Below are 56326 nucleotides of genomic sequence, written 5' to 3' on the forward strand. Positions count from 1 at the left end.
GCCGCCGCCCATCCGAGCCCCAACGCCGGCGTGGTCGAGGCCGCGTTCGCCGGGTCGCTCGGCCTGCGGCTGGGCGGCAGCAACCGGTACGGCGGGCACGTCGAGCACCGGGCGGTCATGGGCGAGGGCCGCGCTCCGACGTACCACGACATCCCGCGCAGCACGCGCCTCGCCGGCCGGGTGGGCGTCGTGAGCCTGCTCGCCGCCGCGGCTACCGCGACGCTCACCGCGACACTTACTGCCCGGCTGGCGGGACGGGCCCGAGCGACGGCCCCGGTGCGCTAGCATCCCGCTAACGGGCACGAGGAAGCCGGTGGGAATCCGGCACAGTCGCGCTACTGTGACACCGCCTCCGGGCGGTGGAGTCAGACCCGAGTGTCCGTCCAACCCCATCGAACAGGGACGCACGTATCCCTGAGGAGGACACATGTCGCACGCTGCTGCGGCGCCGGTCACCGGTGCCCCTTCGGTTCCCACCATCCCGGTCGCGCAGGTCGCCCCCTGGGCGCTCTTCTTCGGCTTGCTCGGCCTGCTGGTGCTCTTCTTCGTGAGCACCGACCAGGGCGCGATCTCGCTGGTGGGGGGCACCGCGATCCACGAGTGGGTCCACGACGGCCGCCACCTCCTCGGCTACCCCTGCCACTGAGCCCACTGGGCCTCGCTGAGCCTCACTCTGGCCCTCGCTGACCCCGGGGTCACCCGCACGCGCCCCCCGCGCGCGTCGGTGACGCCCGGCTGAGTCGCGCCCACCTGCAGCGCCGCGCCTGACGCCCTACGGCGTCAGGCGCCGGCCTGCCTGCTCGAACGGACCCGCATGACCGCACGCTCCCTGCTCGTCCGTGGCCTGGTCGCTGGCCTGGTCGCCGGCGTCGCCACGTTCCTCGTCGCCTACGCCGTGGGCGAGCCCCACGTCGAGGCCGCCATCGCCCTGGAGGGGACAGGCGACGGCGGCACGACGCACGACCACGGCGCCCCCTCCGCCGACAGTCACTTGCACACCCACGATCACGGCGCCGCCGCCGACGGAGGCACCGAGGTCTCCCGGGTCGACCAGCGGACCTGGGGGCTCCTCACCGGCACCCTCGCCGTCGGACTCGCCCTCGGCGGCATCGTGGCGCTCGTCGCCGCCGCGACGCTCGGCCGGATCGGCGAGCTGAGGCCCAGCCAGTCGACAGCGATCGTCGCGCTGATCGGCTTCGTGGCCTACGCGCTGGTGCCGTTCCTGAAGTACCCCGCCGCACCGCCGGCGGTCGGCAGCGGCGACACGATCGGTGACCGCACCGCGCTCTACTTCGGGTTCGTCGTCGTCTCGGTGGCCGCCGCCGCCCTCGCGACGTACGCCGCGCTGCGGCTGCGCCGGAGGATCGGCACCTACGGGTCCGTCGTCGCCGGCAGCGTCGGCTACCTGGCGGTCGTCGTGGTCGCCGGACAGCTCTTCGGCACGGTCAACGAGGTGGGCGACTTCCCGGCGGACACGCTGTGGTTCTTCCGCCGGGCGTCGCTCCTCACGCTCGCGACCATGTGGGCGGTGCTCGGTGTGGTGCTCACCGGACTGGTCGGCCGGCTGCACGCCACCGACCTCGCGCGGACGGAGCGGCGGGCGCTGGCCGCGAGCCTCTGACCCACAGGGGCGGCTGCTCCGTCAGCGCGGGAGCCGGCGGTCCGCCACGGGCCGGTCGGCCACCAGGTGCTCGACCACGATCCGGCGGGCGGTGTCGGGGTCGACGGCGCCGTACCAGACGTCGTCGGGCTGGACGCTCACCACGGGCGCCTGGTTGCACGGGAACTGGCAGCCGGTATGGGTGAGGAGCACGTCGTGGTCGCCCAGGCCGGCCTCCATCAGGCCGAGCACGAGCGCCCGGGCCGTCTCGTCCGAGCCGCGGGCCGTGCACCGCGGACCGCGGCAGAGCAGGACCTGGCGGCGGTGCCCGGTCACGTCCTCCCAGGCCGCCGAGGTGAGCCCCGGCTCGCCGCCGGAGATGGGCCTGCGCTCCTCCAACGCGGCAGCGATCCCGTCCACCGCGGTGACCAGCCGGGTCGCGACCTCGATAACCGGTCGGTCGCCGCTGCGCTCGCGCCACCAGTGCCCGGCGATCCGGCGTAGCCACGAGTGGGCCGGCGCCAGAGCGCCGAGGCTGACGCCGACGAGGGTGACCGTGTGGACGCCGGTGTCGGCGAGCCGGGTCAGCTCGCGGGACAGCGACGGGTCACCCATCTGCAGGAACGCGACCGAGGCATCGAGTCGTCCGGCCGCCGCGAGCAGCTCCTGACGGCGGTCGACGTCGGAGACCGACATGCCGACCAGGACCAGCGTCATGTCCGCTCCCTCACCCACGCGACCGCGTCGTCCACGTCGTGCACGGTCGGCACGCCGGCAGGCCCGGGCGGCCGGCGTACGACGACCACGGGGATGCCCAGCTCGGCGGCGGCGCGCATCTTGGGCCAGGTGTAGGTGCCGCCGGAGTCCTTGGTGACGACGACGTCGCTGCCGTGCCGCCGCATCAGGGTGAGCTCGCCGGCGAGGGTGTAGGGACCGCGGCTGGTGACCAGCTCCCAGCGCTCGGGCAGGCTCAGCTCGGGTGGGTCGACTACCCGGGCGAGTACGCGGTGCTTCCCGAGGGCCGGGACGAAACGGGCCAGCTCCTGGCGGCCCACCGTCAGGAACGGCCGCTCACCCAGCGTGGCGGCGAGCACCGCCGCGTCCTCGTGGGTGTCGACGTAGAGCCAGGCCGGGTCCGGGTCCCAACCGGGGCGCTCGAGGCGCAGCAACGGGACGCTCTCGAGCGGGCACGCCGCGGCCGCGTTGGCGGTCATGCCCAGGGCGAAGGGGTGGGTGGCGTCGACCACGGCGTCGTAGTCGGCCAGGGCGGCCCGCAGCCCCTCGACCCCGCCGAAGCCACCGATGCGCACCGTGCCCACGGGCAGACGCGGGCGGGCGACCCGCCCGGCCAGCGAGGAGGTCACGTCGACGCCGTCGGGCACCAGCCGGGCGGCGAGCTCGCGGGCCTCGCTGGTGCCGCCCAGGAGCAGCAGTCTCATGCGGTACCTCCGGGCGGCAGGACCGGCAGCCCGGCCGGCGCGCCGTCGCGGGCGAGCGCGAGCAGCGCGTCGACGTCGAGGTGCGCCTCGACCAGGTCGCCCAGCCGGTCCAATCGCGCCTCGCGCGCGGCGCCGAAGCGCACCGTCGACGGCCGTCGGCCGAGCAGGTCGGCCAGCAGGGCGCCGCGCAGGGCGTCGCCCTCCAGGCTGCCGTGCCACATGGTGCCCAGGACACTGCCGCTGCGCGCGCCGCCGAGGAACTCCTGGCCACCGCCGCGCGTGATCCGGCCGTGATGGATCTCGTAGCCCGATGCCGGCACCCCGAGTGCAGTGCCGGTGGGCAGGCGCAGCGTCTTCTCGGCCGCGAAGTCGGTGCGGACCTCGAGCAGTCCGAGGCCGTCGATCTCCGCTCCGGCCGGTCCCTCCACGCCGTCGGGATCGGCGATCGTGCGGCCGAGCATCTGGAAGCCGCCGCAGATGCCGAGCACGGGTCGTCCTCGACGCGCGTGGTCGCGGATCGCGACGTCGAGTCCGCGCGAGCGCAGCCAGGCCAGGTCGCTGATCGTCGACCGGGTGCCGGGCACCACCACCAGGTCGGCGCCGGCGAGGTCACGCGGGTCGGAGACGAAGACGACGTCGAGGTCGGGCTCCAGGCCCAGCGCGTCCACGTCGGTGAAGTTGCTGATCCGTGGCAGCCGCACGACCGCCACCCGGTAGAGGGCCTCCGAGCCGGCGCGCCGGCCCTCGAGGTCGAGCGCGTCCTCGGAGTCCAGCCACAGCGTCGGGTCCCACGGCAGCACGCCCAAGACCCGGCGGCCGGTCAGCTGCTCGAGTGACACCAGACCGGGGGAGAGCAGTGCCTGCTCGCCGCGGAACTTGTTGACCACGAAACCCGCCACCAGGGCCTGGTCGGCGGCGTCGAGCAGCGCGACGGTGCCGAACATCGCCGCGAAGACGCCGCCCCGGTCGATGTCGCCCACGACGACCGTCGGCAGCGCGGCGTGACGGGCGAGCCCCATGTTGACGTAGTCGTGGGCCCGCAGGTTGATCTCCGCCGGGCTGCCGGCGCCCTCGGCGACCACCAGCTCGAAGCGTGCCGCCAGGTCGTCGTACGCCGCGTGCGCGGCCTGGGCCAGAGGTCGGCGCCCGGTCTCCCAGTCGGCCGACGACACCTCGCCGGCCGGGTGGCCCATGAGGACGACGTGGCTGCGCCGGTCGCTGCCCGGCTTGAGCAGAACCGGGTTCATCGCCGGCTCGGGGGTCACGCCGGCCGCCAGCGCCTGCACCCACTGCGCGCGGCCGATCTCGGCGGTGGTGCCGTCCGGGGTCGCGCAGACCATGGAGTTGTTCGACATGTTCTGCGCCTTGTACGGCGCCACCCGGACGCCGCGGCGCGCGAAGGCGCGGCACAGGCCGGTCGTCACGATGCTCTTGCCGGCGTCGGAGGTGGTGCCGGCGACCAGCAGGCCGCTCACGCCCGGACTTCCGGCGCCCGCAGCAGGTAGACGTCCATCACCCAGCCGGCCGCCGCCTTCGCGCGATCGCGCGCGGCGTGGATCGGGCCGAGCACGTCGCCGACCCGCCCGGCGACCAGCTCCTCGGAGTCGGTGCCGAGGTTCGCCCCCCACCAGATCGACCAGTCATCGAGGTCGTCGAGGTCCAGGGTGCCGGTGAGCATGACGCACACGTTCGTCTGGCCGGCCGCGAGGTCGTCGCGCAGCCGGCGCGCGGTGGTGACGTGCACCGGGGCGCCGACCGGATGGAGAACGACCCGGTGGCGGGCCGCCAGCAGCTGCGGGGCGCTGATCCCGGGGAGCACGTCGTAGGAGATCCCCCTGCGCTGAGCCAACCGCTCGACGATCCGGATCGTCGAGTCGTAGAGCGACGGGTCGCCCCAGACCAGGAAGGCGGCGGTGCCGCCCCGCTCGCGCAGCACCCGCTCGTAGGCGTTCACGCGCGCCTCGTGCCAGTCGCGCACCGCCCGCTGGTAGCCGGCCTCGGCGCCCGTGGAGTCCGGCGACCGGTCGCGCTCGGCATCGGGCACGGCGACGAGCTCGACGCCGTACGCGTCCGCGATCGCTCGCCGCGCCGCGAGCAGGCCGTCCTCGTCGCGCTTCTCCGCCGCGAGCACGTAGTCGCACCCGCGCAGCGCGTCCGCGACCTCGGGCGTCACGTGCTGCGGCCCCATCCCGATGCCGAGGACCCGCACCTGCGTGGCCGGACTCATCCGCGGTCCTCGAGGTCGCCCTCGACCTCCAGGTAGACCTGCTGCATCGCGCCCAGCGTGGCGGCGTCGGGCTCGGCCCACAGGCCGCGGTCGGCGGCCTCGTGGAGCCGCTCGACGATGCCGCGCAGCGCCCATGGGTTGGAGCGGCGCAGGAACTCCTGGTTGGTCTCGTCCAGAACGTACTCCCGGGCGAGCTTCTCGTACATCCAGTCGTGCACGACCCCGGCGGTGGCGTCGAAGCCGAAGAGGTAGTCCACCGTCGCGGCGAGCTCGAAGGCGCCCTTGTAGCCGTGGCGCTGCATGGCCGCGATCCAGCGCGGGTTCACCACGCGGGCGCGGAAGACCCGGGCGGTCTCCTCGGCCAGCGTCCGGGTGCGTACGGCGTCGGGGCTGGTCGAGTCGCCGACGTACGCCCTCGGTGCCGCGCCGGTCAGCGCGCGCACGGTGGCGACCATGCCGCCGTGGTACTGGAAGTAGTCGTCGGAGTCGGCGATGTCGTGCTCGGCGGAGTCGACGTTCTTGGCGGCCACCTTGATGCGGCGGTAGTTGGCCCGCATGTCGTCCGCGGCCGGCGCCCCGTCCAGGTCGCGGCCGTAGGCGAACCCGCCCCAGGCGGTGTAGACCTCGGCGAGGTCGGCGTCGTCGCGCCAGGTGCCGGACTCGATGAGCTGCAGGATGCCGGCGCCGTAGGACCCCGGCTTGGAGCCGAAGATGCGCATCGTGGCGCGGCGGGCGTCGCCGTGCTCGGCCAGATCGGCCGCGCAGTGGGCGCGCACGTAGTTGAGGTCGGCGGGCTCGTCGAGGTCGGCGACCATGCGCACCGCGTCGTCGAGCATCGCCACCACGTGCGGGAAGGCGTCGCGGAAGAAGCCGGAGATCCGGACGGTGACGTCGATGCGGGGACGGCCGAGCTCCTCGAGCGGCACCACGACCAGCTCGCAGACCCGGCGGGACTCGGCATCCCACTCCGGTCGCACGCCGAGCAGGGCGAGCACCTCGGCGACGTCGTCGCCCGACGTGCGCATCGCGCTGGTGCCCCACACCGACAGGCCGACCGACGTGGGGTAGGCGCCGGTCTCGTCGAGGTAGCGCTGCAGCAGGGAGTCAGCCATCGCCTGGCCGGTCTGCCAGGCCAGCCGCGACGGCACGGCGCGCGGGTCGACGGTGTAGAAGTTGCGACCCGTCGGGAGCACGTTGACCAGGCCGCGCAGCGGAGACCCCGACGGGCCGGGCGGCACGAAGCCGCCCGCCAGGGCGTGGAGCACGGCGTCGAGCTCGTCGGTCGTCCGGCCCAGCCGCGGCACGACCTGCTCCGCGGCGAACGCCAGCACCCGCTGGACCTCCGGGTCGTCGTGGAGCGTGGCCGCGGCCGCGGCGTCCCAGCCGGCCGCCTCCATCGCCTCGACCAGCTCGCGCGCGCGGGTCTCGGCCTCGTCGACGGCGTGACGGTCGGCGCCGTCCTTGAGGCCGAGGGCGGCCCGCAGGCCCGGGAGGGCATGGCCGACGCCGCCCCAGACCTGCGCTGCCCGCAGGATCGACAGCACCAGGTTGACCCGGGCCGCCCCGGTCGGCGCGGCGCCGAGGACGTGGAGCCCGTCGCGGATCTGGGCGTCCTTGATCTCGCACAGCCAGCCGTCGACGTGCAGCAGGAAGTCGTCGAACTCGTCGTCGTCCGGCCGCTCTGAGTCATCAGGGAGCCCCAGGTCGCGATGGAGCTCGGCGGCGTGCATGAGCTGCCAGATCTCGCCGCGGATCGCCGGCAGCTTCGCGGGGTCCATCGTCGAGATCCGGTCGTAGTCCTCGAGCAGCCCCTCCAGCCGCGCGATGTCGCCGTAGGACTCGGCGCGAGCCATCGGCGGCACCAGGTGGTCGACGATCGTGGCGTGGGCGCGGCGCTTGGCCTGCGCACCCTCCCCGGGGTCGTTGACGAGGAACGGGTAGACCAGCGGCAGGTCCGTGATCGCGGCGTCGGGCCCGCAGGCGGGGGAGAGCGCCGCGTTCTTGCCGGGCAGCCACTCCATGGAGCCGTGCTTGCCGAGGTGCACGACGGCGTGCGCACCGAAGCCGCCTGCGTCGACGTCGGCGCGCAGCCATCGGTACGCCGCCAGGTAGTGGTGGCTCGGCGGCAGGTCGGGGTCGTGGTAGATCGCCACGGGGTTCTCGCCGAACCCGCGCGGTGGCTGGATCAGGATCACGACGTTGCCGGCCCGCAGGGTCGCGAGCACGATCTCGCCGGCGTCGTTGACGAACAGCCGCCCGGGCGACTCGCCCCACGCCTCGACCATCGCCTCGCGCAGCGCCGCCGGCAGGTCGGCCGTCCAGGCGTCGTACGCCGCCTTGCCGATGCGCACGTGCGCGTCGGTGAGCTGCGCGCTGGTGAGCCACTCCTCGTCCTGCCCGCCGGCCGCGATCAGAGCGTGGATCAGCGCGTCGCCCGCCTCGGTGTCGTCGGCGAGGTCGAGCAGCGGCAGCACGGGATTGCCGGTGCCGAGGTCGTAGCCCTCCTCGCGCATCCGGCGCAGTAGCCGGATCGCGGAGACCGGCGTGTCGAGACCGACGGCGTTGCCGACGCGAGCGTGCTTGGTGGGGTAGGCGCTGAGCATCAGCGCGACCCGCTTCTCGCTGTTCGGGACCCGGCGCAGCACCGCGTGGTTGACCGCGATGCCGGCGACCCGGGCGCAGCGCTCGGGATCGGCGACGTAGGCCGGAAGGCCCTCGGCGTCGATCTCCTTGAAGGAGAAGGGAGCGGTCGTGATCCGGCCGTCGAACTCCGGGATGGCGATCTGGCTGGCGTAGTCGAGCGGGCTGACGCCGTCGTCGGAGGCATCCCACTCGGCGCGGCTGCTGGTCAGGCACAGGCCCTGCAGCACGGGGATGTCGAGGGCCGCCATCCGCGCCACGTCCCACGCCTCGTCGTCGCCACCCGCGCTGGCGGTCGCCGGCGCGGTCCCACCGGCGGCGAGCACGGTGACCACCAGCGCGTCGAGCGTGCCGAGTGCCTCGTAGAGGGCGTCGGGCGCCGAGCGGAGGGAGCCCGCGAAGATCGGCACCCCCACGGCACGGCCGGTGGCGTCGATCGCGTCGGCGAGCGCGTGGGCGAAGGCGTTGTTGCCGCTCGCCTCGTGGGCCCGGTAGTAGAGCACCCCGACCCGCGGCAGGGCGTCGTCGGGGGCGGCCGGCCGCTCGGCGTACCCCCACGCCGGGATCGCGACCGGTGGCTCGAACCCCTCGCCGGTCAACAGCACCGTGTCGGAGAGGAACGCGTGCAGCTGGGCGAGGTTGGCGGGTCCGCCCTCGGCCAGGTAGCGGTGCGCCTCGGCGGAGACGCCCATCGGCACGGTCGAGAGCTCCATCAGCTCGGCGCTCGGTTGCTGCTCGCCGCCGAGGACGACGAGCGGCGTGCCGGCCTCGCGGACGGCGGTCATACCCGGCCACAGGTCGTGCGGCGACCCCAGCAGCCGGATGACGACGAGGTCGGCGCCGGCCACGGCTGCGGAGAGCTCGGCGTCGCCGGCCCGGCTCGGGTTCGCCCACCGGTACGCCGCGCCGCTGGAGCGGGCCGAGAGCAGATCGGTGTCGGACGTCGACAGCAGGGCGATGCGGGTAGGCGCGGCCATGGCCTGGTTCCTCCTCCGGGGTTCTCGCCCCGTCCATCGGTCGGATCAGCCCGCGGCCAGTGTCTGGCTGCGCCCCGCACGAAGCGGGACGTCACAGTGGCGGAACCGCCCCGGAGTCTCACCGGGTTCCTGCACCACGAGCGACCGGCAGCCTACGGGAGACCCGGACCGGGGGCGCACCGGGTCGGCCGGTCCGACAGCGACGAGGCGCCGCGGCGGGTGGCGCTCAGCCGGACCGAGGTGCCGCGTCGCACCCGCAGCGAGAGCCGCCGGCTGGCGGGGTCGATCCCCGTCGCCGCCGCGAGCGCCACCGCCCGATGGCGCCGCCTAGCGGCGGGCGGCAGCGTCACCCAGACCGTGGCCGGCATTCCCTGCTGTCCGATGTCGGCGCTCGCGGCCACGCCCGAGGTCGACAGCACGTGGGCCAACGCCCAGGCGCCGACCAGCGTGCTCATCCCGACGACCAGCACGTCGGCAGAGGCGTCGGCAGAGACGTCCGGCGGGCCGGTCGGCGCGCTCACCCCTGCGGTAGTCCGGTGCCGTGGCGCTGGAACCGGACCAGGCGCTCGTTCTCGTAGGAGATCCGCTCGTCGGTGCGCTCCAGGTCGCGGAACATGACCTTCAGGGTCCTGAGGCCGTCGGCCGACTGGCGGGCGAGGTCACCGGCGAGCTCGAGCGCGGTCGCCTCCGCCTGGTCGGCGGGGGCGACGCGGTGGACCAGGTCGTAGGACGCCGCTTCGGCGGCGTCGAGCGTCCGGCCGGTGTAGACGAGCTCCTTGGCGCGGGACAGGCCGACCAGCTGGGTGAGCCGCGCCGGCCCGACCGGCACGCCGTGGCGGGCGCCTGCCCACGCCAGCTTGAGGTTGTCGCCGGCTACGCGGAGGTCGCAGCCGGCGACGATCTCGGCACCGGCTCCCACGCAGTTGCCCACGCACACGGCGATCGTCGGCACCGGGATGTGCTCCACACAGCGGTACAGCTGCGCGAAGGCCTCCATCCTGGCCACGCCGGCCTCGGGGTCCAGCGGCTCGGTGACGTCGGCACCCGCGCAGAAGGCGTCGGTCGACGTCGTCGACAGGACCAGCACGCGCAGCTCGGGGTCGGCGGAGAGCTCGGTGAGCGCGGAGACGAGCAGCCGGAGGGTGGCGCTGTCCAGGGCGTTGCGCTTCGTGGGCCGGTCGATCCGCAACAGCTCGACGCCGTGGTCACGCCGCTCGCGCAGCAGGCTCATGCGCCCGCGCCCGTGGTCTCGCCGTCGACAGCGTCGGCCGCGGCGGTCGAGCCGGTCCGTGACAGCTCGCGCTTGAGGATCTTGCCGGTGGCGGTCATGGGCAGCGAGTCCACGATCTCGACGATGCGGGGGTACTTGTAGGCCGCCATGGTCTCCTTGCTCCACTCCACGATCTCGTCGGAGGTGGCCGTGGTGCCGGGCTTGAGGATGACGACGGCCTTGATCTCCTCGCCGTGGCTGTCATGCGGGACGCCGATGACGGCGGCCAGCGAGATCGCCGGGTGGGTGAGCAGCACCTCCTCGATCTCGCGCGGGTAGACGTTGAAGCCGCCGCGGATGATGAGGTCCTTGGACCGGTCGACGATGTAGTAGAAGCCGTCCTCGTCACGGCGCGCGAGGTCGCCCGTGCGGAACCAGCCGTCGGCGTTGATCGCCTCGGCGGTGGCGTCGGGACGCTTGTAGTAGCCCTTCATGACGTTGTGGCCCTTGATCGCGATCTCGCCGATCGCGTCGGGGGTCCACTCGATCGGGTCCCAGCCGGCGGGGTCGATGAGCTCCATCTCCACGCCGGGGATCGGCTTGCCGATCGACCCCGGGCGCGCGGGCTCGCCGTACGGCGCGAACGATGCGACGGGGGACGTCTCGGAGAGGCCGTAGCCCTCGGCGATCGTGACGCCGAGGCGCTTCTCGACCTCGTGGTGTACCTCGACCGGCAGCGCCGAGCCACCGGCGATCGCCATCCGCAGGTTCGTGGCCAGGGTCGCCACGTCGGTGTCCTCCTGGAGTGCTCCGAGCAGACCCCAGTACATCGTCGGCACCCCGGCGAAGACCGACACCGACTCCCTCAACATGGCCTCGATCGCGGCGCCCGGCTCGAAGCGGGGGAGGAGCACCAGCGTGCCACCGAACGCGAAGCCGCCGTTCTGGATGACGGTCTGGCCGAAGGAGTGGAACAGCGGCAGCACGCACAGGTAGGTGTCGGGCCGGCTGGCGTCGCAGCCGAACAGGTCCTTGCTGGCCAGTGCGTTGTCGCGCATGTTGCGGTGCCGCAGCTCGGCGCCCTTGGGCTGGCCGGTGGTGCCGGAGGTGTAGAGGATGACCGCGGTGTCGTCGGGGTCGGTGGCCACCGTCTCGAAGGTCGCGGGCTGGCCGGCCACGGCGCGGCCGAAGGTCTCCACCCCATCGATCGGCGAGGCCGCGGCCGGGTCGGCGGTGATCATGAAGAAGTCCCGGCAGCCCTCGACCTGGCTGAAGCCGTCGTAGGCCTCGGCGCCGATCGCCAGCTCGGGGGTGCCCTGGAAGGCGAAGAGCGCGACCGCTTCGGAGTCGTCGAGGTGGTAGGCCACCTCCCTGCCCTTGAGCAGCACGTTGAGCGGCACGACGACCGCGCCTGCCTTGAGGATCCCGTAGTAGACGATCGAGAAGTACGGCAGGTTCGGGCACATCAGCGCGACCTTGTCGCCGCGCCGGACGCCGCGCTCCGCGAGCAGGTTCGCGACCTGGTTGGCGGCCGCGTCGACCTGCCGGTACGTCAGCCGGGTCGGGCCCAGCACCAGGGCATCGCGGTCGGGATGCTCGCGGGCGGAGTCCTCGAGCAGGTGGGACAGGTTCGACATGGTGACTTCCTCGGAGGCGGCAGGTCGGGTGGCGGGCGGGCGGGGCGTCATCGCGGCGGGTCGACGAAGATGTCGTACTCGAGCTCCCCGGTCCCGCCGTACGGCGCGAGGTCGGTGACCCCCGCGTCGCGGAGGACGTCGACATCCAGGAACGTGTTGCCGGTGCACTCGCCGGCGGGCCGTTCGAGGATCGTGACGGCGGCATCGGCCACGATCTGAGGGCTGCGCGACCTCTCGATCGCGGCGTCGCCGCCCAGGATGTTCTTCACCGCGTCGGTGGCGATGTAGGTCTCGGGCCACAGGCAGTTGGCCGCCACCCCGTGCCCGGCGTACTCCGCCGCCCAGCCGAGGGTCAGCAGCGTCATGCCGTACTTGGCCATCGTGTACGCAGGGTGCGCGCCGAGCCAGGTCGGCGACAGGTTGAGCGGCGGACTGAGGGAGAGGATGTGAGGGTTGGTCCCCTTGCGCAGGTGCGGCAGCGCCTTGCTGCTGAGCAGGTAGGTGCCGCGGAGCTGGATGTCGGTCATCAGGTCGAACCGCTTCATCGGCAGCGTGTCGGTGCCGTCGACGGCCAGCGCGGAGGCGTTGTTGACGACGATGTCGATGCCGCCGAACGTCTCCACGGCCCGTTGGACGGCGCGTTCCACCGACGCCTCGTCGCGGACGTCGCCGACGACGGGCAGCGCCCGTCCCCCCGCAGCCTCGATCTCGGCGGCCGCGGTGTGGATGGTGCCGGAGAGCCGGGGGTCCGGCGTGTCGGTCTTGGCCAGCAGGACCACGTTGGCGCCGCGCCGGGCGGCGGCGATCGCGATGGCGAGGCCGATGCCGCGGCTGCCGCCGGACATCAGCAGGGTGCGTCCATCGAGGCTCATCCGGCGATCTCCTTGCCGAAGATCTGCCGGGCGACGACCCACTTGAGGATCTCGTTGGCCCCCTCGTAGATCTCCCCGATCTTGCTGTCGCGGTAGATCGCCTCAACGGGGCCGGCGGTGCCGTCCGCGCTGAGCTCGCGGGCGAAGCCCAGACCGCCGAAGACCTGGACGGCGTCGCGGGCCATGTCGACCGCCAGCCGGCTGCCGTAGAACTTCGCCATCGAGGCCTCCGGGTCGGGGAAGATCTCGCCGGCGTCGCGACGCAGGGCGGCCTTCAGGTACAGGGTGCGAGCGTTCTCGATCTCGGTCGCCCGCTCGGCCATGAGGAACTGCCAGTGCTGGTTGGCGCCCAGCTTGCGTCCGAACGCCTCGCGCGTCGACAGGTGCGCCACGGCGTGGTCGAACGCGGCCTGGGCCATGCCGACCCCGGCCGCGGCGATGCCGATACGGCCCAGCGTCAGGGTGGCGAGCGCGTGACGGAGCCCCTGTCCGGGCTCGCCGCCGAGCAGCGCGTCGTCCATCAGCTCGACGTCCTCGAACCAGACGTCGGCGGTGAGCTGGCCGCGGTTGCCCATCTTCTGGTCGGGTTCGCCCACGCGTACGCCGGGCAGCGAGGTGTCGACGATGAACATCGACAGCCGGTCCTCGGTGCGGGCGAGGGTGACGATGAAGCCGGCGACCGGCGAGTTGGAGATCCACCGCTTGCGACCGTTGAGGACCCAGGTGTCGCCGTGCCGGACGGCCACGGTCCGCACCGCCTGCGGGCTCAGGTCGGAGGACGCCTCCGGCTCGGTGGTCGCGAAGGCGCCCACCATGGTGCCCTCGGCCACCGGTCGCAGCCAGCGCTGCTGCTGGGCGGCGGTGCCGTGGGCCAGGACGTGGCCGGCGAGGATGCAGTGCACGTCGAAGACGGCCGCGATGCTGCTGGAGTAGTAGGCCAGCTCCTCGATCGCGACCGCGGTGGCGGTGAAGGGGTGCTCGAGCCCCTCGCCGCCCACCTCGGTGCCGAACGGGACTCCGAACAGACCGGCGGAGGCGAGGGCGTCGAACACCTCGCGCGGGAAGCCGTCGACCCGCTCGTCGCCGTTCGCGATCCGACGTGCCGCGGGCGCGACGATCTCGCTGGCGAGCTTCCGCACGCGGTCGCGGACCTCGCGGGTCTCGGCAGGGGAGAGGAGGTCGTGGTACAGGCGGTCAGCCTGACGGATGGGGTGGGGCGTGGTTGGCATGATGCTCTTTCGTCGAGAGGTTCAGCGGACAGGTCGTGGCGCAGACTCGGCCAGGCTCGTGACGACGTGTTCGGCGGCCTGCTGGCCCGAGGCGGCCGCGTCGGCCAGGGACGGCATGTCGAGCTGGTAGTCGCCGGCCAGATGGACCGGGCCGAGGGGCTGGCGCAGGGTCGGCAGCGATGCCCGTCCGCCGGGGGCCCAGAACGGGACCACGCGCGGGTGACGGCGGAGGATCCCTGCGTCGAGCTTCCCCTCCAGCTCGGGATAGACCTTGACGAGGTCCTCGGTGAAGCGGGCGACGATCTCCTCGTCGGTGAGCTCGAACAGCCGGTCCGCCTCGGCGCCGCCGGCGAAGCAGGCCAGCGCGCCTCCGGGCCTGCGGACACCGCCCCGCCGCTGAGCCGCAGCGTGGTTGAACACGGCCTGGAACGCCATCCCCGGTGTCGACACCGCGAGGAAGTCGTCCCATCGCTGGGGGCGGGCATCCTCGTGCGTGAAGAAGCCCACCACCACATAACGGCCGTAGCGGATCGCCTCGAAGGCCGTCCGGTACTCCGGCGGCAGCCCCGGCATGATCGTCACGGCGACATCGGCGGGCACGGCCACGATCGCGCGGCGGGCGCTCAGCCGTGCCGGTCCCTTCGCGTCCTCGTAGTCCACGACGACGCCGTCGGACGTCCACTCCACGCGCTGCACCGGGGAGTTCAGCCGGACGCGGTCGCCGAGGTCGGCGGCCAGGATGTCGGTGAGGGTCTGGTTCCCGCCGTGCGGAAGGGTCAGGTTCGGCACCTTCTCGGGGTCGGTCAGCAAGATGCCCATGGAGAAGACGAACTGCGTCGCGGCCGTCTCCTCCGGCTCGCAGCCCATCCACTGCCCCGACCAGGAGCGGACCATCTCGCGAGCCAGCTCGGAGGAGACGCCACGCAGCACGAAGTCGGCGCGCCGGTCGTCGAGCTTCGCCCGGACCCGCTTGGCCCACCGGTTGTCGGGGTCCATCTCCAGGAACGGCACGTTCGCGAGGATGCGGGTCCCGACCGCTGCCAGGCCGAGCCGGTCGCGCCAGGTCATGCGGGATCGGAGCATCAGGCTGAAGGGGTTGGAGGTGTCGACCTGCTTGCCGCCGAGCGCCAGCGCGACCGACTTGCCCTCCAACGTGCCCATCGGGATCTCATGCCGATGCAGGGCGTCGATGAGTGGGCCGGTGCCCTCGGTGAACTGGGTGCCGACGTTGATCCAGTAGTCGCCCTTGCGGACGGTGTCGACCCGGCCGCCGGCGCGGCCGGCCGCCTCGAGCACGACGACGTCGCGGTCGGCCAGCGTGGTCGCGGCCATCAGGCCCGCGATGCCGGCGCCGATGACGACGACCTCGTGGCTCTCTTCGCGCAGGTTTGGTGCAGTGGACGGTTCAGTGGACGGTTCAGTAGACATGGTGCTCAGCTCGCCTTCGTGGTGGTGGAGCGGTCGGTGCGGTCCAGGGCCGCGGCGACCGAGGCGACGAGCCGCTCGGTCGCCTGCCGGCAGCTCGGACTGACCGCTGTGTAGGACACGTAGCCGTGGACCTGCCCGGCCTCCCGGGTCACCTCGGCCGGAACGCCGGCTTCCAGGAGGGCCGTCGCGTAGGCATGGCCGTCGTCGTGGAGGGGATCGAACCCCGCGAGGTTGACGATCGCCGGCGGGAGTCCGGCCAGGGAGCTCGCGCGGAAGGGAGAGACACGCGGGTCCGCGGGGTCGGTCCCCTCCGGCAGGTAGTTGCCGACGAACCAGGCGATCTGCTTGGCCGACAGCGCGGGCGACCCGGCGAACTCGTCCTGGGATGGCCGGTGCTCGACGAGATCGGTGACGGGCTGGATGAGCACCTGCAGCATCGGCTGGACGGCGTCGCCCCGCACCTGCTGGCACAGGACTGCCGCGATGTTGCCACCCGCGCTCTCTCCGGCGACGACGATCCGACGCGGATCGGCACCCCAGTCGGCCGCGTGCGCGACGACGTACCTCCAGGCCGTGAGGGCATCGTCCTGCGCAGCGGGGAAGGGGTGGTCCGGAGCGAGTCGATAGCCCACCGAGACGACGTCGGCCCCGGTGCCCTGCGCGAGCATCCGTGCCGGTGCGGTGTAGCTGGCGCGGCTGCCGATGACGAACCCGCCGCCGTGGAAGAACAGGATCACCGCTCGGGGCGGCTGACCCGAGCCGTAGCGCGTGACCCACAGCCCGTCCGCGATCTCGACCTCCTCCTCGACCGCACAGGCGGGGACGCGGGCCGCGAAGAGAGCGAGGTCGCGCTCGGTCACCTCCCGTGCCTCCGCGGGCGGCAGGTCGCTGTAGTCGGCTCCGCTCGCGCTCAGCTTCATGAGGAGGGCCAGGTCGGGCGCCATCCGGTCGCCCGCGCTGTTGACCGGGGGCCGCGCCAGCAGCCGCTGGAGTGGTGCCGGCAGGCGGCCGAGACCGACCAGGAGGGCCCGTTGGGCGCGCTGGGCGAAGGTGAAGTCCGGCGCGCTCACGACTCGGCTCCGATGCGTGAGAGCGGAGACCGGGTGGCAGTGCGGGACGAGAAGCGCAGGTCCGGGTGGATCAGCCGTCCCTTGAAGAGGCGGTTGTCCTTGACGAACGTCGTGTGCATCTGCCACGGCAGGCCGGTGCCCTGGCGCGGGAGCTCGTCCTGGGCACGCTGCATGTAGCCGGCCGAGAGGTCGAAGAGGTCCCGCTTGGGCATGCCCTCCGGCGCGACCGGCACGACCATGTCGTAGCCCTTCGCGTCCATCTCGCGGATCACCTCGATGGCGAGGCGGGCGACGTTGCGGATGCGAAGGGTCCAGGTCGCCTTGGTGAAGCCGAGCATCATCGCCCAGTTGGGCACGCCGGAGATCAGCGAGCCGCGGTACAGCACCTGGTCCGCGATGTCGACGGGGACGCCATCCACGGTCGGCCGGATGCCGCCGAGCATCTGCATGACCAGGCCGGTCGCCGTGACGATGAGGTCGGCCTCGAGCTTCTTGCCCGACTTCAGCTGGATGCCCTCGGGGATGAACCGCTCGATCTCGTCGGTCACGATGTCGGCGCTGCCATCGCGGATCGCCTTGAAGAAGTCGCCGTCGGGCGTCGCACAGAGGCGCTGCTCCCAGGGGTTGTACGGCGGCGCGAAGTGGGTGTCGACGTCGAACCCCTTCGGGAGTTCCTTGGCGGTCATGCTGCGCAGGAGCTTGCGCCCGAAGCGGGGGAACTTCACCAGCACGGACACCAGGAAGTGGTCGCGCCAGATGTTCTTGAACCGCGTGAGCCGGTAGCCGAGCTTCTTGCCGAAGACCTTCAGCAGGAACTGGGCGATCGTGTCGACCTGGGGCATCGACGCGACGTAGCTCGGCGTGCGCTGGAGCATGGTGACGTGGGCTGCCGCGCCCTCGCCCGTCAGCATTGCGGGCAGCATCGTCACGGCGGTCGCGCCGCTGCCGATGATGACCACGCGCTTGCCGCCGTAGTCGTAGTCCTCGGGCCAGTGCTGCGGGTGGAGGATGTCGCCCTGGAAGTCCTCACGGCCCTGGAACCGCGGCTCGAAGCCCTTGTCGTAGTCGTAGTAGCCGGTGCCGCTGAAGACGAACCTGGCCCGGACGACCTTCGCGGACTCGTTGCCCGCCTCGTCGGTCACGGTGACGTACAGGGTCCATTCCGCGTCCTCGCTGGACCAGTCGGCCGCGGTGACCTTGTGGCCGAGGCGAAGCCTCTCGGCGAGCCCGAACTCGTTGACGGTGTCCTGGATGTACCCGCGGATCAGGTCGCCGCCGGCGATCGCCTCCTTGTGCAGCCAGGGCTTGAAGTCGTAGCCGTAGGTGTGCACCGAGTCGTCGGAGCGGATGCCCGGATACCGGAACAGGTCCCAGGTTCCGCCGACCGCGGCGCGAGCCTCGAGCAGGAGGAACTCCTTGTCGGGGAACGCATCCGTCAGGTGCTTCGCCACGCCGATGCCGGACAGGCCGGCGCCGATGACGACGATGTCGGCGTACTCCGTCGCGATGGTCTGGTTCATTGCTGCACTTCCTTCTCAGCCGTGTGGGTGAGCCCGGAGGCCCCGTCAGTTCGTGGGGTGGGGGACGACGCCCGTGCCGCGGGCGCGGGTGGCGACGATGGGCTCGGTGAGGACCTCGGCCCGACCGGTGTCGTCGACGGCGCGCGCGATGACGCGCAGCTCGAAGTCGATCGTCCGGCTGCGGTTGCCCTTCGCCGCGAGTCGCGCCTCGACCTCGATGACGTCCCCGCCGCGGACCGGCGCGAGGAACTCCACCGACGAGTAGCCGGCGAAGAGGCTCTCGTGGCCGTCCATGACGATCGCGAGGTGCGTGCCGGCGTCCCCGAACAACCTGAGCCCGAAGGCGCCGTCGACGAGGTTGCCGGCGTAGTGCGCCTCGGAGTGGGCCACGTAGCGCTGGTGGACGACGTTCATGCGATCTCCTCGGCGGTGCGACTCGAGCGGCGGAGCAGGTCGACGGCCACGAAGGCGACGAAGACGACGGCCAGGGCGACGAGGGCGACGTAGGACATCGCGTCCAGCGGTGACGCCGGCGGGTTGATCAGCCCGTTCAGGTACAGCCAGGCCATGGCGGCCGCGCCGGCGACCGTGCCGACGACCGCCAGCGGCCCGAGCCGACCCTCGCGCGCCAGGAGCTTGAGGGCGCCGGCGCAGATCAGCAGGTAGGGGAGGACCCAGAAGTAGACGATGAGCGTCGCCACTGAGTTGTAGACGTTGAGGATGTTGTCGGGGTTGAGGGCGACCATGACGAGGATCGCGCCCAGGCCCAGCACGCAGATGGTGACCACCGCGGCCGCGGGGCTCTGGTGGCGCGGGTGGATCCGGCCGGTGCGCGCGGGCAGCAACCCGTCGGCCGCCAACGTGGCCACGAAGCGTGAGCCGTAGTTGATGAACCCGATCAGCGCGGCGAAGGTGGCGATCGCCAGGACCAGGTCGGTCGCCGTGGCGACGGTGGAGCCCAGGCCGCCCTGGATGGCGAGCGCCGCCGCGGGCGAGGTGCCGGCCGCCAGGGCCTCGCTTGCGGCCACCAGCGCGGGCACCTGGAGGAAGGTGGCCACCACGTAGAGGGCACCGAGACCGGCGGGGACGCACATCACCGCGAGCGGGACCGCGCGCCGGGCGTCGCGCGTCTCCGCGGCGAGCGCCGTGCTGCTCTCGAACCCGACGAGGAACACGGCGCCGGCGGCGACGCCTTGGAAGATGCCGCTCGTGGTCGCCCCTTCGAGGGACAGCTGCGCCCCGAGGTCCAGGCCGGAGCGGACGGCGGCAGCCGCCGTGACCAGCACCATCAGCGGTACCGACACCGCCGCCAGGGTGACCGCCGACCGCACCGACGTGTCGAGGCCGCGGTAGGCGATGGTGCCCGCGACCAGCACGGCGCCGCTGTAGACGAGCATCTGGACGCCCACGTCGAAGCTGGAGTCGACGCCCACCGAGAGCAGGAAGCTCCCCGTGAAGAGCCCGACGAGGAAGGCGATGGCGCCGATCTGGGCGACGTACCCCAGGAACAGCGCGGCGCCCATGAGGATCCGCGCCCACGGGCCGAACACGTGGGAGATGTAGGAGTAGAGCGAGCCCGTGACCACGTAGCGCCGGGCGAAGGCGATGATCGCGAGACCGACCAGGCTCGTCGACACCGCCGCGATGAGTGACCCGAGCCAGGCGCCGTTGCCCGCGGTGGCCAGCACCAGCGCCGGGACCGAGGCCAGCCCGACGGGCGGGATGTACGACGCCAGCGCCAGGCCGACCAGCTGGTTGCGACTGAGGTGTCCCTCGTCGAGGCCGCCGACGGTGCCGAGCTCACCGGGTCGGGGCGTTCCTTCCGCCGCTGTGTTGCTACTCGTCATGGGGACCTCTCTTGCGCGTCGGCTCTTAGTCAGATGATTGGGTCAGGTGACCAAGTGTGTGGGGCGGATCACGCGTCGTCAAGGTCCTGGTCGGGATCGGGCGAATCGGACGCCGGCGCGAACAGCTGGTTGACAAGCCCGTGGCGCAGGTCTCACCATCATGGTCAACCGATCGAGTCAGATGACTAAGATCGATCACCGGTACACGAGGTCGGAGGGACCGAGGAATGGCCGAAACGACGACGATCACCGCGCTGCCGACGCCGCAGCAGGGATCGCACATCCTGATCGAGGACGACGCGAGTCCGCTGGTCCGCCTGATCGGGCGGACCCTGGGTGACTCCGCTCGGAGCGGTCACGCTGCCGACGGCCTGGCCCGGACCGCGGGCGTCGTCGCGGTCCGCTCGCACGACACGCCTCAGGCGGCGACGATCGCCTTCGGCGCCGGCGCCGTCGAGGTGAGCAGCGGGGTCCTGGTCGCACCGGACGCGACGGTCGTGGTCGATCTCCACGCCCGCTTCGCGCCCGTGGGGGAGCCGAGCGGTGACGCGGCGCTCGCCGCCGGCGTTCTGCGCGCCCTGCAGCCCCCGCTGCCGCACTGGCGTGAGGCGGCGGCCCGCTTCTGGCAGCTGACGCGGGGGATCCGGGGCGTTCCCGAGGTCCTCCTCGTCGACACCGAAGGGCCGGACGGGCCCGAGCACGGCCGGTTCGGCGAGGGGGCGACCGAGTACCTGGTCGCCGGGCCCGCCGATCTCCTCGCCGGCGTCTTCAGCGGCGCCGACGACTTCCTCACCGCCCTGGCCTCCGGTCTGCGGGTCCGGGGCACGTTGTCGCAGATGTCGGTCATGACGGCCGCTTCCTGGAAGGTGCGTTTCGATGTCTGACCGCTCTCAGCTCACGGACTCCGCCTCGCCGACCCCCGCGCGGGCGGTCCGGCTCGAGGCCACGAACCACGAGGGAAGCCTCCTCGGGAAGAACGTCTCGCTGGCGAAGTTCGCCGCGGGCAAGGACACCGGCTTCGCCTTCGCGGACATCCTGTTCGCCATCGACCTCAACAACGAGATCGTCCTCGGCGACGCCTTCCCGGAGTGGCGCGGCAACATCTACGACATCCAGATGATCCCGGACATGTCCACCCTGGTGGAGTGGAAGCCCGGCCTGGACTCGGTCATCGGGGACTACTGGCTCAAGGACGGCACACCGGTGCCGATCTGTCCGCGCAACCTCGTCCGCCGACTGGTGGACCGGCTCGCCGCTCTCGGGTACGGCGCCACCGCCGCCGTCGAGATCGAGGCGACGCTGTTCGAGGAGTCCGTCCAGGAGGCCCGCAGGGTCGGCTACCGCGACCTGACGCCGCTGGGTGGCAGCACGGGGGCGACGTACCACCTGGCGCGGTCCAAGGACTGGGTCGACTACATGGAGGCCGTGGTCGACCGGCTCGACCGGGTCGGCATCACGTGGGAGGCATGGACCGACGAGGCGGCCCCCGGGCAGACCGAGCTGAACCTCGCCCCGACGGACCCGGTCGCGCTGTGCGACGGCTGGGCGAGGACCCGCCAGATCATGCGGGAGGTGGCCTTCGAGCGGGGTCACACCGTCTCGTTCATGGCCAAGCCGACCGCGGGCTTCGGCCAAGGTGCCCACATCAACCTCTCCCTCCACAGCGACGGGGTGAATCGCTTCTTCGCCGAGGACGGACCCTCGGAGCTGATGCGCCACGCGGTCGGTGGGCTGCTCGCCACGATGGCGGGCGCGACCTCCGTCGTGATGCCGCAGATCACGTCGTACCGTCGGCTGGTCGACCTGACGGGCCCGCCCACCACGGTGAGCTGGGGCGTCAACAACAAGACGGCCGCGGTGCGCGCGATCACCGGGCACCCGAAGTACTCGCGCCTGGAGTACCGACTGCCGGGCGCCGACGCCAACCCCTACCTCACGCTCGCGGTCGTGCTGGCCGGCGTCCTGGCCGGGATCGAACGGCGCATCGAGCCGCCCGAGCAGGTCACGGACATGGCGTGGTGCCTTCCCGACGACAGCGGCGTGTCGCGGATCCCCGACACGATGTCGAAGGCAGGGGCGGCGCTGGAGGCCGACCCTCTGCTGCGTGAGTACCTCGGCGACGAGTTCGTGGACTTCTGGGTCGCCTCCCGGCGGTGGGAGTGGATGGAGTTCCACACCAAGGGCGGCGATCCGTTCGCCGAGCTCTCCGAGTGGGAGTCGACGCGCTACTTCGAGTTCCCGTGAGCGCGCGTGAGGAGGCCGCGGGAATGCGGCCGTTGATCGGCATCACCGGCCGCCGGTTCCGGCTCTCCCTGCTGCAGCGGGCTGACGAGCGGTACGGCGACCGCTGCATCGACACCTCGATGTCGGACTTCGCGACGCGGATCGCCGAGGCCGGGGGACTCCCGGTGCACCTGTCCTACGACACCGACGTCGCGGCGATCTGCGAGTGGCTCTCCGGCGTCGTGATCACCGGTGGGCAGGATGTCCACCCCGCCTTCTGGGGCGGTGACACCTCGGTGGTCCGGGACATCGACCCACGGACGAACCCGATGGTCCACGACGTCGCGCGCGACGAGTACGAGATCGCGCTGACCCGGGCCGCCGTCGACCGCGGCATCCCGGTGCTCGGCGTCTGCCGCGGCCTGCAGGTGCTCAACGTCGCCCTCGGCGGGACGCTCGTGCCGGACCTGCCACCGGGGTCGGTGACCCACCTGTCGCCCGAGACCGCGCCGACCGACGGCACCGTCGACCACGTTGTCTCCTTCACGCCGGGCTCGGTCGCCGCCGAGCTGTTCGGCGGCGACGCGATCACCAACTCCTGGCACCACCAGGCCGTCGACCGCTGTGGTGTCGGCGTGGTCGTGACCGGCCGGACCGGCGACGGCGTCGTCGAGGCGATCGAGGTGCCGGGACACCCCGTCCTGGGGGTCCAGTGGCACCCCGAGTGGATGAAGAGCACCGACCCGACGCTGACCTGGGTCGTCCGCGAGGCGGCCCGACTGCTCGAGCAGAGGAGCGACCGATGACCACCCACCTCACCGACCAGCCGGTCGTGCCGCCGGAGCAGATGGGCCAGGAGCCCTCGGTCCCGACGCTCACGGCGCTGCTCGCCCGGCGCGCGCAGGACGCCGGCACCCGGGAGTTCCTGCGCTTCGGCGAGTGGTCGTGGAGCTTCGCGGAGATCGACGCCTGGACGTCCCGGCTGGCCCACCGACTCATCGAGGTCGACGGCGTGCAGCCGGGCGACCGGGTCGCGATCATGCTGCCGAACGTCGTGCACTGGCCCGTGGTCTGGCTCGCGACGCTGAAGGCCGGCGCGGTCGCCGTACCGGTCAACTGCGGCTACCAGCGTGCCGACCTGGCGTTCGTGCTGCGGGACTCGGGCGCCCGCGTGGTCTTCACCGACGCGGAGCGCTCCGGCCTGGTCACCGAGGTCGTCCACGACGACGGTGAGCTGACTGGAGTGCGGGTCGTCGATGTCGCCGACGACGGGTCCGAGCCCTTCCCGGACGCGGCGCCGGCCGTGCCGGTCAGCGGCGGGACGCTGGCGAACCTGCAGTACACCTCGGGCACGACCGGCTTCCCGAAGGCCTGCATGCTCACCCACGGGTACTGGGTGCGGCTGGGCTGGATCTGCTCCGCGGTGACCGGCCTGGGACGCGACGACGTGTTGATCACCTCCCAGCCGTACTCCTACATGGACCCGCAGTGGAACACCGCGGTCGCGCTCACCGTGGGCGCGCCGCTGGTCGTGCTGCCCCGGTTCTCGGCCTCGACCTTCATGGCGGACGTACGCCGGCACGGCGCGACGTTCTTCTACGTGCTCGGCTCCATGCCGACGCTGCTCTTCAAGCAGCCGCCCAGCCCCGACGACCGTGAGAACGCGCTCCGCATGGTGCTGTGCTCCGGCATCCCGGTCGCCCTGCACGCTCAGCTCGAGGAGCGCTGGGGCGCTCCGTGGCGCGAGGTCTACGGCATGACGGAGTCCGGGATCGACCTGTTCAGCCCGTTCGACGACACCGCGGCGGTGGCGAGCGGGAGTCTGGGCGGACCCGTGCCGACCAAGCAGGTGCGCGTCGTCGACCCCCACGACCCCGGCGACACCGACGTACCCGACGGGCAGCCGGGCGAGCTGGTCGTCTCCGGGACGCCGATGATGAGTGGCTACTGGAACCGTCCCGATGCCACCGCCGAGGTGTTGCGGGACGGCTGGTTGCACACCGGTGACCTCGTGGTCCGTCGCCCCGACGGCGGCATCCAGCTGGTCGGGCGGATCAAGGACATGGTGCGGCGGGGCGGTGAGAACGTCGCCTGCGTCGAGGTCGAGGCAGCGCTCGAACGCGACGACCGCGTGGTCACGGCCGCCGTCGTCGCCGAACCCGACGACACCCTCGGCGAGGAGGTGAAGGCCTTCGTCCAGCTGGCCGCCGGCGTGCCGGCCGATCGGGCGACCGCCGAGCAGATCGTCGAGCGTGCCGGCCGGCAGCTGGCGCGCTTCAAGGTGCCTCGCTACGTCGAGTTCGTCACCGACTTCCCCCGGACTCCGTCAGAACGGGTCTCCAAGCCGGCCCTGAAGACACGGGCCCAGGAGTCTCCCGGTGTGACCTACGACGTCGCCAAGCCGAGGAGGTAGACATGTCCCATCCCACCGAGGGCTCCGGATCCCTCGACGTCGACATCGTCCGAGGCGTCGCGGTCCTGACGCTGCGGCGTCCCGAGCGGCTCAACGCCCTGGACGTCGCGACCCGCCTGCGGTTGGCGCGGGTGATCCGCGAGCTCGGCACCGGCGAGAGTGTGCGCGGGATCGTGCTCACCGGCGCGGGCCGCGCCTTCTCGGCCGGTGAGGATCTGCGCAGCGCGCCCACGACCGACACGGAGTTCCGTGAGGCGTTCGCGAGCTTCCACGACATCACCCGCGCCATCCTCGCGACCCGGGTCCCGGTGGTGGCGGCCGTCAACGGCATCGCGGTCGGGGGAGCCTCGGAGATCACGCTGTGCTGCGACGCTCGCATCGGGACCCCCGCGACCGAGTACTACCAGCCGGAGAACGGCCGGGGGATCACGATCTCGAACGCCTCCAGCGTGCTGCTCCGGCGCCTCGTCGGCCACCACGCGATGCGCATCGTCCTCGGGTCCCCGCGGGTCGGCGCCGACGAGGCGCTGCGGATCGGACTGCTCGACGAGGTCGTCGAGCCGACGGCGCTGCTCGACCGCGCGATCGAGACCGTCGTCGGGTGGACACCCGAGGGCAACACGACCGCCCTCCATCTCGCGCTGCTGCGCCCGCTCGCCGAGGAGGTCGAGGCCGCCTTCGCCCGCGAGGACGTCGCTGCCCAGGCGTCGTGGGACAGCGGCGTGCTCACGGCAGGCGTCCAGGGCTTCCTGGCCGCCAAGGACCCCCGCTCGTCGTCCCGCTCCTGAGCGGCGCGAGCATCCACAGAGAAGAGAACAGACATGATCGAGACCCAGGCCGCGGTCCTGACCGCCGTCAACGAGCCGCTCCAGCTGACCACGATCCGGGTCGACGACCCGGAGCCGCACGAGGTGCGGATCGCGGTCACCAACGTGGGGCTGTGCCACAGCGACCTGCACTACATGACCGGCACGGTGCCGACCGACCTGCCCGTCGTGGTGGGACACGAGGTGGCCGGTGTGGTGGAGGCGGTCGGCGCCGACGTGGCGTCGCTGCGTCCGGGTGACCGGGTGGTCGGTGCACTCACCCCGTCCTGCGGCCGCTGTGTCAACTGCGAGGCTGGGCACTCGACGCAGTGCCAGCGGCTCGACGAGGTCCGCCGCCGGGCGACCCCGGCGTTCCAGACGGTCGACGGCCAGCCGATCGAGCGGCTCGGCGGCATCGGTGCCTTCTCGCAGCACGTGCTGATGCGTGAGAACGCGCTGGTCAGGCTCCCGGACGACGTACCGCTGCAGGTCGGGTGCCTGCTGGCCTGCTGCATCATCACCGGCGTCGGTGCCGTGTTCCGCGGCGCCCAGGTGCGACCCGGGAGCACGGTCGCCGTGATCGGCTGCGGCGGCGTCGGGTCCGCGATCATCCAGGGCGCGCGGCTCGCCGGCGCCTCGGCGATCGTGGCCATCGACCTCGACGACGATCGGCTGAAGGCCGCCCGCGGGTACGGCGCCACCCACGTCATCAACGGCGGCGACGGTGACACCGTGGCGGAGCTGCGCCGTCAGCTCGGCGACGGCGTGGACTACTCCTTCGAGGCCGTCGGCTCGGCCCGGACCGCCGAGACGGCCCTGGCCCTGTTGCGGCCCACGGGCACCGCGTGCCTGGTCGGCATCGCGCCGGCCGGCACGGAGCTCAGCGTGCCCGCCCTCGACTTCTTCTTCGAGGAGAAGCGCCTCATCGGCTCCTACATGGGCTCGGGCCAGGCGCGCGAGGACATCGCCCAGTTCGCGCGGCTCTACCAGCAGGGCCGCCTGCTGCTCGACGAGATGGTCACGCGCGTCATCCCGTTCGCCGAGATCAACGACGGCTTCGAGCAGATGCTGTCCGGTGACGTCACGCGCATCGTCGTCGACCTCCAGTCCTGACCAACCGCTATTTGCAGAGGTGACCCTGATGCCCGACCCCCAGATCGCCCCCGGGATCGAGATGCCCCAGCCGCTGAACTACATCGCCGACGAGTGGAGCGAATGCGCCACCGTGGATGACGCGTGGAACCTCGACCCCAACACGCGCCAGCGCGTCCACCGCGCCGTCAGCACCACTCCCGACGACCTCGAGCGCGCCCTGCGGCACGCCGAGCTGAGCTACGACGTCGGCCGATGGGACGAGGAGGCCCGGCAGGAGCGGGCCGAGATGCTCGAGCGTGCCGCCGCGATCATCGAACGGCGCACCGACGAGATCGCGCGGACCGACGCCCTCACCAGCGGTACGCCGATCAGCGTGACCCGCAAGGTGGCGGCGTTCCTGCCGTTCCGGATCCGCGCGACGGCGGCCGACCTGGTGAGCATTCCCCGGGTCACCGCCCTGGAGGCCGGGGGTCGCGACGTCCGGCTGTACAAGGTGCCGTGGGGTCCTGCCGCGATCCTGACGCCGTGGAACGGCCCGAGCTTCATTCCGGCGGCGAAGGTCGTCAGCGCGATCGCGGCCGGCTGTCCGGTGATCCTCAAGCCGTCGGAGCACGCGCCCCGTAGCGCACAGCTCGTCGCCGAGTGCTTCATCGAGGCCGGTCTGCCGAGCGGCGCGCTGCAGCTGGTGCACGGCGCGGGCGATGTCGGCGCGCGACTGACCTCCGACCCGCGGGTGAAGATCGTCTCCTTCACCGGCGGACCGGGGGCGGGCCGCGCGATCGCGCGCGCCGCGGCGGAGGACTTCAAGGTCCTGCAACTGGAGCTGGGCGGCAACAACCCGGTGCTCGTGCTCGACGATGCCGACATCGACGTCACCGCGGACGGCATCCTCGAGGGCATGACCAAGCTCAACGGGCAGTGGTGCGAGGGCCCCGGCAAGGTCCTCGCCCCCCGCGGGCTGGTCGCTCCGCTGCTGGAGGCGCTGACCGAGCGGATCGAGAAGCTCGTCATCGGTCACTCCCTCGACGAGGGCAGCGACGTGGGGCCGATCTCCAACGCGCCGCACTACGCGACCCTGCAGCAGCGGATCGAGGGGCTGCGCGAGCTCGGGGCCACGGTCCACCAGCCCGCCCGCCTACCGGAGCTCGACGGCTACTTCCTGTCGCCCACGGTGGCCGTGGGTGCCGACCCCGTCCGGGCGACGGCCGAGCTGTTCGGCCCGCTCGTCTCACTGCACGCGGTGGACAGTGAGGAGGAGGCGCTACGGATCGCCAATGCCCACCCGTCGGGCCTCGACGCCTATGTGTTCGGCAGCGACACCGACCGAGCCATCGAGGTCGGCGCGCGGATCGTGGCCGGCGAGGTGCGGGTCAACGGCGCCAAGGTCGCCGACCTCGGTGATGACTCGGCCCAGAGCTTCTGGGGTCCGGCCGGCATCGGGGGCCATGGGCCGGCCGAGTCGGTTCGGGTCTTCTGCGGCGACCGGGTGGTGGGCGTCGACTCGCCCGACCTGCCGTTGTGACCTACGCGGTTGCGGGCGCGACCCGCGCCGCCAGCCACGAGTCGAGCACCGCGACGACGATGTCCATCTGGGCAGTGGCGGCGGCGCGGTCGCCGTAGGTCAACCAGCTGAGGGCGAACCCGTCGGCCAGGGTGGCGATGACGTAGGCGATCTCGTCGAGGGCCTCCGGGCTGACCGGGTCGTCACCGGCGGCGCCGCGCAGGACCGTGCGCATGGTGTCGAGCGCCTGGTCGTACACGGCGATGCCCCGGTCGCCGTGCTGCCGTCGCGCCCAGCTGATGAGCTCGAGGGTCGCAGCGGTGAAGCTGGCCGACTCCAGGTAGCGCTCCATGACGCCGCGAAGGAGCCGACGAGCCGTGTCGGTGAGGCCGGCGTGCGGTGCGGTGTCCTCCACCACGCCGCGATAGCTGGCAGCGACGAACTCGAACACGTCGGCGAACAGGTCCTCTTTGGAGTCGTAGCAGTAGTGCAGCATCGCGACGTTCGCCTTGGCCTGCTCCGCGATGCGTCGCGTCGTCGCACCGTCGATCCCATGGCTCGCGATCACCTCCACGGCGGCTTCGATGAAGTCGCTGCGTCGCTGGGCGACCGGGATACGCGGCATGGGGGACCTCCGGAGCAGAACACTCGAGCGAGTTAGACGTTTGATTAAGTCACGTCGATTCTAGCAGTGCGTCAGTGACGAGTTGCGGAGGCGGCGCTGCCGGAAAAAGTTGGTCGAACAACTTGGACGGACATCTAGATCAGGTGACCAACTATGGCCTAGCGTATGAGCCGGATCACACCAGCCCGCCCAGCGCTCGACGCAGGAATCGGAGACCTCCATGACCAAGACCCATGCACCAGCCAGCGCCGCCCGCGGCGCCAGGCGCGACCCGGCGACCAGCAAGAGCCTGCTCATCGGCGTCGGCGCCCTCATGGTCGTGCTGACCAACGCCGTCATCTTCATCCTCCCGCCGCTGCTGCCGGTCATCCAGGCGCAGTACGGGCTGGCGACGGTGGCGGAGACGACCTGGCTCTACACCGCACTGACGCTCGGCGGGGGAGCGGGCTTCATCCTGCTGCCGCGGCTGGCCGACGTGTACGGCGACCGGAACACCTCCGCGGCGGCGTCGGCCTTCCTCACCGTCGGCGCACTCGTTCCTGCCATGGGGGACTCCTACGCGACTCTTCTCGCGGGCTGCGTCCTGATGGGGTTCGGCTGCGCGGCGCAGCTGCTGCCGCTCGGCTTCCTTCGCCGCAACCTCGGTGAGAACGGGATCACCGTGGGCGTGGCCGTGCTGGTGATCGCAACCGGCGTCGGCATCGTCGTCGGCATGATCGGGGGCGGCCTCATCGTCCAGGACCTGTCGCTGCGCAGCTTCTTCGTCATCCTCACGGCCGTGAGTGCTGCGACCACGATCGTGCTGTTCGTCGCGATCCCGCACACGCCTCCTGCCGAGCGCTCCGGTCGGGTCGGCGCACTCGGCACGGTGTGGATGATCGCCTGGGTCGCGGCCATCCTGCTGACCCTCACCCAGGGTCTGGTCTGGGGGAACGCTGCCCTCATTCCGCTGGCGCTCGGCGTCGTCGGCGGCATCGCCTGGATCCGCGTGGAGCGCCGGTCGAGCTCGGCGGTCTTCGACGTCGCCATGATGAAGACGCCTCTGGTGACAGCGTCCTGTGTCTGCATCGCGCTGTTCGCGGCCGTGAACTCGGCCTTCCTGCTCCTGCTCAGCACCTACGCGCAGATCATCCCTGAGGCGCTCCGCCCGACCGATGCCTACGGTCTCGGGCTCAGCGCCCTGGAGACCGGCTGGCTGATGGTTCCGTTCGCGGTGACCTTCCTGATCGGCAGCATCCTGGTCGACCGGCCCGTCACCAACGGTCGCGGCGTGCCCGTCTTCGTCGTCGGAGCACTCATCAGCGTCGGTGGCCTCGCCTGGCTGGCGGTGGCCCACAATCAACAGTGGCACTACCTGGTCGGCGCCGCCGTCATGGGCCTGGGATGCAGCATCGGCTATGCCGCCGGCTTCACCATGGTGCAGATGGCCGTCTCGGAGGAGAAGGCCGGAATGGCCGCAGGTGTCGCCGGCACCTTCATGGCGGTGGGCTTCGCCTTCGGAACCGCACTGGTCAGCGCCGATCTCAGCGCGTCCGTGGTCCCGGTGCCCGGAACGACGCTCGAGGTCGCGGCCGAGAGCCTCTACGGCACCGGCTACTGGATCGCGGGCGTACTGGCGCTCCTCGTCGTCGTGACCGTGCTGGTCTCCCGTGCTCGCACGGGTCGGCGCGCCGCAGTCACCGGCTCCTAGCCCCGAGCGTGCCGCCGCGGCTTCATGTCGCGGCGGCACGCCGCTCGACCGGACATCACCGTTCTCCAGCGCCACAGCCGGAGATCCACACCTGAGTTGAAGGAAAGAGACATGAGGGACGACATCTACGCCCTGGCGTTCTTGGTCGGCGACGTGATCATGATCGCCGGCGGCTACTGGGCCGGCTGGAAGTTCATCAAGCAGTACGGCAACTACCTGCTCGGCCTCGAGTGGTTCATCATCGCCACCTCAGGGGTGAACTTCCTGATCTGGGCGCTCCGCTTCCCCGAGGACAAGGCGGCCGGAGAGGCCAGTCCGCAGTACGCGGTCGCGTTCTTCCTCGACGCGTTCTCGCGCTCGGTCGGCATCACCCTGCTGCTCGTCGTCGGGTTCCTGGCGGTGACGCACCGCTACAAGTCGAGCGTCGCGGTGGACGTCGCGATCTTCGCCGTGGGCATCGGCGCCGGCCTCTACCTGGGCCAGTCGAAGTTCCAGGACCACGTCGACGACGCCGGTCACCACATTCTCTACACCGGTCCGGCGACGATCTACCTCGTCGTGAACCTGCTGACGCTGGTCTTCCTGGTCTACCTCACCAAGCGGCTGTGGGACATCGGTGCGACGAAGGTCGCCATCGCCACCCTGCTGGTCAGCCTCGCCGGGACGGGGATCGCGCTGGGCTACGACTTCTTCCCGTTCCCGGCCTCCGTCGATCCGCTCCAGGACCGTGCGCTCTTCTACGCCTTGGCGCTCACGGTGTGGGGCCTGCAGCTGTTCACCTACTTCTTCGCCTACCGCGCACTGCACGACCACAACGTGGCGCCGGGCCGGGCGTCGGAGGCAGTCGCGCCGAAGGATGTGCTCGCATGAGGACCGACCACGTCGAGTACGCCGACTTCACGGGCTGGGTCGACCCGCCCGCGGACGTCCGGCCACCCCTGGTCGGTGACCTGGCCTGCGACGTCGCCGTCGTCGGCGGCGGCATCAACGGCATGTCGACGGCGCTGCGGCTGGCGGAGCGCGGTCAGGACGTCGTGCTGCTGGAGGCGGAGTTCTGCGGACACGGCTCGAGCTCGCGCAACGCCGGGCAGCTCGCCGGGGCCCCGGGCGGTGACCTGCAGCTGCTCAACCTGCTCTCCCGCAAGAGGATGCCGGGCATGATGCGGCTGGCCGAGCGCGCCGCCCACCACGTCGAGGACTTCATCGCCAAGCACGACATCGACTGCGACTACGAGGCGACCGGCAACGCCTTCGCCGCGGTCTCGCGCGGCCAGATGGGCCGGGTGCGACGTGTGGCGAAGATCGTGACCCGGGCTGGTGGGCACGTCCAGGTCGGGACGAGCGAGGAGCTGGGGATCCCACGGGGCTTCGTCGGCGGGATGCGCGAGGTCGTCGGCGGGATGATGAACCCCGGCAAGTTCACCCTCGGCATGCGGCAGGTGCTGCTCGGCACGCCGGCGCGGGTCTTCGAGCGCACCAAGGTCACCGACATCAGGCGCGAGGACGGCGGTGTCGTCCTGACGACTCCTCGAGGCCGGCTGCGCGCGGACCGGGTCGTGCTGGCCACCAACGCCTTCGCCGGCGAGTGGGACATCACGCCGAAGCACCTCTCCGTGCCGATCTACGTCATCGAGGTCGAGACCGAGCCGATCGACCCTCGCCGTCTCGCCGCGCTGGGCTGGACCAGCCGGATGGGACTCGTGACCCAGCACGCCATCATGGAGAACTACCGGCTGACCCCGCGCAACACGATCGTCTTCGGCGTCCGCCGGCTCGAGCGCGGCACGCGCTACCCGCTCCCGCCGCGGACACCGGACCCCGCGCTCGTGCGGGAGCTGGCCGACGCCTTCGCGACCCGGTTCCCCTCTCTGGCCGACGTCGCCGTGGAGCGCGCCTGGGGCGGATGGATCGCGATCACCTCGTCCTGGCTGCCGCTGGCCGGTCAGCTCGACGACCGCATCCACTACTCGATCGCCTGCAACGGCCACGGCCTCGCCCAGGCGCCGTACGTCGGCACGCTCATCGCCGACGCGATCGTCGACGGCGAGCGGCACGAGGACCTGCAGACCCTGTGGCAGGAGAAGCCGAAGTTCCCGCCCCCGATGATGATGGGCCGGCTGGGGCTGCGGATGATCTGGGCCGTTGACCGCTTCAACGACCGGATCAACGGGAGCCGACGCAACGCCCGGCGCGGCGCCGCCTTGGCATCGGAGCCGACGGCGAGCCGATGACGGCCGCGCTCCCGCGCGCCGTCAGCCACCCAGATTGCTGGGCAGATTGCTGGGCAGATGGGTGGCCAGACTGGTGGCCAGATGGGTCGAGGCGTAGCTCTCCTTCACGAACCGAAGGTGGCTCCAGCTCTCCACCCCGTGCACCCCGGGCAGCGAGCGCACCGCCTCCAGTGCCTCGGTGAGCTGGCCGGGGGTGAAGGACCGCAGCGTCGTGAGCAGGTCGAAGCGGCCGAGGGTGCGGGCCAGGAAGCTGACCGCCGGCATGCCGAGCAGTGCCTCGGTGACGTCGCGGTGGTCGCCCGCGAGCCGGATGCCGAGGCCCATGGCGACCTGGTGGTCGCGCCCCGACTGGCGGACGAGAGCGCCGATCCGGATGACCTGTCCTTCGACGAGGCGCACCACGCGGCGTCGCACCCCGGCAGGGGAGAGCGCGACGAGCCCGGCGAGCTCGACGTACGACGCCCTCCCGTTCTCCTGCAGTGCCCGTAGCAGCATGAGATCGGTCGCGTCGACCGTGTGGTGCAGGACCCCGGTCGGACCGACCACGTCCCGGATCACCTCCACGTACGGGACGGTGTCGATCGCGCGGACGCCAGGGATCGCGCGCAGCTCGCCGACGGCAGTGTCGATCGCGAGCGCCGACTCGGCGCGAAGCTCCGTGACCACGTCGTGGTGGCCGGTGGGCAGCGAGACGAACGAGACGTCGTCCCGCTCGGCGATCCTGCTCGCGACCGGGACGGCGCAGCCGTCCACGCTGAGGCCGACGTAGGCCAACGAGCCGCGGCCGCTCACGGCAGGGTGCACCACGCCGCGGATCGCGACCTCGCCTGAGGAGAGCAGGCGGTGCATGCGGGTGGCGACGGCCGAGCGCGGCAGTCCCGAGAGCCGCGCGATCTCGCGGTGAGCGAGCCGTCCGTCGCGCTTGAGCAGTTCGACGATCGCCTCGTCCGCGGTGTCCACCGACACGCCTCCCCAGAAAATTTTCGCACTCAACTTTGGCTGGCCATCCTAGGCCAAAACGTCGCTACGAATGGCCCCATCGGTCATAACGGAAGCGCCTGGGCCGCCGTGTGAGACCGATCGACACTTAGGCCGCCCTGCAGGCGCACGAACGGCTTGCCGTGAGGGGGTCGGGTACCTAGGGTCGGGCACCGCACCTTCGCAACGAGAGCGCCGTCGCATTCCCGGGGTCGCCTGCTGCTCGTCGTGACCGTCGCCGCCGACCAGGTGGACGACCGGTGCCCGCCGGAGTCTCCGGCCCGATCTGACTGAGGAGCCGACGATGTCACAAGCAGCACTGGGGGAGCCCACCACGACCGGGACCGGACTGGCGCGCAACGCGCTGAGCCTGCCGGAGCTCGTGTTCACCGCGATGGCGGCGCTCGCGCCGCTGACGCTGGTCGCGACCGTGATGCCACTCCACTTCTTCGTGGGCGGCTCCGCCGTCCCGGGCGGCTACCTCGTCGCCGCGGTCGTGATGGGGCTGTTCGCCGTCGGACTGACCTCGGTGATGCGCTACATCCGCAACACGGGCGCCTTCTACGCGATCATCGCGCGCGGCCTGGGCAAGGAGGCCGGCTCCGCGTCGGCCCTGCTGGCCGTCGTCGCCTACAACGCGCTGCAGATCTCCACGTACGGCGCGCTCGGGCTCTACGCCCAGGAGTCCGCCGAGCGCCTGCTCGGTGTCGACCTGCCGTGGTGGGTCTGGGCCGGGATCGGCGTCGTGGCGGTCGCCGTCCTCGGCTACCGCGGCATCACCGCGAGTGCGAAGGTCCTGACCGTCGTGCTCACCTTGGAGATGGTCGCCCTGGTGATCCTGGCCGTGTGCGTCTTCGCCGAGGGCGGCGCCTCGGGCTTCTCGGCCGAGTCGTTCTCGCCGTCCGCGGTGCTCGACCCCAGCGCCGGCCCGATGTACGGCCTGATCTTCGGTGCGTTCATGGGCTTCGAGTCCACCGCGATCTACTCCGAGGAGGCCTCCGGTGGCGCTCGCACCGTGCGCCGCGCGACCTACCTCGTCGTCGCCGTCATCGGCGTCTTCTACGCGATCATGGCCTACGCCGTCGTCACCGCCTACGGTGCCGGCAACATCGCGGACGCCGCGAGTGCCGACCCGGCCGGCCTGGTGCTGGCGCTCTTCGACCAGCAGCTGCCGTCGTGGTTCGGTGACGTCGTCTCGCTGCTCATCCTCCTCAGCGCCTTCGCCGCGCTGCTCTCCCTGCACAACGCCAGCAACCGGTACACCTACGCCCTGGGTCGCGAGCGGCTCATCCCGTCCGCATTCGGTCGCACCCACCCGCGCACCAGCTCGCCGTGGGTGGCCGGTGCCGCCCAGACGGTCGCGGCGATCGTGGTCCTGGTGGTCTGCGTCGCCCTCGACGTCGACCCGTACCTCGGCCTGCTGCTGTGGGGCAGCGCGCTCGGCTTCCTCGGCATCATCGCGCTGTGGGCGATGTGCGCGCTCGCGGTGGTCGTCTACATGCGCCGCCACCACCCCGAGGTCGGGCTGTGGCGCACGCTGATCGCCCCGCTGACCGCCTCGATCGCGCTGGCCGTCGTGTTCGCCATGGTCATCCGCCACTTCGACCTGTTCTCCGGCGGGTCGCCGGCGGTCAACACCACGCTGTTCGTGATCGCGGCGCTGGCCGTCGTCGGCGGGCTGGCGCGGGCGCTCTACCTCCGGGCCCGTGCCCGCGACGTGTACGACGGCCTCGGCACGACGAACGTCGCGACCTTGGAGGACCTGGACGACGACCCCCGCTTCGGCGCCGGCCGATAGGTCCGTGAGGCAGAGATGATCCCGAGCTACCCGAGCCCTTCGCGGCAGGAGGATCCGATGGGCTACCAGCCCCTCGACCTGGCCGATGTCGCCAACGCCGGCGTCGACATCTTCGAGGACCCCGACGACGTGCAGCTCGGCGAGCGGCAGCTGCACGGGCTGCCGTTCCGGTTCGGCGACCGGGAGCGCGCGGTGCTCCTGGTCGCGTCGGGCGCGACCGCCGACATCGCCGTCGGCGGCCGGCCCACGTGGCTCGTCTTCGCCCACGCGCTGCTCGAGCCGGACCTCTACGACGGCGGCCGTGTCGGCCAGGAGGTCGGCTCCTACACGCTGCACTACGGCGACGGGTCGCAGCTGACCCAGCCGCTACGGCAGCGCTTCGAGATCGGCCCGACCCCGCGCAGGTGGGACGACCGGCCGCTGCCGCTGGACTGGGGGCAGACGCCACTGCTGGCGCGCAACGACGCCGAGCACGTCCTGATGGACCGGGCCTGCGGGCGGTACGACGAGGCCGGTGCCCGCTTGGTCGGCATCGACGACCCGCAGTCGCGGGTGCCGTACGTGCTGCCGTACCGGTTCTACCTGTGGGGCATGGAGAACCCGCGTCCCGACCTGGAGCTGGTCAAGCTCACCGCGACCGCGCGCGGTGCGTCGCTGATCGTCGGTGCCGTCACCGTGAGCGACCTGGATGAGGAGCCGTTCACCCGGACGGTCGCGCGCGACGTGCTGGTCGAGCTGCGGGGGGCGTCGGTCACGGAGTCGCTGTCGCTCGCCATCGACCGCGGCAGCGCGACCTACGTCTACCGCACTGCTCCGGACGTCGAGGCCGACCCGGAGCTGCCCGGTGGCTGGGGCCGGTCGCGCCCGGAGTCCTGGCCGACCGGCTACGCCAAGGTGTCGGCGTCGCCGTCGGCGACGCTGACCGTCGGGGACGGCGAGACCACCCTCGGACAGCTGCGGTGGGGCGATCTCATCGACAGCGGCCGGGCGGAGTTCGACTGGGGCGTGGTCCGGCTACCGCGCCCGGACCAGAACTGGGTCACGACCACGGTCCGTGACCAGGACGGGCAGCCGGTCCCGTGCCGGATCCGGTTCCAGACGCCGGACGGCATCCCGATCTCGCCGTACGGCCACCACGCGCACATCAACTCCGACGGGGGCACCTGGAACCTCGACATCGGGGGCGACGTGCGACTCGGCAGCTACACGTACGCCTCCATTGACGGCACCTGCGAGGGCTGGCTGCCGGTCGGGCCGGTGCAGGTCGAGGTCGCCCGCGGCTTCGAGTACGAGCCGATCCGCCGTACCGTCGAGATCGCGCCCGAGCAGGACCGGCTGGATCTGGTGCTCTCGCGGCGCTTCGACGCCCGGGCGCGCGGCTACGTCAGCGGCGACACCCACGTGCACTTCATGTCCACCCAGGGCGCCGAGCTCGAGGCCCGCGCCGAGGACCTCCAGGTCGCCAACCTGCTGCTCGCGCAGTGGGGCGAGCACTTCACCAACACCGAGGAGTTCACCGGCCACGCCCACGTCTCCCACGACCACCAGACCGTGGTCTTCGCGGGCCAGGAGAACCGCACCAACATGCTCGGGCACATCAACCTGCTCGGGCTGCGCCGGCCGATCATGCCGTGGTCGACCGGCGGCTCGGAGGAGGCCGAGCTCGGCGGCGGTCTGGCCACGACGCTGTCGCACTGGGCCGACGAGTGCCACGCCCAGGGCGGCACGGTCGTGCTCGCGCACTTCCCCGTGCCGTACGGCGAGACCGCGGCCCTGCTCGCCACCGGGCGGCTGGACGCCGTCGAGACGATCGCCTACGACGACTACAACATCACCGAGTACTACCGCTACCTCAACGCCGGGTTCCGGGTCCCGCTCGTCGGCGGCACCGACAAGATGACCAGCGAGGTCCCGGTCGGGCTCGTCCGCACCTACGCCGCCACCCGTGGCGGCGAGGTCGACTTCGACGGCTGGTGCGCCGGCATCCGGCGCGGCGACACCATGGTCTCCAGCGGCCCGCTGCTGTGGCTGCGGGTCGACGACCAGCCGCCGGGAACGGTGCTGGCCGACCGGTCGAGCGTCCGGGTGGTCGTCGAGCTGGAGACCATCTTCGGCGTCGAGCGCATCGAGCTGGTCCGCAACGGCGAGGTCGTGCACACCGAGGCCGTCGCGCCCGACGCGGCCACGCACCGCCTCGAGGTCGAGCTGCCGGTGGAGGGCTCGGACTGGCTGGTCGCACGGTGCTTCGGCGCCAGCGGCGCGAGTCCGCGTCACACCGACACGTGGGCGCGACCGGTCGTCGCCCACACCTCGCCGGTCTACGTGAGCATCGGCAGCGCCTGGGAGCGTCACGACCCGGAGGTGGCCTCGACCATGCTCGCGATGGTCGAGGCGGCCCGGCGCCACGTCACCGAGGAGGCCCGCACGCAGTGGGCCGGCACGGTGCGGCACCGCCACGGCGAGGCGGACCACCTCGCCTACCTCACCCGTCCCTTCGACGAGGCCCGCGCCGCGCTGCAGGCCCGTATCGAGCAGCACCCACAGCACGAACAGCCCTAGGAAGTCAGCACCATGACCATGAACCCCGACACCCTCGCCGCGCTGACGAACACGGTGGCCCCGCCGTTCGCGTGGTCGCCGAAGGGGTGGCCCTCCGAGCGTCCGTTCACCGACCCGGCGATCCCGGAGACCTGGGCCTACACCGGCCGCTACTCCTACGATCCCGGCGACACCGTCGACCTGCACGTGTCGTCCACGGCGACCGAGTTCGAGCTGGAGATCATCCGCGACGGCGCCGAGCCGGTCACGGTGCACCACGCCATCGGGCTCACCGCCCCGCGGCAGGACGCGTCCGAGGACGCCTACGCCACCGGTTGCGGCTGGGAGACCACGCACACCTGGCAGATCCCCGAGGACCTCGGCTCGGGCTTCTTCCTGGTGATCGTCCGCAACCAGACCCCGCACGGAGTCTGGGAGCGGGAGCACTTCTTCATCGTCCGCGGCACCGCCGAGCGGCGCCGCCCGATCGCGCTCATCCTCACGACCGGGACGCTGAGCGCCTACAACGACTGGGGCGGGGCCAACCACTACCGCGGCATCGGCGACGACCCCCGCAGCGACTCCGGGTCGCCGCTGTCCTCGACCCAGCGCCCGATCGGCCGCGGCATGCTGCGCAAGCCCATCGAGGCGCCCCGCGAGTACCACCCGTACACCCCCGGCATCGGCTGGGTGCCGCGCTACGACTCCTACGAGTGGGCGCGCTACAACGGCTACAGCCGCCACCACGCCGACACCGGGTGGGCGACGTACGAGCGCCACTTCGTCGTGTGGGCCGAGCAGGCCGGCTACCAGCTGGACTACCTGACGCAGATCGACCTGCACGAGGACCCCACGGTCCTCGACGACTACCCGTGCGCCGTCGTCGTCGGCCACGACGAGTACTGGACGTGGCAGATGCGCGACGTCATCGACGCGTTCGTCGAGCGCGGCGGCGGCTTCGCCCGGTTCGCCGGCAACTTCCAGTGGCAGGTCCGGCTGAGCGACGACTCGACCACGCAGTACTGCTACCGACTGCCCTCCCTCGACCCGGCGGCGGCCACCACGCCGCACCTGGTGACCACGAACTGGGAGGCCAAGAGCGTCGGCCGTCCCGGCGCCACCACCATCGGGCTCAACGGTCTCGGCGGCATCTACAACCGCTACGGCGCGGCGGTCCCGCGCTCCTCCGGCGGCTTCACCGTCTACCGGCCCGAGCACTGGGCCTTCGCCGGCACCGACCTCTACTACGGCGACCTGCTCGGCGGTGCGCCGGCCTTCCTGGCCTCCTTCGAGGTCGACTCGGTCGAGTACACCTTCCGCCGCGGCCTGCCCTACCCGACCTTCGAGGACGGTGCGCCCGAGACGCTCGAGATCCTCGCCATGTGCCCCGCGGCCAAGGGGGAGGAGGACCGGTTCGGCGGCCAGTACCCGATCGGCGGCCCCGAGGCGGAGGTCTACGCCTACAACGCCGAGCTCGGCGACGACCTCCCCGACTACGTCCACGAGAACCAGATGCGCGGCGCTGGCATGATCGCCGCCTTCACCCGTGGTGAGGGCGAGGTCTTCAACGGCGGCTCGACCGAGTGGTCGCACGCCCTCCATGTCGGTGACCCGTTCGTCGACCGCATCGTCCGCAACGTCCTCGACCGCTTCACCAGCAAGGAGAACTGATGACCACCCCGATCTCGGGCCCTATCACCGGCCTGATCACGGGCCCGATCACCGGCCCGGCGAGCATCGACGCAGTCCGGACCGTCGACCGGTCCGGCCTGCCGATCGTGCCCGACCCGGCCGACTACGACCAGGTCAGCGAGGGTTGGTCGGAGACGGAGTTCCGCGCCGTCCAGCTGGCCGAGGACTCCCTCGGCGGCCTGTGGGAGGGAACGCCGGGCACGGTGTTCTTCGAGTCGTGGCCCTACACCGAGTTCTGCGTGATGATCAGCGGCCGGGTGGCCGTGGTCGACACCGAGGGCGGACGCCGCGAGTTCGGCGCCGGCCAGGCGTTCGTCGTACCCCGCGGCTTCCGCGGCACGTGGGAGACCATGGAGCCGTCGGTCAAGTACTTCGTGGCGATGCGATGAGCGCCCTGGAGACCCCGCGGGTCGAGGCCCGCGGCAACGTCGGTCCCATCGACAGCTCCCTGGTCCCGCGCTACGCCGGGCCGGCGACGTTCGCGCGGCTCCCGCGGCGCGACGAGGTGCCGAGCGCCGACGTCGTGATCGCCGGCGTGCCGTTCGACACCGGTGTCTCGTTCCGGCCGGGGGCGCGGTTCGCGCCGGCGCACGTGCGGGAGTCCTCGCGGCTGCTGCGGCCCTACCACCCCGCCCTCGACGCCTCGCCGTTCGAGCTGGTCCAGGTCGCCGACGCCGGCGACCTCGCGGTCAACCCGTTCGACATCCCGGCCGCCATCGACGCGATCCAGGCCGGGGCGGCCGAGCTGACCTCCGACGGTGCCCGTCTGCTCACCATCGGTGGCGACCACACCATCGCGCTGCCGCTGCTCCGCAACGTGGCGGCGCAGCACGGCCCGGTGGCGCTGATCCACTTCGACGCCCACCTCGACACCTGGGACACCTACTTCGGCGCCGAGTACACCCACGGCACGCCGTTCCGTCGCGCGGTGGAGGAGGGCATCCTCGACACCGAGGCGCTCAGCCACGTCGGCACCCGGGGTCCGCTCTACGGGAAGAAGGACCTCGAGGACGACCGCCGCTTCGGGTTCGGCATCCTGACCTCTGCGGACGTCTACCACCAGGGCGTGACCGAGGTCGTGCAGCGGCTGCGTGAGCGGGTCGGCGACCGTCCGGTCTACGTCTCGATCGACATCGACGTCCTCGACCCCGCCCACGCCCCCGGCACCGGCACCCCCGAGGCCGGCGGCATGACCAGTCGCGAGCTGCTCGAGATCCTCCGCGGCTTCGCCGGGCTCAACCTGGTCGGCGCCGACGTCGTCGAGGTGGCGCCGGCCTACGACCACGCCGAGATCACCGGCATCTCGGCCTCCCACGTCGCCTACGACCTCGTGACCCTGCTTGCCCTCCAGGCGGGCGGCGCCGACGGGGCGAACCAGAACGGAGCAACGCAGTGACCGCCAGCACCTACGCCGTCACCGACCCCGCCACCGGCGAGGTCGTGCGGGAGTACCCGACCGCCACCGACGCCGAGATCGAGGCGGCGCTGGCCGCCGCCACGGGGGCGAGCCGGGCGTGGGGCCGGCGTACCACGGTCGCGGAGCGCGCCGGCGTCGTACGCCGGGTCGCGCAGCTGCACCGCGAGCGGAAGCAGGAGCTCGCCGCGATCATCGTGCGCGAGATGGGCAAGCCGCTGGACCAGGCGGAGGACGAGGTCGAGTTCAGCGCCGCGATCTACGAGTTCTACGCCGACAACGCCGAGAGCCTGCTCGCCGACGAGCCGATCGAGCTGCTGCAGGGGGAGGGCTCCGCGGTGATCCGGCGGTCGCCGTACGGCGTGCTGCTGGGGATCATGCCGTGGAACTTCCCCTACTACCAGGTGGCGCGGTTCGCCGGCCCGAACGTGTGCGTCGGCAACACCATCGTGCTCAAGCACGCCCCGCAGTGCCCGGAGTCCGCCGCGGCGATCCAGCGGATCTTCGACGACGCCGGTGCGCCGGACGGGACCTACGTCAACGTCTATGCCACCAACGACCAGGTCGCGTCCCTCATCGCCGACCCGCGGGTGGCCGGTGTCTCGCTGACGGGCTCGGAGCGCGCCGGTGCCGCCGTCGCCGAGATCGCCGGACGGCACCTGAAGAAGGTCGTCCTCGAGCTCGGTGGGGCTGACCCGTTCATCCTGCTCTCCACCGACGACCTCGACGCCACCGTCGAGCAGGCGGTCGCGGCGCGCCTGGACAACACCGGCCAGGCGTGCAACGCCGCCAAGCGGTTCATCGTGGCCGAGGATCTCTACGACCCGTTCGTCGAGAGGTTCACCGCCGCGGTGAAGGCCGCCGGGAAGGCGATCTCGCCGCTCTCGTCCGTGGCAGCGGCCGACCGGCTCCAGCAGCAGGTCGACACGGCCGTCGCGCAGGGTGCCCGCCTGGAGTCCGCCGGCGAGCGCGACGGCGCGTTCTTCCCGCCCGGCGTGCTGACCGGGGTCGCCAAGGAGAGCGACACCTACTACGAGGAGCTCTTCGGGCCGGTCGCGATGGTCTTCAAGGTCTCCTCCGAGGAGGAGGCGCTCGAGCTGGCCAACGACACGCCGTTCGGGCTGGGGTCCTACGTGTTCACCACCGACCCCGAGCAGGCCGCCCGGCTGGCCGACGGGATCGAGGCGGGCATGGTCTTCGTCAACGGCGTCCTGGCCGACAGCGCCGAGCTTCCCTTCGGAGGCGTGAAGCGCTCGGGCTTCGGCCGGGAGCTGGGGCGCTACGGCATCGAGGAGTTCGTCAACAAGAAGCTGATCCGCACGATCGCCTGACCACGCCTACGCCGCACGCCCCGGGAGCGACTGCTCCCGGGGCGTGCGGCGTGTTGGCGATCCGTTGGTGGGAGCGGCGGGTCAGCGCACGCCGGCCACGGCGGACACAGCGCGCACCGCCGCCTGCGTGAGCGCGTCGGTCTTCGCGTCCAGCCCGGCGTCGAGGGGCGTGGGCCACGACGACAGCTTGGCCACGACGACCTGCGCGTCGAGGTCGACGTGGACCATCTGGCCGTGGATGCCGAGGCAGAGCAGCACGCGGCGGTCGCCGTACGGCACCCAGAACTGGTTGCGGTACATCCAGCCCGGGTGCACGTCCCCGAGCGGGCCGGACGCGAACGCCTGACGCGAGTCGTGGGCGCCTGCGAGCGCATCGTCGATCCACGACGCGGGGACGACCTGGGCCCGGCCGTCGTGGCCACGACGGCGTACGAGCTCCCCGAACCGGGCGAGGTCCCTCAGCGTCGCCGTCAGCCCGCCGTCGAAGAACACCGTGCGGTCGATGTCCACGCCGGCGTCCATGTCGTGCTCGGCGATGCGGGACCACAGCAGCCGCGAGAGCAGCTCCGGCATCTGGAGGCCCGACGCCGCCTCGCAGACCCAGCCGAGCACGTCGGTCTCGCACGAGCGGTAGTCGAAGTGCCCGCCGTGCGGTCGTTCGGCGACGAGGCGAGGCAGGTAGTCGTACAGGCGCGTCGGCGCGTCGGCATCGTCCCGGGGCAGCCAGCCGACGGCCTGGTCGATGCGGCGCACCTCGGCCGAGAGGTCGTCGTACTCCTCGGAGAACTTGATTCCCGAGCGCATGTCGAGCAGGTGACGCACCGTCGCGCCGCGATAGCCGGACGCCGCGAGCGCCGGCACGTACGTCGTGACGAGCTCGTCGACGTCGAGGACACCCTGCTCGGCGAGGATGGCGCAGACCGTGCCGACCAGCGTCTTGCTCACCGAGAACAACGCGTGGTTGCGCTCGGCGTCCAGGTCGCCGGGGTAGTGCTCGGCGACGATCCGTCCCTCGCGCACCACGATGAAGCCGTCGGTGTAGGTCTCCGAGAGCAGGCTCCCGATGGTCCCGACGGGCGTGCCGCCGAGCTCGACCGGAGTGCCGAGGTCCAACGTGTCGGTGTCGGTGTCGGTGTCGGTCTCGAGCTCCAGCGGTGTCTGGCCGGCCGCGACGCGCGCGGTCGGGACGATCTCGCGGACCCGCCCGAAGGTGTGGCGGTTGTGCGGGCCGAGCTGCCAGTTCGACAGCGACAGCGGCGGCGGGTTGCTCATGCGGGTGCTCCTGAAGGGGTCGAGGTCGGTGCGGCGTCGTCCGGGTCGGCGTCGAGGCTCAGCTCCGGGGTGGGGCGCCGGAAGGCGCGGGTGAGCCAGACCAGGTAGCCGACGCCGAGGCACAGCCATGCGCTGCCGATCAGCAGAGCGGTCGAGTGCAGCTGGCTCAGCAGGTAGAGGGTGATCGCCGCGCCCACGAGGGGGAGCAGCACGAAGATGACGACGTTGAGCTGACGCTCGTGGCGGTGGCGGAGGTAGTAGGCGACGACGCAGAGGTTGACCGCCGTGAAGGCCAGGAAGGCGCCGAAGTTGATGAACCCGGTGGCCGTCTGCAGGGAGAGGCGCATGCCGACGAAGCACATCGCGCCGGTCGCGAGCAGGCTGTAGACCGGCGTACGCGTCCGGTCGTTGAGCCGCCCGAAGAACCGGCGCGGCAGGACACCGTCACGGCCCATCACGTAGAGGAGCCGGCTCGAACTCAGCTGCACGGCCAGGCAGGATCCGGTCCCGGCGATGATGCCGGCGAGATTGGTCCAGTCGGCGAACGTCTGGCCGCCGACCTGGAGGGACATGAAGTAGGAGATCGCCTCGGGTGCCTCGAAGTCGCTGCCGGGGTGCACGAGCGCCATCACGTACGACACGCCGACGAAGATGACGCCGCCGATCGCCACGACGAGGATGACGGCGCGGGGGATGGTGCGGCCCGGGTCGGTGCTCTCGTCGGCAAGGGTGGTGACGGCGTCGTAGCCGAGGAACGAGTAGGCGGCGATCGCCGCTGCCCCGGTCACGGCGGTCAGCGTGGTGGCGGAGTTCCACAGCGGGTCGGTGTACGACGTCGGCTGGTGGTCGACCAGGTAGAAGAGGCAGACGACGACGAAGAGCACGACCAGGCCGATCGAGGAGTAGAGCAGCGCCCGGTTGACCCGGTCGGCGAGCACCACGCCGGCGACGTTGATCGCCGTGGTGACGCCGGCGTTGATCAGCATCCAGGCCCAGATGGGGATCTCGGGGAACTGGGCGTTGAGCAGGATCGACTGCGTCAGCCAGGCGACCATCGGCAAGAAGAGGTAGTCGAGGAGGATGCTCCACCCGACGAGGAAGCCGAGCGGTGCTCCGAGATTGCGGCGAGCGTAGGTGTACGCCGACCCGGAGACCGGGTAGATGGCCGCCATCCGGGCGTAGCTGAACGCGGTGAACAGCAGGGCGCCGGTCGCCAGGGCGAACGTCGTCGGCGCCGCTCCGGCGCTCTCGACGGCGACGATGCCGAACAAGATCATCACGAGACTGGGTGCCATGTAGGCCAGTCCGAACGCCACGACTGAGCCGAGTCCCAGTTGGCGGGGCAAGCGGTCCTGCTTCATGATCGCCTCCTTTGCCGGAACGTTCCGGCGTCGGCCAGAAGGAATGCCGGAACGTTCCGGCGTCCGCGGTAGTCTTCACGCCATGGCGACGAAGGTCAATGGCTCCTCCGGGAAAGATCTCGACGGCGGCGCGGTGACGATCCTCGACCTGGCCCGCGAGCTGCGGCTGTCGAAGACCACGGTGGCCGACGCGCTCGCCGGCTCCGGGCGGGTCTCGACGGAGACGCGCGACCGCGTCCGGGAGCTGGCCGAGAAGTGGGGCTACGTGTCCAACCGGGCCGCGAGGAGCCTGCGTACCCGCTCCACGGGCGCCCTCGGGCTCTACGTGCCGCCCACGGTCCGGACGGCGCCGTTCTACATGGAGTTCGCCCTCGGCGGCGCCGAGCGCGCTGCCAGCGCCGGCTTCGACCTGACGCTCTTCGCCCAGCGACCCGCCCGGCGGCGCGACTTCGGCGTGGACGGCGCCGTCGTGATCGACATGTCGGCCGCCGACGAGCTGCCCCGGCAGCTGGTGGCCGCGGGAGTGCCGGTCGTGGCCGCCGGCCGGATCCTGGGCCACGAGGGTGAGCACGCCGTCATCGAGACCCCCGACCGCGAGATGGCGCACCAGATGTTCGAGCTGATGCGCTCTCGGGGCGCCAGGCGGATCGCCTTCGTGACTCCCTTGCACGACTTCGCCGTCGCGTGGGCCGTGGACGTGTCCGAGGCCTACGTCGCCTGGTGTGGGCAGGCGGACCAGGAGGTGCTGATGCGGTCGATCTCGGTCGCTGCCACCGACACCGAGCTCGCGGCCGCGATCGACGAGGTCGTCCGGATCCCTGGCGTCGACGCCCTCGTCCTCGCCGCGGAAGGGTGGGCCGCCCGGGCCAAGCCGATGCTGACGGCGCACGGCGTCGACGTCGGGGGATCGTTCCAGCTCGGCTCGCTGGCCGGCGACCCGCTGACCGACGGAGCCGACGCCGCGATCTCGCGGGTCGACCTCGGGGCACGCGCCTTCGGCGTCGACGCCTTCGACCTCCTCCTCGACATCCTCAGCGGTGCTGCCGACCGAGCGGCGGTCCGGGTGCATCCGGCACGACTCGTCCCGGCGTCGGTGCACCCCGGCGCGGCGCGCCGCGACGACTGAGGGGACGCCGCACGCGACGGCACGGCGTTCGTCGTCGTTATTGGTCGCGCGAATCGCGAATTATTGGTCTCTTGGCCAACAACTGTTGTCCCGGCGGTTGAGCTCGGTCTAGCGTCACGACGCAGCGAGCGCTCGGAACGCACGACCAGACGGCACGCCAACACCGAAGGGACCACAGCATGACTCGCAATGACGATCAAGGCGACGGCGAGCGCAGCGAGGGCGCCGTCACCACCAGCGTCGGATCCATGGAGATCAGCCGACGCGGCCTCATCCGCCGCGCTGGCCTGCTCGCCGGGGCCGCGACCGTTGCCGGGACCGGCCTGGCCGGGCCGTTCTGGAAGAACTCCGCGGCTGTCGCGGGACACGGCGCGGTCCGCACGCCGGCCGACTTCGAGACCCATGCCCGCATGATCATGGCGTGGCCGTACAAGGAGCAGAACTGGACGGCGAACATCCTGCCCGGTGCCCAGCGCGAGTGGGCCGGCCTGGCCAACAACATCAGCCAGTTCGAGCCGGTCACCGCGATGGTCGCTCCTGGCCAGGAGGCGGCGGCGCGCGCCGCGCTCGGAGCGCGCACGAAGGTCAACCTGGTCACGATGGCCTACGACAACGACTGGACCCGTGACTACGTCGGTCCCAGCGTCTTCATCGGGGGCAAGCAGACGCTGACCGACTGGTACTACAACTGCTACGGCATGAAGTTCGGCTCCTGCGAGGCGCACTCGCAGCTCGACGACGCTGCCAACGCCCCGCTGAGCCAGTATCTCGGCCTGGCGCGCCGCGACCTGAACTACTTCGTGCTCGAGGGCGGCGCCGTCGTCTTCGACGGTCAGGGCACGTGCTTCACGACCGAGTCGGTCATGCTCAACTCCAACCGCAACCCCGGCTACACCAAGCAGCAGACCGAGGACCTCCTCAAGCACGAGTTCGGCTGCTCGAAGGTGATCTGGCTCGTGGGCGACCCCGCCGACGCCATCACCGACGGTCACGTCGACATGATCGCCCAGTTCGTCGGGGCGCCGACCGCCACGCAGGGGGCGAAGGTGCTCCACCTGACCGGCGGCGAGCCGGGCAGCGCGACGTACGCCGCGCTGCAGGAGAATAAGCGGATCCTGCAGACCTCGACCGACGCCAAGGGTCGGCCGTTCCGGCTCTACGAGTTCAACATCCTCCCGCCGACCGCGACGCGCACCGGTCACCACAGCTACGTCAACGTCACCTGCACCAACAACAACGGGATGATGGTGCCGACCCTCGGGGCCGAACCGGACGCCCAGGCACTGGCGCTCTTGCGAAGCCTCTTCCCCGAGAAGAACGTCGTGGGCAACCCGATGCCGAACCACTCCTGGGCGGGCGGCGGCGCCCACTGCATCACCCAGGCGATCTACGCGTAGTAGTTGCTGGCGCAAGCCAGCACGAACGGCCCCGCGGCTGGAAGAGCATCCTGTGAAGGTGCCCAGCGGCGGGGCCGTCGTGGCTCGATGCGCCCTGAGGTGCGGGGCTCAGGAGCCCGTCGGCGGCGGGCAGTAGTGGGTGACGATGTAGTAGCTGATCGCCATCGGCTTCCCGGCCTTGTTCAACAGCGTCGACGTCAGGACGCCGTCCGAGCCGACGGTCACGGTGTCGACCTGGGTGCCGGCCTTGTAGCAGACCGTGCTGCCGGCCGGCAGTTCGACGGTCGTGGTCTCGTAGTCGAGCTCCACCTTGTCGGAGCTGGTGTAGTCCGCGCAGTGGGCGGTCGCGGCCGAGCTGGGGCCCGCGATGCCCACCAGGGCAGCGGCCGTGCCCACGAGTAGGGCGGCTGAGCTGGCAAGACGCCTCATGGCATTCCTCGTTCCTGTGGGTGGCGGTGGCCGGGGGTGGCCACCCTGCCCGAGCCACTGTGCTCAGCCCGGTACGACGGCGTGGAGGTGCGACGCTCCGGCCACCCATTTTGATGACCGCTTGCGGTGAGGCGGTCGGCCGATACTGGCGGGTTCCAGCCGATCTCCCATCGAGTCGGACATGTGCACCGCTTTGGGGATGACGGGCCCGGGGCGATCGACGGACAGTGACGTCGGCGGCCTCCGGTAGGCGGAGCTCCCGTCACGACCTGCGTCGGGCGTGACGGCACGTCGAAGAACGAGCGAAGGAGCGAGGACATGGCGATGGTGGCGATGGCGATACCGGTCATGCGGGGCAAGGAGCAGGCGTGGCTCGACTACACGGGCCGTCTGCAGTCCTCGGAGTTCCGCGAGGAGTACGCAGCATCCAGGCGCGCGGTCGGCATGACGCGGGAGATCGTGTGGAGCCAGCGCGGTCCGGACGGCGGGTTGGTGGCCATCGTCGTGGTCGAGGCTGACGACCTGAACGCCGTGTTCGGCAATCTGGCGAGCGCCGAGGACCCGACAACGGCCGGGTTCCGGGAGTTCATCAAGGACGTGCACGGCGTCGACATGGTCGCCGACCCGCTGCCGGAGGTCACCCTGCACAGCGACACGCGGTTCTGAGGCCACCCGGGCCCCGGTCCTCACTGGACAGCGCAGGCCATCGATCTGGCGGACCTGCTCGCCGAGACTCGCCGGTCAGGAGCAGGAGGGTTTCACAGGGATGTCCCAGGAGCCGATGCCGGATCCAGGAGATGAATCCAGGTCACCGCGCGATTCGCTCCGCCCATCGTGAACCCTTCCGATTGAAGGTGGCCCGTCAAGCGGTGGAGCAAGACAACGGAAACGTCCCCCAACGGTCACCAACCATTGAGGGACGTTTCCGCGATGCACAGGGCTATCCCGACCTGTTTGCGCAGGTCGGAAACTGCCCGGCCTAGATGTCGTAATAGTGACGCGGCCCAGCCGCTGACCTGCCCAAACGCCTTGTTTCAGGCTCCGTGGGCCGCGCTGGGGCCGCATGCGGCCAAGTTTCGCGGCGACGATGGACGCTCGAGCCGCACCAGTCGGCCGGTCCCGGAGTCCCAGTTCGCACTGTTCGTCATGACGCGGCGGGGTGCAACTCGAACCGGAGACCGAGGGCGTTGGTGACCTTGAGGATGGTCGACCATGTTGGGTTGCCGTCCGCGGAGAGCGCCTTGTACAGGCCGTCCCGGCTCATGCCGACGCGGCGGGCGAGTTCGCTCATGTTCTGCGAGCGGGCGATGATTCCGAGCGCGTGGGGGACCGCGCTGGGGTCGTCGACCGAGTCCTCCAAGGCAGCCTCGAGAAATGCGGCGACGTCGTCGAGGGTCTCGAGGTAATCGGCGGCGTCGAAACGCTTGTACTTCTCGCTTGCAGTCATGGCCTGCCCTCCTCGTCGTTCTTGTCTGCCCGCCGTTGCTCGGCGAGTTCATGGGCGTTGCTGATGTCCTTCTGCTGGGTGGACTTGTCGCCACCGCAGAGCAGCAGGATCAGGCTCTCTCCGTCTCGCAGGTAGTAGACCCGGTAGCCCGGGCCTACATCGACGCGCAGCTCCGATAGCCCCTTGCCGATCGGTCGTACGTCGCCGGGGTTCCCCTGGGCGAGGCGATCGAGCCGGCGGAGGATGCGCGCCTTGCCTTGTGCGTCCTTGCTTCTTCAACCATGTCTCGAACTCGCCTGTCTGGACGACCTCGATACGTGTCGACTATAACTGACACCTTGGTGAAGTCTCGACGGCTCATTCTCAGGCGTCATCGTCATCGTCCTCGTCGCGATCCGGCGCGTCGTCGTCGGTCAGATCCGGGCTTTCGACATCGGTAGGCGGAGTCTGGTGTCCGAACACGGCGTCGACTGCGCGCTTGGTGCGTTCGGCGCTGCCTTCAACCAGGTGGGTGTAGGTGCGCAGGGTGAAGCCAGGGTCTGCGTGGCCGAGGTACTCGCTAAGAGCCTTGATGGACTCACCCTCGTGGAGTGCCGTACTCGCGTCGAAGTGACGGAGCGCGTGACTGCCGTTCTCGCGCGTCGCAGGGACACCAGCGCGCTTGAGCGCCGGCTTCCAGATGAAGGCGTTGATGTAGTTGCGGGCCAAGGCCTTCTTCTCGCGGCTGTAGAGGATCAGCGTGACGGTGGTGGGCTTGCCATCGCTCTTCTCCCACGGCAGCGTCACATCGATCGGCGGATAGGCCGTCATGTGCGCATTGATCGCCTCAAGAACCGCGTCGGGCAGTGGGACCTCGCGGACTTTGCGACCCTTGGGCAGACCGAACATCTGTTGTTGCCGAGGAGCTTGACCTGGCGCCGAACGCGTACCTCGCCGCGAGGTCGATATCGTCGGGGGACAGCCCAAAGATCTCGCCCTGCCTGAGCCCGAGGCCAGCACCCAGCCAGACCATGAGCTGGAATCTCGCCGGCAGCTCGTCGCGAACGGCAAGGACGCGTTCGCGCGGCCAGGGCACCACCTTGTGATGGCCACGCTTCTGTCGTCGAACGGACCGCGCCCGGGATGGATTGGCGAGGATGAGTGAGTCATCGCCTGCGGCTCTGAACACCGTGGATACGTTGGCGAAGATGATCTGACGGTAGGACGGTGCGAGATCCGAGAGGGTACGGAGCCAGCTCTGGATGGTCGAAAGTTGGATGTCGTTGAGGTTCAGCTTGCCGAGGACCGGGAACGCATGCAGCCGAAATCGCAGCTCCTCCTTGATGACGGTGCCCTCGCGGCCGTCGATCTCGTATTCGTGGACGTAGCCACTGGCCACGAAGGAGTCGCCCTTGCGGAAGCGGGCGTACGTCTCGCGAGCCGTGCTTTCGAACGCCACCATGTCGTGGAAGGTGGGGGCGAGCTTCGTGAAGCTCCCGTCGACCTCCTTGCGCCACTGCTCGACGCCGACACGCATCCGGCAGCACTCGGCGCCGGCCTTGGTGAAGTGAAGCTCAGGTGCTGAGGCGATGAAGCCGACCAGGCTCATCTGAGTGGGGATGGATATCTTGACCTCCTGATCTCGCGGTGCGAGGCGGACGCTGCGTGCAGGAGTTAGGTGTGCGCGGGTTGCCACCTCTGCCAACCGGTCAGTCGGCCAAGGTTGGATGCGCCGGTCCGCAGTCGGCGCGGTCTGCTACCAAGTCATGAAGCGCCAGTACGGAGGTCTTCCAGCCGACTCGCAGCCGGGGATAAACCCGGCGCCGGGCCGGGTCTTACATGCCATCATCGACGGTTGTGAGCACTCCGCCAGTCAGCGACGAGGTTGCCGCTGCGTTCGCCGCATACTTCCACGGCGGTCTTGGTCCTTCGCACTCAAAGCTCACCACGGCATTCGCGGCCGGTGGCTACAGCGGCGACGACCCGTATCGGCCCGCCGACGGGGTCCCCAACAAGGAACAGCGCGTCTACACCGTGGTCTCTGCAGCCGTCCGGCGACCGCAGACGGCGAAGCGCCTCGTTGAGGCGCTGCTGACGCCGCTGCGGGTTGCAGGACACTTCGACCCCGAACGTCCGGGGTACGAAGCGCACCATTTCAAGTCCTTGCGCCAGGCGCTCAACAGAACCGGCTGGGACCTCACCGTCGAGGGTGTTCTCACTCCGCTCGGCACCATTGACCTGACGACCGGCGGACGCGAGGCGATCGACGAGCACATCGGCCGCCTTCGGCGAAGCACTGACGACCCAGGCGCGCTTCTCGGGTCCGCCAAGGACCTGCTCGAGTCGACCGCGAAGTTCGTTCTGGAGGAGGTCGGCATGCCTGCCGGAAAGAAGGACAGCTTCGACGCGATCTGGCACATCGCCCGCGACCGGCTCGGAGTACTACCGCAACTGGTGGACGCAAGCCTGCCGGGATCGGCCGAGATTCGAACGATCCTCCAGTCGTCTTGGAGAATCGCGGAGCAGGCGAACTCGCTGCGTAACCTTCAAGGTGCAGGACATGGCCGCACCCTGCCGACCGGGGTTACGCCGGAAATGGCGCTGCTCGTCGTTCGCGAGGCGTGTAGCGTCGCCGAGTTCATGCTCACGACCCTCGACCGTCAGATGGGTCGGCGCTGAGACGCACTCTAACCGGAGGGGCGGCGGCGCTCAGCAGTCAACTGAGGCAGTTCGCCGACCACATGTCGAAGGACAACCGTGCAGCTCTTCACTCGCTAGCCGTAGACGTACGTGGCGAAGCCGCTCCGTATCCGGTCAGCTCGCTTCCCGGACTCAGACGGGCGGCCTCGACGGGGAAGGTCATCGGGAATGTCACGACCACTGGGGCTGCCTCCGCGCCGGGTCGAGGACAACCAGGCCCTTGTTCACAAGCATGCGAACGACGTTCAAGGTCGCTATCGCGGCGAGCGCTGCCTGCCCGTAGACGAGTACCGCTGCGAAGTACCGCTGATTCAGGGTTGCACTCAGTACCGCCTCGGGCAGGTCGGAGTCGGCGTGAACGAGATCGCCGTATAGCCAGCCGTGACCGAGATCGATGTCGGCAATGAGCGGCGCACCGTCGACAGCCTCGCTGATTGCAAACCCCAAGAGGGTCGAGCCGCCGGCATGATCCCCGAGCCGCTCGGGCCGATGTCGGCAGAGGATCGACTAGCGATCGACCAACGCAAGGAACTGATCGAGGCGCGCGCTCGTGCGCTTGCCGAAGCGGCCGTCGCGGCCCGTCAGCCTTGGACACGACGAATTGGCCCGCGTGACGCCGGCCGCGGTGTGGACGATGCCCTATTCGACGCGGCCACGACGGTGGCGGCATATCGCGAGCGATACAAGGTCACCTCCGACCTTCCGGTCGGAGGCAGTGCCAAGAACGACACCCAACGCGCGGACCGTCAGCGCGCACTCGCCGCCGTACGGGCGGTCAGCGCGGCGGAAACCTCGGAATCCTCGGCGGTGGACTGGCTCGCCATCTTGCCGCTCTAGGTCGCCAGGAGTAGGTCTCATCCACAGGTTCGCCCCTTGCGGACGCAGCGGTCGGTGACCCGGCGTATCGAGAGAGTCCCACCCCACCGGAGGCGGTCATGTTCATTCTGCTCGCCGTGCCAGTCGTCGTCGCCATCGCGGCGACGCACCGCTACCTTCAGGTCTACGCGCCGTCGAATGTCCTGGCCCGATGGGCGCGCGCCCGGCCAGCATCGTGGCGGACCGTCACTGGGCTGGTCGCAGTTGCCGGTGTTCTCGTGTTGGCAATGCATGCGGCGGCCGCAGGTGCTACCCGTGGTGCGCCCGGCTGGCTGAATCTCGTCGTGCTCATCCTGGCCTGGGACGCGATCAAGGTCAGCTGCTTGGCGGTCGGCGTCGTGATGCGCGGGATCGGCCACTACGCGCAGCGGATCTTCGCCCCCTAGCCCGGGCTCCGGCAGCTAGCTCATTCATTCATGGGGCCTCTCTGCTGAGTGGTTCGCCTGCGCTACCCACGCGCAGCGACTGCAAAGGGCGGCACCGCCGCGGCAGGCCCGAGCCGATCTGAAAGAATGGCGACCTGTCGCCGGAGTTCGTTGGGGCCGACCGTGAGATCGATCCGGTGGACGGCGATGGTGGCGTCGGTTCCCTGCACCTCGTAGGGCAGTGGTGGGGTCCCGCCATCAGCGTAGATCAGGTGTCCGCTCGTGAGACCGAGACGGGCGCAATACGTGACGAGCTGGTAGATGTCGGCGTTCGACACCTTTCCAGCCTCGTCGAGCACCTTGTACTTCGTGTCGGCAACAGCGCTCCATCCGCTGCCGTCGTCTCGCACCAGGTCGGGGCGAATCACCAACGTCTCTCGCTCGTCGAGCGGGAGGGTGACCTGTGCCGACCAAGCCGAATCGGCATCGACGAGCAAACGTGCAACGAGGCGCTCGAACAGATGCGCCATGTTCACCCGGAATCCGTGGACCACAGTTTCGCCCGCCGCGCTCTCGACGCTGACGTGCCGCAGGGTCAGCTCGGCCAGACCCAGCAAGGTGTGAAGACGAGCATTCAGTCTGCTCCGCTGCCAAGCAGGCAGTGCTGCCCCAGGGACCAGGGGCACGGCGTCGGCCAGCATGCGGTCTACCCGGCGAAGGTCCGCCTCGACGTTCACTGTGAGGCCTGGCAGCGCAAGCAGCGCCAACGCGGCCGAGCGGATCAGACGGTTCTCGACCGTATCGAGGGTCCATTCGTCGACGGTGACCTCGAGCGGACTCAACTGCCCGAAGCGCCGGAGGTATTGGTCCCGCATTCGCAGTCGTCCGCGCAACACGGGCAGTGTCTGCTCCTCGGTTTGGTAACCGCGGAGAGGCCCCGCTGCGAGAGCGTTCTCGGCCTCCAGCACGAACAGGCGGGCCAAGACGCCGGACAGGTCTGCGTCGTCAGCGACTTGTACCTGCTCATCGTCGACCGCAAGATCGGCCGCACCGTCGGCCATCGCGAGAAGCCGCAGCACCTGTACCGCGCCGATCTTCGGTGCAACCCGAACCACGAGGCTCCCTCGCGCGACCGACCCGACCGAGTACTCGGCGGTGACCCGCCAACCAAACTCATCAGGGAGCACCTTCACCAGCTGCGAAGTGTTCAGCGCAGCCGCCTCGGCCGTCGTGAGGTCAACCGGATACAGCGTCTGTCCCTCTGACAGACGCTCGAGGTCACTCCTCTCCGGCACCGGCCTCATCCACCGAGGTGTCGCCTGCATCTGCCGTGGCCGGGTGCTCCAGGCCCAGCTCGTAAAGCCACGCCGGGAAGGGGTACCAGGCATCAACCTGACTGTGCTTGCCGTAATGGTGCTCGACGAGCATCGGCCGCAGTTCGCGTCGCCACAGCCGGTCGAGCGATGTCGGATTCTCGACGCCTTCTCGCATGAAGTACGACGGCCCGAACGCGAGCGCGGGGTCGAGGCCGCGCTTGGTCATCTCGGCGTTGAGGCGGTCACGCAGGTCCGCCAGCGCGGTCGGCCGGCCGGTGGCCTCGCACCAGCGATGCAGCATGCCGGCAAGGGCGGGCTCCTCTGAGTCCATGGACAAGAAGACGAAGCGCCGTCTCATCGCGGCGTCGAGCAAAGCGATCGAACGATCCGCGGTGTTCATCGTCCCGATGATGAACAGGTTCGGCGGCAACGCGAACCGCTCGCCCGCGCTGTACAAGAGCTCGACCTCGGCACCGCGGTACTCCAGCAGGAAGTACAACTCACCGAAAACCTTGGCGATGTTGGCACGGTTGATCTCGTCGATCACCAGCACGAACGGCTTGCTAGGCGCGTTGCGCGCCTCCTCAGCGATTCGCTTCAGGGGGCCCGGCGTGACCGTGAGCGAGGCTCCGCCGGCATCGGAGGTTGCCACCGGCCGGAAGCCCTCCACGAAGTCCTCATACGAGTACGTCGGGTGGAACTGCACCAGTGCCGACTGTGCCTCAGTGAGTCCGCATGCCTCCAGCAATGCCTGGACGAGGAAGGTCTTCCCGGTTCCTGGCGGCCCTTCAAGAACCACCTGCCTCCGCTCGTTGAGGCTGACCAGCAGCTCGGAGATCCAGGTGGAGTCCGCGTGGTGCAGCCGGGCCGCCAGGGCTTCGTCGTCGCAGGCCAGTACCGCGGTCTCGACGACCGCCGTAGGCTCCTCCGGCGACGTGGTTTCGTCGAGCGATGCGGAATCGAGCTCGGCTAGGTCCTCGAGGTCCTCAGGACGTTCGGCCTCCTCGTCCTTGGGACGCAGGGCCGCCAGCGCACCAGCCAGGTCGGTGAGATCGAGGACGTCCTCGCCCTTGAACCGCACCCTCGTTCGGATGCTGCCCGGAAGCGACTTCACCTCAGGCGCAAGGTCGGGGTACCACGCGACCGCCCGCGTGAGGAGCGTCATCCCACCGATGGACTGCAGACGCGCGGGCTCGTCCTGCACCACCCCCATACGCAGCGCACCTCCGTCGACGGTCGCGACGAGGTCGCCATCGGACATGCCGAGTGCGAAGGACAGGACGTCGCGCTTCTTCGCTTCCCGCTTCACCACCTGGAGGTCGCTGTAGTGCTCGTCCACGAGATCACTCAGCGATTTCTGGGTCGGTTCCTTCGGTAGCTGGGTGAGCTTGCCGACTGTGATCGACACGATGCCTTGCCGGACCCACGTCGGCACCCGGTTCTGCTGGTCGACCTCACCCCGGACCAACCAGGCACGGCCGCCTTCCGCATCGCTCCAGGCCTGCAAGAGCGGTGCTTGGTCGTAGCGCACCGCCGCTCCGCCGGCCTCGCTCTGGAGACGCAACGTGATCGCCTTGAGGTCCCTCTCGACGTCACCCGTGAGCGAATCCTCATCAGTGCGGAGCGCTTGGACGATGGCCTCACGGTCCGTCGGCCGAAGAACGGTCGTGAAGGATCCCGGATGAACGACAACACACAGCAGCGCCGCGACTCGCGCGTCGACACCTGCAGCCTCGCCGGTCAGGTCGCAGAACGCCCACGGGTCGTCCCAGACTGCTTCGCGGACCTCGACTGGCTGTTCATGCCAGTGCACGAGCAGGTTGACGGCCGAGGACAGCATGACCCACGGCGTTGCGATCATGGCCTGTCCGGCGTGGATGAAGCCCTGCTCGAGATGCGCCGAGATGTCCCACGGCAGCCCCGGCGGGGTCTGCGCCATCGGGATCAGGGGGTTGCGCACCCGGCTTCGCTTGGTGGATCCGACCATGTCGCTCAGCGGACTAACCAGTAGCACCCACAGTTCCGCG

At 70.7% G+C, this 56326-nt stretch carries 51 protein-coding genes and 1 riboswitch (1 of these 52 cut by a window edge); of the genes, 25 read left to right on the forward strand and 26 right to left on the reverse strand.

The window, feature by feature from the left end:
• The 3 genes from VGE38_RS03225 to VGE38_RS03235 form a co-directional block, all read left to right on the forward strand.
• Nucleotides 1-285, forward strand: a 285-nt coding sequence (locus VGE38_RS03225; protein WP_331141096.1) for a cobalamin biosynthesis protein, incomplete at its 5' end; no start/stop codon positions are given.
• Nucleotides 286-427: 142 nt separating this feature from the next.
• The gene (locus tag VGE38_RS03230) at nt 428-646 is read left to right on the forward strand and encodes a CbtB domain-containing protein (RefSeq protein ID WP_331141097.1); all 219 of its coding nucleotides are present in this window, start codon (nt 428-430) and stop codon (nt 644-646) included.
• A gap of 168 nt (nt 647-814) precedes the next feature.
• Nucleotides 815-1621, forward strand: coding sequence for a CbtA family protein (locus tag VGE38_RS03235; RefSeq protein WP_331141098.1), 807 nt, complete (start codon nt 815-817; stop codon nt 1619-1621).
• A 21-nt stretch (nt 1622-1642) separates the two neighbouring features.
• Here VGE38_RS03235 and VGE38_RS03240 read toward each other — a convergent pair whose 3' ends face one another.
• The 15 genes from VGE38_RS03240 to VGE38_RS03310 form a co-directional block, all read right to left on the reverse strand.
• Nucleotides 1643-2317 (reverse strand): (2Fe-2S) ferredoxin domain-containing protein, encoded by a 675-nt coding sequence (locus tag VGE38_RS03240; protein WP_331141099.1) that lies wholly within the window; start codon nt 2315-2317, stop codon nt 1643-1645.
• The gene (locus VGE38_RS03245; protein WP_331141100.1) at nt 2314-3039 is read right to left on the reverse strand and encodes a cobalt-precorrin-6A reductase; all 726 of its coding nucleotides are present in this window, start codon (nt 3037-3039) and stop codon (nt 2314-2316) included. Before VGE38_RS03245 ends, VGE38_RS03240 begins: the two co-directional genes overlap by 4 nt.
• Entirely contained in the window at nt 3036-4514 is a 1479-nt protein-coding gene (locus tag VGE38_RS03250; RefSeq protein WP_331141101.1) for a cobyric acid synthase, read from the reverse strand. The genes VGE38_RS03245 and VGE38_RS03250 overlap by 4 nt, the downstream gene beginning before the upstream one ends.
• The gene (cobF, locus tag VGE38_RS03255) at nt 4511-5266 is read right to left on the reverse strand and encodes a precorrin-6A synthase (deacetylating) (RefSeq protein WP_331141102.1); all 756 of its coding nucleotides are present in this window, start codon (nt 5264-5266) and stop codon (nt 4511-4513) included. The genes VGE38_RS03250 and cobF overlap by 4 nt, the downstream gene beginning before the upstream one ends.
• Nucleotides 5263-8883: a cobaltochelatase subunit CobN gene (gene cobN, locus VGE38_RS03260; RefSeq protein WP_331141103.1), complete on the reverse strand. Its 3621-nt coding sequence runs from the start codon at nt 8881-8883 to the stop codon at nt 5263-5265. The genes cobF and cobN overlap by 4 nt, the downstream gene beginning before the upstream one ends.
• Before the next feature lie 37 nt (nt 8884-8920).
• Nucleotides 8921-9037: riboswitch (cobalamin riboswitch) on the reverse strand.
• On the reverse strand, nt 9036-9404 hold the full coding sequence (locus VGE38_RS03265; RefSeq protein ID WP_331141104.1) for a hypothetical protein: 369 nt from the start codon (nt 9402-9404) through the stop codon (nt 9036-9038). It overlaps the preceding riboswitch by 2 nt.
• A complete protein-coding gene (locus tag VGE38_RS03270) occupies nt 9401-10114 on the reverse strand; it encodes an enoyl-CoA hydratase/isomerase family protein (RefSeq protein ID WP_331141105.1) in 714 nt (237 codons plus the stop codon). The genes VGE38_RS03265 and VGE38_RS03270 overlap by 4 nt, the downstream gene beginning before the upstream one ends.
• Nucleotides 10111-11730, reverse strand: coding sequence for a long-chain-fatty-acid--CoA ligase (locus tag VGE38_RS03275; protein ID WP_331141106.1), 1620 nt, complete (start codon nt 11728-11730; stop codon nt 10111-10113). Before VGE38_RS03275 ends, VGE38_RS03270 begins: the two co-directional genes overlap by 4 nt.
• 47 nt (nt 11731-11777) lie before the next feature.
• Nucleotides 11778-12602, reverse strand: coding sequence for an SDR family oxidoreductase (locus VGE38_RS03280; RefSeq protein WP_331141107.1), 825 nt, complete (start codon nt 12600-12602; stop codon nt 11778-11780).
• Nucleotides 12599-13831, reverse strand: coding sequence for an acyl-CoA dehydrogenase family protein (locus VGE38_RS03285; RefSeq protein ID WP_331141108.1), 1233 nt, complete (start codon nt 13829-13831; stop codon nt 12599-12601). The genes VGE38_RS03280 and VGE38_RS03285 overlap by 4 nt, the downstream gene beginning before the upstream one ends.
• A gap of 21 nt (nt 13832-13852) precedes the next feature.
• The gene (locus VGE38_RS03290; RefSeq protein ID WP_331141109.1) at nt 13853-15259 is read right to left on the reverse strand and encodes a flavin monoamine oxidase family protein; all 1407 of its coding nucleotides are present in this window, start codon (nt 15257-15259) and stop codon (nt 13853-13855) included.
• A gap of 5 nt (nt 15260-15264) precedes the next feature.
• A complete protein-coding gene (locus VGE38_RS03295) occupies nt 15265-16329 on the reverse strand; it encodes an alpha/beta hydrolase (protein WP_331141110.1) in 1065 nt (354 codons plus the stop codon).
• Nucleotides 16326-17849 carry a flavin-containing monooxygenase gene (locus VGE38_RS03300; RefSeq protein ID WP_331141111.1) on the reverse strand — a complete coding sequence of 508 codons (1524 nt, stop codon included), beginning with the start codon at nt 17847-17849 and terminating at the stop codon, nt 16326-16328. The genes VGE38_RS03295 and VGE38_RS03300 overlap by 4 nt, the downstream gene beginning before the upstream one ends.
• A gap of 45 nt (nt 17850-17894) precedes the next feature.
• Nucleotides 17895-18263: a hotdog fold domain-containing protein gene (locus VGE38_RS03305; protein WP_331141112.1), complete on the reverse strand. Its 369-nt coding sequence runs from the start codon at nt 18261-18263 to the stop codon at nt 17895-17897.
• Nucleotides 18260-19696: an APC family permease gene (locus VGE38_RS03310; protein WP_331141113.1), complete on the reverse strand. Its 1437-nt coding sequence runs from the start codon at nt 19694-19696 to the stop codon at nt 18260-18262. Before VGE38_RS03310 ends, VGE38_RS03305 begins: the two co-directional genes overlap by 4 nt.
• Before the next feature lie 227 nt (nt 19697-19923).
• Here VGE38_RS03310 and VGE38_RS03315 point away from each other — a divergent pair, with 227 nt between their 5' ends.
• The 7 genes from VGE38_RS03315 to VGE38_RS03345 are packed head-to-tail and all read left to right on the forward strand — an operon-like array spanning nt 19924 to nt 27755.
• A complete protein-coding gene (locus VGE38_RS03315; protein ID WP_331141114.1) occupies nt 19924-20580 on the forward strand; it encodes a hypothetical protein in 657 nt (218 codons plus the stop codon).
• The gene (locus VGE38_RS03320) at nt 20573-21940 is read left to right on the forward strand and encodes a glutamine synthetase family protein (protein ID WP_331141115.1); all 1368 of its coding nucleotides are present in this window, start codon (nt 20573-20575) and stop codon (nt 21938-21940) included. Before VGE38_RS03315 ends, VGE38_RS03320 begins: the two co-directional genes overlap by 8 nt.
• Complete coding sequence (locus VGE38_RS03325; RefSeq protein WP_331141116.1) at nt 21937-22725, forward strand: gamma-glutamyl-gamma-aminobutyrate hydrolase family protein; 789 nt, start codon at nt 21937-21939, stop codon at nt 22723-22725. The genes VGE38_RS03320 and VGE38_RS03325 overlap by 4 nt, the downstream gene beginning before the upstream one ends.
• Complete coding sequence (locus VGE38_RS03330; protein WP_331141117.1) at nt 22722-24332, forward strand: AMP-binding protein; 1611 nt, start codon at nt 22722-22724, stop codon at nt 24330-24332. Before VGE38_RS03325 ends, VGE38_RS03330 begins: the two co-directional genes overlap by 4 nt.
• A 2-nt stretch (nt 24333-24334) precedes the next feature.
• Nucleotides 24335-25120: an enoyl-CoA hydratase/isomerase family protein gene (locus VGE38_RS03335; protein WP_331141118.1), complete on the forward strand. Its 786-nt coding sequence runs from the start codon at nt 24335-24337 to the stop codon at nt 25118-25120.
• Nucleotides 25121-25153: 33 nt separating this feature from the next.
• Nucleotides 25154-26251, forward strand: a complete 1098-nt coding sequence (locus VGE38_RS03340) for a Zn-dependent alcohol dehydrogenase (protein ID WP_331141119.1) — start codon at nt 25154-25156, stop codon at nt 26249-26251.
• 28 nt (nt 26252-26279) lie between these two features.
• On the forward strand, nt 26280-27755 hold the full coding sequence (locus tag VGE38_RS03345; RefSeq protein ID WP_331141120.1) for an aldehyde dehydrogenase family protein: 1476 nt from the start codon (nt 26280-26282) through the stop codon (nt 27753-27755).
• 1 nt (nt 27756) lies between these two features.
• Here VGE38_RS03345 and VGE38_RS03350 read toward each other — a convergent pair whose 3' ends face one another.
• The gene (locus VGE38_RS03350) at nt 27757-28359 is read right to left on the reverse strand and encodes a TetR/AcrR family transcriptional regulator (RefSeq protein ID WP_331141121.1); all 603 of its coding nucleotides are present in this window, start codon (nt 28357-28359) and stop codon (nt 27757-27759) included.
• A 220-nt stretch (nt 28360-28579) separates the two neighbouring features.
• On the opposite strand from VGE38_RS03350, the gene VGE38_RS03355 reads away from it, so the two are divergent.
• The 3 genes from VGE38_RS03355 to VGE38_RS03365 all read left to right on the forward strand — a co-directional run bounded on the left by VGE38_RS03355 (nt 28580) and on the right by VGE38_RS03365 (nt 32280).
• Nucleotides 28580-30049 (forward strand): MFS transporter, encoded by a 1470-nt coding sequence (locus VGE38_RS03355; protein ID WP_331141122.1) that lies wholly within the window; start codon nt 28580-28582, stop codon nt 30047-30049.
• Between the two features lie 111 nt (nt 30050-30160).
• On the forward strand, nt 30161-30919 hold the full coding sequence (locus VGE38_RS03360; protein ID WP_331141123.1) for a hypothetical protein: 759 nt from the start codon (nt 30161-30163) through the stop codon (nt 30917-30919).
• Nucleotides 30916-32280, forward strand: a complete 1365-nt coding sequence (locus VGE38_RS03365) for an NAD(P)/FAD-dependent oxidoreductase (RefSeq protein ID WP_331141124.1) — start codon at nt 30916-30918, stop codon at nt 32278-32280. Before VGE38_RS03360 ends, VGE38_RS03365 begins: the two co-directional genes overlap by 4 nt.
• A gap of 21 nt (nt 32281-32301) precedes the next feature.
• Here the strand turns inward: VGE38_RS03365 and VGE38_RS03370 are convergent, their stop codons facing one another.
• On the reverse strand, nt 32302-33240 hold the full coding sequence (locus tag VGE38_RS03370) for an Lrp/AsnC family transcriptional regulator (RefSeq protein ID WP_331141125.1): 939 nt from the start codon (nt 33238-33240) through the stop codon (nt 32302-32304).
• A 322-nt stretch (nt 33241-33562) separates the two neighbouring features.
• Between VGE38_RS03370 and VGE38_RS03375 the strand changes: the two genes are divergently transcribed.
• Genes VGE38_RS03375 through VGE38_RS03400 form a run of 6 tightly spaced genes read left to right on the forward strand, consistent with a single transcriptional unit; the run spans nt 33563 to nt 42031 of the window.
• Nucleotides 33563-35056 (forward strand): APC family permease, encoded by a 1494-nt coding sequence (locus VGE38_RS03375; protein ID WP_331141126.1) that lies wholly within the window; start codon nt 33563-33565, stop codon nt 35054-35056.
• 57 nt (nt 35057-35113) lie between these two features.
• Nucleotides 35114-37615 (forward strand): CehA/McbA family metallohydrolase, encoded by a 2502-nt coding sequence (locus VGE38_RS03380; protein WP_331141127.1) that lies wholly within the window; start codon nt 35114-35116, stop codon nt 37613-37615.
• 12 nt (nt 37616-37627) lie between these two features.
• A complete protein-coding gene (locus VGE38_RS03385) occupies nt 37628-39265 on the forward strand; it encodes a N,N-dimethylformamidase beta subunit family domain-containing protein (RefSeq protein ID WP_331141128.1) in 1638 nt (545 codons plus the stop codon).
• Nucleotides 39265-39675, forward strand: a complete 411-nt coding sequence (locus VGE38_RS03390; RefSeq protein WP_331141129.1) for a cupin domain-containing protein — start codon at nt 39265-39267, stop codon at nt 39673-39675. Before VGE38_RS03385 ends, VGE38_RS03390 begins: the two co-directional genes overlap by 1 nt.
• The gene (gene speB / locus VGE38_RS03395) at nt 39672-40682 is read left to right on the forward strand and encodes an agmatinase (protein WP_331141130.1); all 1011 of its coding nucleotides are present in this window, start codon (nt 39672-39674) and stop codon (nt 40680-40682) included. Before VGE38_RS03390 ends, speB begins: the two co-directional genes overlap by 4 nt.
• Nucleotides 40679-42031 carry an NAD-dependent succinate-semialdehyde dehydrogenase gene (locus tag VGE38_RS03400; RefSeq protein WP_331141131.1) on the forward strand — a complete coding sequence of 451 codons (1353 nt, stop codon included), beginning with the start codon at nt 40679-40681 and terminating at the stop codon, nt 42029-42031. The genes speB and VGE38_RS03400 overlap by 4 nt, the downstream gene beginning before the upstream one ends.
• 81 nt (nt 42032-42112) lie before the next feature.
• Here VGE38_RS03400 and VGE38_RS03405 read toward each other — a convergent pair whose 3' ends face one another.
• Entirely contained in the window at nt 42113-43303 is a 1191-nt protein-coding gene (locus tag VGE38_RS03405) for a serine hydrolase domain-containing protein (RefSeq protein ID WP_331141132.1), read from the reverse strand.
• A complete protein-coding gene (locus VGE38_RS03410; protein ID WP_331141133.1) occupies nt 43300-44664 on the reverse strand; it encodes an APC family permease in 1365 nt (454 codons plus the stop codon). Before VGE38_RS03410 ends, VGE38_RS03405 begins: the two co-directional genes overlap by 4 nt.
• A gap of 82 nt (nt 44665-44746) precedes the next feature.
• On the opposite strand from VGE38_RS03410, the gene VGE38_RS03415 reads away from it, so the two are divergent.
• Nucleotides 44747-45790, forward strand: coding sequence for a substrate-binding domain-containing protein (locus tag VGE38_RS03415; protein WP_331141134.1), 1044 nt, complete (start codon nt 44747-44749; stop codon nt 45788-45790).
• A gap of 179 nt (nt 45791-45969) precedes the next feature.
• Nucleotides 45970-47187, forward strand: coding sequence for an agmatine deiminase family protein (locus VGE38_RS03420; RefSeq protein WP_331141135.1), 1218 nt, complete (start codon nt 45970-45972; stop codon nt 47185-47187).
• 108 nt (nt 47188-47295) lie between these two features.
• Here VGE38_RS03420 and VGE38_RS03425 read toward each other — a convergent pair whose 3' ends face one another.
• Nucleotides 47296-47616 (reverse strand): hypothetical protein, encoded by a 321-nt coding sequence (locus VGE38_RS03425; RefSeq protein ID WP_331141136.1) that lies wholly within the window; start codon nt 47614-47616, stop codon nt 47296-47298.
• Between the two features lie 318 nt (nt 47617-47934).
• Here VGE38_RS03425 and VGE38_RS03430 point away from each other — a divergent pair, with 318 nt between their 5' ends.
• The gene (locus tag VGE38_RS03430; protein WP_331141137.1) at nt 47935-48282 is read left to right on the forward strand and encodes a hypothetical protein; all 348 of its coding nucleotides are present in this window, start codon (nt 47935-47937) and stop codon (nt 48280-48282) included.
• A 478-nt stretch (nt 48283-48760) separates the two neighbouring features.
• Here the strand turns inward: VGE38_RS03430 and VGE38_RS03435 are convergent, their stop codons facing one another.
• From VGE38_RS03435 to VGE38_RS03450, 4 genes are all read right to left on the reverse strand, one after another.
• Nucleotides 48761-49063 carry an addiction module antidote protein gene (locus VGE38_RS03435; RefSeq protein WP_331141138.1) on the reverse strand — a complete coding sequence of 101 codons (303 nt, stop codon included), beginning with the start codon at nt 49061-49063 and terminating at the stop codon, nt 48761-48763.
• A complete protein-coding gene (locus tag VGE38_RS03440) occupies nt 49060-49308 on the reverse strand; it encodes a type II toxin-antitoxin system RelE/ParE family toxin (RefSeq protein ID WP_331141178.1) in 249 nt (82 codons plus the stop codon). Before VGE38_RS03440 ends, VGE38_RS03435 begins: the two co-directional genes overlap by 4 nt.
• 118 nt (nt 49309-49426) lie before the next feature.
• Nucleotides 49427-49951: a tyrosine-type recombinase/integrase gene (locus tag VGE38_RS03445; protein ID WP_331141139.1), complete on the reverse strand. Its 525-nt coding sequence runs from the start codon at nt 49949-49951 to the stop codon at nt 49427-49429.
• The gene (locus VGE38_RS03450; protein ID WP_331141140.1) at nt 49890-50651 is read right to left on the reverse strand and encodes a single-stranded DNA-binding protein; all 762 of its coding nucleotides are present in this window, start codon (nt 50649-50651) and stop codon (nt 49890-49892) included. Before VGE38_RS03450 ends, VGE38_RS03445 begins: the two co-directional genes overlap by 62 nt.
• 248 nt (nt 50652-50899) lie before the next feature.
• Here VGE38_RS03450 and VGE38_RS03455 point away from each other — a divergent pair, with 248 nt between their 5' ends.
• The 3 genes from VGE38_RS03455 (at nt 50900) to VGE38_RS03465 (ending at nt 53004) form a co-directional block, all read left to right on the forward strand.
• Nucleotides 50900-51721 (forward strand): abortive infection family protein, encoded by an 822-nt coding sequence (locus VGE38_RS03455; RefSeq protein WP_331141141.1) that lies wholly within the window; start codon nt 50900-50902, stop codon nt 51719-51721.
• Between the two features lie 402 nt (nt 51722-52123).
• Entirely contained in the window at nt 52124-52579 is a 456-nt protein-coding gene (locus VGE38_RS03460) for a hypothetical protein (RefSeq protein WP_331141142.1), read from the forward strand.
• Nucleotides 52580-52677: 98 nt separating this feature from the next.
• Entirely contained in the window at nt 52678-53004 is a 327-nt protein-coding gene (locus VGE38_RS03465) for a hypothetical protein (RefSeq protein ID WP_331141143.1), read from the forward strand.
• Between the two features lie 62 nt (nt 53005-53066).
• Here VGE38_RS03465 and VGE38_RS03470 read toward each other — a convergent pair whose 3' ends face one another.
• Both VGE38_RS03470 and VGE38_RS03475 read right to left on the reverse strand, forming a co-directional pair.
• Nucleotides 53067-54278, reverse strand: coding sequence for an McrC family protein (locus tag VGE38_RS03470; RefSeq protein WP_331141144.1), 1212 nt, complete (start codon nt 54276-54278; stop codon nt 53067-53069).
• On the reverse strand, nt 54262-56326 hold the 3' portion of the coding sequence (locus VGE38_RS03475; RefSeq protein WP_331141145.1) for an AAA family ATPase. 638 nt of this gene lie beyond the right edge of the window; only the last 2065 of its 2703 coding nucleotides appear in the window; its start codon lies off the right edge, out of view — the gene reads right to left on this strand; its stop codon occupies nt 54262-54264. Before VGE38_RS03475 ends, VGE38_RS03470 begins: the two co-directional genes overlap by 17 nt.

It is taken from the genome of Nocardioides sp. (assembly GCF_036405735.1).
In the GTDB taxonomy this organism is placed as follows: Bacteria; Actinomycetota; Actinomycetes; order Propionibacteriales; family Nocardioidaceae; genus Nocardioides.

What these genes read in the sequence shown, in the direction of transcription:
- cobN (WP_331141103.1), bottom strand. Translation starts at nt 8,883, where the DNA reads ATGGCCGCGCCTACCCGCATCGCCCTGCTGTCGACGTCCGACACCGAT.
- VGE38_RS03285 (WP_331141108.1), bottom strand. Translation starts at nt 13,831, where the DNA reads ATGCCAACCACGCCCCACCCCATCCGTCAGGCTGACCGCCTGTACCAC.
- VGE38_RS03365 (WP_331141124.1), top strand. Translation starts at nt 30,916, where the DNA reads ATGAGGACCGACCACGTCGAGTACGCCGACTTCACGGGCTGGGTCGAC.
- VGE38_RS03380 (WP_331141127.1), top strand. Translation starts at nt 35,114, where the DNA reads ATGGGCTACCAGCCCCTCGACCTGGCCGATGTCGCCAACGCCGGCGTC.
- speB (WP_331141130.1), top strand. Translation starts at nt 39,672, where the DNA reads ATGAGCGCCCTGGAGACCCCGCGGGTCGAGGCCCGCGGCAACGTCGGT.
- VGE38_RS03245 (WP_331141100.1), bottom strand. Translation starts at nt 3,039, where the DNA reads ATGAGACTGCTGCTCCTGGGCGGCACCAGCGAGGCCCGCGAGCTCGCC.
- VGE38_RS03305 (WP_331141112.1), bottom strand. Translation starts at nt 18,263, where the DNA reads ATGAACGTCGTCCACCAGCGCTACGTGGCCCACTCCGAGGCGCACTAC.
- VGE38_RS03240 (WP_331141099.1), bottom strand. Translation starts at nt 2,317, where the DNA reads ATGACGCTGGTCCTGGTCGGCATGTCGGTCTCCGACGTCGACCGCCGT.
- VGE38_RS03430 (WP_331141137.1), top strand. Translation starts at nt 47,935, where the DNA reads ATGGCGATGGTGGCGATGGCGATACCGGTCATGCGGGGCAAGGAGCAG.
- VGE38_RS03350 (WP_331141121.1), bottom strand. Translation starts at nt 28,359, where the DNA reads ATGCCGCGTATCCCGGTCGCCCAGCGACGCAGCGACTTCATCGAAGCC.
- cobF (WP_331141102.1), bottom strand. Translation starts at nt 5,266, where the DNA reads ATGAGTCCGGCCACGCAGGTGCGGGTCCTCGGCATCGGGATGGGGCCG.
- VGE38_RS03450 (WP_331141140.1), bottom strand. Translation starts at nt 50,651, where the DNA reads ATGAGCCTGGTCGGCTTCATCGCCTCAGCACCTGAGCTTCACTTCACC.
- VGE38_RS03280 (WP_331141107.1), bottom strand. Translation starts at nt 12,602, where the DNA reads ATGAGCCTCGATGGACGCACCCTGCTGATGTCCGGCGGCAGCCGCGGC.
- VGE38_RS03390 (WP_331141129.1), top strand. Translation starts at nt 39,265, where the DNA reads ATGACCACCCCGATCTCGGGCCCTATCACCGGCCTGATCACGGGCCCG.
- VGE38_RS03315 (WP_331141114.1), top strand. Translation starts at nt 19,924, where the DNA reads ATGGCCGAAACGACGACGATCACCGCGCTGCCGACGCCGCAGCAGGGA.
- VGE38_RS03235 (WP_331141098.1), top strand. Translation starts at nt 815, where the DNA reads ATGACCGCACGCTCCCTGCTCGTCCGTGGCCTGGTCGCTGGCCTGGTC.
- VGE38_RS03385 (WP_331141128.1), top strand. Translation starts at nt 37,628, where the DNA reads ATGACCATGAACCCCGACACCCTCGCCGCGCTGACGAACACGGTGGCC.
- VGE38_RS03300 (WP_331141111.1), bottom strand. Translation starts at nt 17,849, where the DNA reads ATGAACCAGACCATCGCGACGGAGTACGCCGACATCGTCGTCATCGGC.
- VGE38_RS03335 (WP_331141118.1), top strand. Translation starts at nt 24,335, where the DNA reads ATGTCCCATCCCACCGAGGGCTCCGGATCCCTCGACGTCGACATCGTC.
- VGE38_RS03320 (WP_331141115.1), top strand. Translation starts at nt 20,573, where the DNA reads ATGTCTGACCGCTCTCAGCTCACGGACTCCGCCTCGCCGACCCCCGCG.
- VGE38_RS03405 (WP_331141132.1), bottom strand. Translation starts at nt 43,303, where the DNA reads ATGAGCAACCCGCCGCCGCTGTCGCTGTCGAACTGGCAGCTCGGCCCG.
- VGE38_RS03420 (WP_331141135.1), top strand. Translation starts at nt 45,970, where the DNA reads ATGACTCGCAATGACGATCAAGGCGACGGCGAGCGCAGCGAGGGCGCC.
- VGE38_RS03425 (WP_331141136.1), bottom strand. Translation starts at nt 47,616, where the DNA reads ATGAGGCGTCTTGCCAGCTCAGCCGCCCTACTCGTGGGCACGGCCGCT.
- VGE38_RS03310 (WP_331141113.1), bottom strand. Translation starts at nt 19,696, where the DNA reads ATGACGAGTAGCAACACAGCGGCGGAAGGAACGCCCCGACCCGGTGAG.
- VGE38_RS03330 (WP_331141117.1), top strand. Translation starts at nt 22,722, where the DNA reads ATGACCACCCACCTCACCGACCAGCCGGTCGTGCCGCCGGAGCAGATG.
- VGE38_RS03445 (WP_331141139.1), bottom strand. Translation starts at nt 49,951, where the DNA reads ATGTTCGGTCTGCCCAAGGGTCGCAAAGTCCGCGAGGTCCCACTGCCC.
- VGE38_RS03230 (WP_331141097.1), top strand. Translation starts at nt 428, where the DNA reads ATGTCGCACGCTGCTGCGGCGCCGGTCACCGGTGCCCCTTCGGTTCCC.
- VGE38_RS03415 (WP_331141134.1), top strand. Translation starts at nt 44,747, where the DNA reads ATGGCGACGAAGGTCAATGGCTCCTCCGGGAAAGATCTCGACGGCGGC.
- VGE38_RS03290 (WP_331141109.1), bottom strand. Translation starts at nt 15,259, where the DNA reads ATGTCTACTGAACCGTCCACTGAACCGTCCACTGCACCAAACCTGCGC.
- VGE38_RS03345 (WP_331141120.1), top strand. Translation starts at nt 26,280, where the DNA reads ATGCCCGACCCCCAGATCGCCCCCGGGATCGAGATGCCCCAGCCGCTG.
- VGE38_RS03275 (WP_331141106.1), bottom strand. Translation starts at nt 11,730, where the DNA reads ATGTCGAACCTGTCCCACCTGCTCGAGGACTCCGCCCGCGAGCATCCC.
- VGE38_RS03270 (WP_331141105.1), bottom strand. Translation starts at nt 10,114, where the DNA reads ATGAGCCTGCTGCGCGAGCGGCGTGACCACGGCGTCGAGCTGTTGCGG.
- VGE38_RS03465 (WP_331141143.1), top strand. Translation starts at nt 52,678, where the DNA reads ATGTTCATTCTGCTCGCCGTGCCAGTCGTCGTCGCCATCGCGGCGACG.
- VGE38_RS03355 (WP_331141122.1), top strand. Translation starts at nt 28,580, where the DNA reads ATGACCAAGACCCATGCACCAGCCAGCGCCGCCCGCGGCGCCAGGCGC.
- VGE38_RS03360 (WP_331141123.1), top strand. Translation starts at nt 30,161, where the DNA reads ATGAGGGACGACATCTACGCCCTGGCGTTCTTGGTCGGCGACGTGATC.
- VGE38_RS03410 (WP_331141133.1), bottom strand. Translation starts at nt 44,664, where the DNA reads ATGAAGCAGGACCGCTTGCCCCGCCAACTGGGACTCGGCTCAGTCGTG.
- VGE38_RS03435 (WP_331141138.1), bottom strand. Translation starts at nt 49,063, where the DNA reads ATGACTGCAAGCGAGAAGTACAAGCGTTTCGACGCCGCCGATTACCTC.
- VGE38_RS03375 (WP_331141126.1), top strand. Translation starts at nt 33,563, where the DNA reads ATGTCACAAGCAGCACTGGGGGAGCCCACCACGACCGGGACCGGACTG.
- VGE38_RS03340 (WP_331141119.1), top strand. Translation starts at nt 25,154, where the DNA reads ATGATCGAGACCCAGGCCGCGGTCCTGACCGCCGTCAACGAGCCGCTC.